Here is a 57,671-nt window from a genome sequence, read left to right on the forward strand (position 1 = left end):
GCCGCGCCTTCTGGATATGTTGAAAGCCCCGTTGTAAGGATTTACGACCAGTTAAACAAGCCGACTAAAGCAGATTTGGGTCTTTCTAATGCTATGCTTACAGGCGCTTTCGGTCTTGGCGGTAGCGGGATATCAACAACCGGCAAGATGAGCGATGTAGAGATCTTAAAAGCTCTGCGTGACAAAGGTGGTCATTTCTGGCGCGGTGATAAGCCGACCGGAAGTACGGCGACCATTTATAGCCACGGTTCTGGTATATTCTCGCGGTGCGGCGATACGTGGTCGGCGATCAATATCGACTACGGAACAGGTAAAGTCAAGGTTTACGCTGGTAACGATGGTGGACTTAATAATGGTAATTTTTCCGTCAATGAGCTATACGGAACCAAAAATAAGCCGTCGAAATCGGACGTTGGACTTGGTAACGTAACTAATGATGCGCAGGTGAAAAAATCCGGCGATATTATGTCTGGCGACCTGGCGGTCTATAAAGATACTCCGTCACTATTCCTTAGGGCAAAAGATGGAGCAGGTGCTGCCGCTGTGCGGTTTTTCACTGATCAAAACCTGGAGCGCGGCATAATCTATGCTATTCAAAACACTGATACGCTTGGCGAAGTTCGCATCAGGGCTAAAAACGCAAAAGGCGTAACTGGTGGTGATTTTATTGTTCGCCACGACGGGATGGTTGAAGCCCGCTATCTCTCAGTAGAATTTAAAATTAAAAGCGCCGCCGCAGAAATTGCAAACACATCAACTAACCCGCTTGATAACACTTTAAAAATTAGCGGTCCACAGCATACGCCGTTACTTTTAACGCGCTCCGGTTCTACTGAAAATGTGTCCATTGGGTTTAAGTTAGACAACGTGAACCAAAAGTATCTTGGAATTGATACTAATGGGGATCTGGCTTTTGGCGAGAGTCCTGATCAGAAACAAAACAGCAAATTGATCACGCAAGCGAAACTCGACAAGGGATTAACGATTGGTGGTCAACTGGCTTTCAAAGGTACGACAGCGTTTTCAGCCGCTGCTACGTTCAGTGCCGGGATAGCAGGAGCCATCGAGCCTGAAAACATTGGCGGCCAGAAGGTTGATCTTAACAACCTGACCATCAGGTCAGATGCCGGGGCGGTTAAATACTATAGTTGTCCATCCTCTGGAGGTGGTGCAAATATCACCAACAAGCCTGACGGTGTAACCGGTAACTTTTTGCTCCGTGTAGAGTCGACTCGCAAAGTTTCTGCTTCGGATTATGCGAACATGCAAACGCTGATCAGCAACGACACAAAACGTATATACGTTCGCTTTGTTGTTAATGGAAACTGGACAGCGTGGAGTCAGGTTGTTGTTTCCGGATGGAATCAGGATGTAACCGTCAGGTCGTTAACCTCGACGACTCCATCAAAATTAGGTGGCGGGCGGATTGATGTGCTTGGAAGTACGTCAGACTATAGCAAAATGGATTGCTTTGTACGTGGGTTTGATAGCGCCGGTAATTCTCTCGCGTGGGCGTTGGGTTCATCAGCCGGCGTAAGTAAGATGCTGTCGCTAAAAAATTTCTTTAGCGGAGCTGAGATACTGTTAAATGGTAATGACGGCGCGGTTCAACTCAAAACAGGCACTGTTAACGGGGCTACAGCGCAGGCGCTCACTATCAACAGGAATGAGGTTAACTCAACTGTTGATTTAACCCTTACAAAACAATCAGGGACTGGCAATCGTTTTGTTTTACAGAACTCAGGTAATGCAGAACTACCGTTTTATGTCAGTGTGTGGGGTTCCAGTACTCGACAAAACATTTTTGAGGTTGGCACGTCTGCTGCGTATCTGTTTTATGCGCAAAAAACGTCAGCAGGCCAGTTGTTTGATGTAAATGGCGCTATTAATTGCACAACGCTGAATCAGTCATCAGACCGCGATCTTAAAGACGATATTCTCGTTATCAGCGACGCGACGAAAGCAATCCGTAAAATGAACGGATACACCTACACGCTCAGGGAAAACGGGATGCCTTATGCTGGCGTTATTGCACAGGAAGTAATGGAGGCGATACCAGAAGCTGTGGGATCGTTTACTCATTATGGTGAAGAGTTGCAAGGTCCGACCGTTGACGGCAACGAGCTACGCGAAGAAACGCGCTATCTTAATGTTGACTACGCCGCCGTGACGGGTTTACTTGTTCAGGTCGCCCGTGAAACAGATGATCGCGTTACCGCGCTGGAAGAGGAAAACACAACGCTACGTCAAAATCTGGCAACAGCAGACACCCGGATCAGCACTCTGGAAAATCAGGTAAGCGAACTGGTTGCACTTGTCCGGCAGTTAACAGGAAGCGAACATTGATATCCTTCAAGCTCTGAAGGAGGCTGTTCCCGGTACGTTCAGACTGTTGTTGAGCTGGATATCGCAACAGAGGAAGAAACCTCATTGCTGGAAGCTTGGAAAAAGTATCGGGTGTTGCTGAACCGTGTTGATACATCAACTGCACCTGATATTGAGTGGCCGAAAGAACCAGACACAATCTAAGCGAAAAAGAAAACCGCAGACACGTCGTATGTAGGAACGTGCTGCGGTTGGCTGGTGAACTTCCGATAGTGCGAGTATTGAATGATTTCCAGTTGCTACCGATTTTACATATTTTTTGCATGAGAGGATTTGCACCTCCTCCCACCGATCCTCCATGACTTTACGCCACTGTCTCTATGGCTGCTATGTGCCAGAAGCGGACTTCATTAGATTCTTTGTTTTTTGTGTTAATATACTTACAATCCCATCATCAACTAACAACCCAATCATCAGATAATATATCACTGATATTGAAAATATAGGTATGGTTATTTTTACCATCTGAAATGACGATTTTTTTTAAGTTGAATCTTTCTGATATGATATGCGTTGCAAATTGTGGGATTATTAAAAACAAAGCCTCTACCTTACTGATTAATTCAATGTTGACTTTAGGTCTGAAGTTTGCATCATGAACCACTTTGTGCCTAATGTAAAATGCTTCCTCTATGAGGGCTCTCCAGTCTGGAAATATATTTTCTATCGATAAACTTTGGGAAATTTGGCCACTCAGACCGCAAGGAGATATATTAGTTGTACATATGTAGTTTAAAAAACTCTCACCCCACATGCCATTATATGCTTCTTCAAGGTCGTTTAAGTTTTGAAAGTTAAAGCTTTTACTCAATAACTCTGATAGATTTATCTCAGTGTTTATATTGATAGATGTTTCTGTTCTCATTTTAGATAGTAGTGTTGTAATTCTAGATTCATCAACTGAATGCACGAAAACAAAAACGTCTCTAAAATATGTTTCCCAGCAACTGATTAGAAATACAAAATATTGTCGATATGCTGTTTTATAAATATCTATTTTCTTATCTTTCGTTGAAATAAGTGAATGCATAAGTCGACAATTTTCTGCAAAATTTAGTAGGAAAGACATTGAGAAGTCTTCTATAGCTCCTCTTGATTCGCGAAGAGATAGCAATTCATCAATAATTTTTTTATTGATTTTCCTAATCTTTTTCAATTGCATGCCTCGTTTTTGCTTAAGTAAAGTTGATTTTGGGGTTTCGTCAATCATGTTATCTTATTAGATTTAAAGATAAAGTAACTTTTTGCATAAGCTTTGCGACAAAGATAGCTTTAATGAAAGGCCTTATAGAGCTACTTGGCCATAAAAATTTTTACGATGAATTCGAATTCAGCGTCCGCTCCTCGCTTAAAGCTGTCCTTGGGCCTAACCTACGATAGCTTCGTGCCAGAAGCGGACATTACTAAGATAGTAACGTATCAAACGGTGGGACAAGTCATGCCAAGTGCGGAAGTGGCTAACAACCATCTGTGTTGTTTAACGGGGAACAGGTCATTCCATTGACCCGATCATTTATGTTGCGCTGACGCTTAGGTAATAAAAAGCCGCCTATGCCCGTCTATCTTTGGGGATCCGCAATGAAGTTGATTGTGAGGTTATTAGGCTGGGTCTTCTCATTTATAAGTTGTTGAAGTAGCAACGAATTATCGAGCGATTTATCCCGATTAAATGTCTCACTATTACTCTTAATCGGTAAATTCATAGTTTGGCCGCATTGAGAAACGCCACAGAGGCAGGCCTCCCCCTTTGTAATCATCAGGGATGGTTACCGTGAAAAGTCTGACATTCTGCCGGGTGTCAACTGACCTGATCTGGCTGTCGTGTACAGTCTGCTCGTTAAAGGCCGACGTGACCAGCGAACTCAGCGTACCTATAAAGTCGAAACCCTGTCTTTTGTAATTTTCGTCGTCTTCCGGGGAAAATGTGTATCGGATGCTCTCAAGCTGACCATCAGTGAATATTGCCTCCGATCCGGGGCAGAGCCACTCTCCGTAGCGCATCAGATGAAACGCCGTGTTCATTTCAAATTTATCCGTTACTTGTCTGTCATTGCAGTAAATTTTAATCTCGCCAATTGTAAAATGGGCGATGCCTTCGGGACTAACTGAAACTTCTTTGGTCCGGTCGGGGATAAGCTCAAAAACCAGATCGGGTTCTGTTGCTATCGATAGGTCGCCCAGCAGGTACATCTCACTTTTTGCGAGCGCCGAGGCCTGCGTCAAGGTATGTTCACGCTCTAGCTCCTTCATTGAGGAGCGTGCAACCAGCGCCCACCGGCGCAGCATCCTGATGTAGATGGCATAATAAACTGGAATACCATGGAGCTCACCGTACTTTTCAACCTTATCACTGTACGATTTCTTCAGGCGATAATCGTCAGCCACGTCATCCGCGTTAAAGTTTTTTACTTCCACAAAGATCTGACGGCGATCCTTCAGTATAATGCGATAGTCAGGTGCCACCAGATCGGGATCGGCTGACATCAAGTCTCCGGCGTCTTCCTGTTTAAGAAACTGGCAGTGGTTCAGTGCGGCGCAAACGTGTTTAAATAGGTTTTCTATTCTTTTCCCGTTCAGCAGAATTGGATTCTGATGGGAAGCGATTAATGACGTGGTGACCTTTTGTATAAAGTCATCCTGGTGCTCGGGGTTTTTAATATCGTAATTATAGATCTGGCCCAACGAGGAAAAAAGCTCAAAGGCTTCAAATCGTTCGGGATTCCTCTTGATTCTTTCCATTAATGACTCCGCAGCTAATAAATACAACGAAATGAGATCACTTGTTTCTCTGAAGTTACCTGAAAACTGCATTCTGCACGGCGATTAAAGCGGCTATGGGCCCACGCTGGCACACAGGCGTGCCGTGCGACTAAAGCGCTATCAGATTCGTCCATCGTATAGTTTTGCAATTTCCGTAGCAGCCTTCTCAATGCCGGGGTACACCGTGCTTTCGTTAATGCCAAGGCGGCTCAGTTGCTGCATCAGATGCTCTTTGTTTCTAATAACAAGCTTTTTGATGTTCAGCGTACTGAGTCCCGTTTCCGGTAGGTCTACGTTTTCACCAAAGAGCAGGAAAGCGCCTGATTGGGACGAAATACGTGCGTTACTGAGCCGACCTTTGACCACAACAATTTTACTTAGGTGGACCGGATCGATGATGCTTTTGAAATAGGACTTTTCATCGCGGATCAGGTGTAGTAGTTGTCCGCACTCTTCAGATTCGTTAAACGCCGGAATGGTGAGATTAGTTTTCAGGCTGCTTTTGAAACGAGAGGGAAGACGGGAAAGATTGGCTATGCAACTTACGGTATCCGAGTCGAAAAACTTAATTTCACTTTTGGGCGTCGTCAGAATAATGACGTTCCCGTCAATTTCATGATTATTTTCATCGTGCTTGATTTTAGAGCAGGCAAAATATAGTGCGATCAAGGGGTTTGTTGATACATCAAGCAGGCGTGTGGGTAGGCCATAGTGTTGCATGCGCACGAGTTTATCTAGCATATACCGATCGTCTTTGAACTCGGCGGGCTGCACGGTCAGCAGCTCTGTTATCATGTCCGATTCGTGATGGCGGTAGCGATAGTTACCCTGAGTATCCTTGCGGAACAGTGAGGGTTCCAGTTGGTAGTTGATGTCCGAGTGACCGCGGTAAAATACCTCTTCATCGTTTCCCTGTGTATGATCGAGTATCACCTGCAAGTACTGATTGATATTCGCAATGATCTCTAGTTCTTCATTATTCTCCGGTGCTTCCGCACTCGCTGCTGCGGGCTCAACATTAGAATAGCCTTCAAGGCCTAAAACACGCAGAATCTCATTTACGGAAATCTCTTTGACCGCCCAGAACGTTCTGTTTAGTCCGAAACTGCCCAGCTCCAGCTCACTTACGTACTCTTTATCGCTGGTTAAGGGCTTGTAGCCGATATCACTGGTAATCTCATAATCAAACGCTAAAACTTTTTCTCTGTTATACACGGACGTACTTATCTTGCTGATTTTTCCTAAGCGGATGTGGCTGAAATAACCTATTTTTTCATTATCTTCATCGAATTCAATTTCCGGCTCGGACATAAATACAACGGGCAGTTCCTGAAGAAAATGATAGGTTTTTTCAGTCAGGGGAAGCAATCTGCTTCTAAGAGACTCTGGCGTGGATTCGAAGAGTCGCGACACAGGGAAAGAGTCATTGCCACTGGGTTCAGAAAAAAAAGTGTAGTATTTGGGGGTTCCGACAACGATAAGATTCAGCATACTTGCGATCCTCGCATAAGTTAAGTTTCTCTCTCATCATGCCAGACTTGATAATTATTTAAACATCAGCGCTGCTATTTATATTTCACACCTTTTTGAGCCGAAACGACACTGCCATCGGTAAGCCCGGATGATACATTCTGAAAATTCATCAGAAAAATTTACATCACGCTTTACTCCTGACGTATATCAGCACTAACGTGCCATTGCGCACGCGCTAGCTATTTAGTAGCGCGTTTCGGCGAAAAGAGATTCGGTAGTCAATGACTATATTTCGCTCATAACAGACATTCACTACAGTTGTGGCAGAAAGGTATGCATGCTGGGTGTGGGGAAGTCGTGAAAGAAAAGAAGACTGCAGTGCCGTTTGTCGTTACGTTTATCTTCATTGGCTATGCAAGTCGTAATACAAGGTGGGACAAAACTGAGACATATAAGGCCTCGCAATGGCTTGCAAGGCTTTACATGTTTTGATGTGGTGGGACGTGTGAGCGCAGTGTTGATGGGGTAATGCTTTGAATTAGAAGCGGATTCTTATAATTCGTAATGCGAAGGTCGTAGGTTCGACTCCTATTATCGGCACCATTTAAATCAATAAGTTAGATAAGTGTGTGCCTAGATTTTCTTGCAGCTTGTCATTTGGGTACACACAGGGGACACAAAGCACAAAAGTGTGTACATTTGGTTTTGGTGTCCTCGTGTTTACTTCTTACCGTTGATATAAATTCACTTTCTTGTTGACAAAAATTGTAAGCATGTCGAATGGCAATGTAGACATCGCTATTAGTTGTTTGGCAAGGTATTTATTGAGTGTAAACATAAAAACTTTATCAATATATGCTCAGACTGATGAGGTCAGTATTGATACTAATGTTTTCAAATTTTAGGCCATAAAATAGCTGTCATTCCAATGTCTTACTCTCCTGCTACTGTAGCCCGCCGTTTTTCGATACTGGATGGAGTAACTATTCAGGGCGTGCTTTACCAGATCATCTGGGATCCAGAGACTCCGTTCGCTGCGGTAATCGAAGCTGCACCTTCTGTTATTGATGGTGATATTCGCCATAAGGTTGTTGCCACTCTGGAGCTTCAGCGTCGTTCACAGCTTGAAGGGGTGTTTGTCCGGAAATTCTGGGAAGAACAGGACGTTGCTCAGATTGAAGGGATTGTTGTCGATGGCGCTGTACGTGATGTTGGCCTTGCTACGTTTGTTTATGAAACAATAGCCACAAAAGCAGGCGTTATACTATTAAGTGATAACGAGCAATATGAAGGAGGTAAAGCCCTCTGGCAGCATATAGCGCGTCGTTCAACGAATCTTAAGGTGTTTATCTTAGATACAGATTCCGCACGGTATTATCCGTTTGATGGTGATCGGATCTGCTATGATGGGGAAAGTATTCCTGAATCAGAAATCTGGAGTGAACATCCTGATCGAAACAAACACGGTGTTGTTCTTGTGGCCGAATCTGTTAATGGAAAAGCCGCATAATTTGCCGATTGTCTCGTGTCCCTGGAACTCCGGTATACCGAGGCATAACGAACAGGGGATAACCGGGCTGTTATCCCCTCAGGGAGTTACTGTCCGGTCAGGCATTTGCCCCATAAAGGTCGAATCACATCTCTATCTTCACTGTAGGGAAATCTTTTATTTTTTTTCTTCTGTTCCAACAGGAATACGTCGATTTCGTTATTGATAATCTCCTTAACAGTGCGGCGATAACGGTTTAGCGACGTATCACTTATATTTGTCTTTGACAGGCGTAAACTGGTATCGGCTTTGATGTCTTCATTTATGCCATCTTTAACTTTTCGTTTTGGCCTATCCGGAATACCTTCATGCAGATCATAGGCTTTCAGCCCTACAAGTCGTACGGCAACGTCAATCTTCTCTGTTCGTTTTTGTTTATGACTTTCTAACAAAACTTTATTTTTTTCATACCATTTTTGAAATGTTTCCAGCCGCTTCTCATTATCTTTACTGAGCTCCAGAAGAGAATAAAATTCAATATTATCTGTTATATTAATTTCACTCTCTGATGCCGGAGGTTTTATTCCTGGAAACTCTGTCTCATTCTGGGATGATTTCTTGTATTTCTCCTGCAGACAATGACAAAGATAAATTACTGCATCCTGAAGGGTATTAGTGTGAATCAACCTCAGAAGTTCATCACGTTGTATGGTTATCTGGCAATAATCCTTTTCCCATGCAGTTGTATGCCCGGTTTCTGTATCTTTATCCGGAGTAACTGTTGCGAATTTCCATGTATATCGGATAAAATCTGTTGGTTTAAAATACGCCATGGTTTTGTTGAACCAACTAATGATTTCATTGGCATAAAGACGGACATATTCATCGTATATTGACTTAATTTCATACCAGTTGGCGACTTGACACAAATTATTCACGAATTCTATACGTCCTGTTTTCAACAGTTGCTCTTTCAGTCTGATTACATCCCCGGTATTTTGCTCCGGACAATCCCTGAATATTTTATGTTCCTCTTTAAAAGGGGATAGCCATTCCGTAAGGTCTGTATTTTTTTTCTTGTAGAATCCGTTAATCGTCGTACTAATAACTCTGGCAAGTATTGCTGATTCATCAATTTCATGGTATTGATTCAGGTGTGCCAGTAACTCTGAGGTGCAGGAGTGTGCAACAGAGAGATCCTGGTGGCAATACCCCTGTCGGGCCTCTGCTGGAATTGGTGAACTCCAGGCTTTACATTCAGTCAGAATATTAAATAAATCATCTTCTACAAACTTTGTCAGTTCAGGTGTTTTCCAGGTTCCCGGTCTCGGGCTGATAAAGGTTGATGTTGTCTGTACTTCTTGCATCGCCCCCCAGGTTTTCAGGCTGATATTTCCTTCATCAAAACCATTGTATAAATGGCACATAATATTAAGCGCATCTGTAAGATCAGAATTAGTGAGTTGGGGAAATGTAGATTCTTTAATAATAAGCTCTGGTTCATCCGCGTTTCTTTGTTCTCTAAAGATTCTCAAGAGCTTTGTATTAGCACGTAATGCAGAGAGAACTCTGTGCTGTTCTTCAAACCAGGGGCGATACTCTGGATTCTGATATAGCTGACGAGCCTTAAAAATGAGTAAAAGGAGTTGTTCGGAAACCGCCTCGTATATGCCAGGGAATGGGTGGGATTCGCCGGATAAAACACGATCATACTTTTGTTGCATTGCCCGAGTTACCATGATGTCAGAAGTTTTTTGCTTGCCACATATTGGCCCACTGTCAGACAGAATCGATGTCGTCCACTGAAATGAAACGGTAATCCTGAGACAGCCGCTGATTACGTGGATAGCTTGTGTACATTTGTTTATATCCTGAGATTTTATACATTATTTACGATAATTTTCTCCTGATTGTGATTGTCTCCGTCAGTTACCCCTGCTTCTTCTGTATAAGAGTATTTGCTTTATTTTCTGATTATTCGTAGCCTGATTCTGTCTGTTCAGCAACAGATTGTTTTTTCCTCCACTTGTTATAGCTTATTTTTGTGATGACTATCACAAATTAGATTGAAATATTTCACCTTCCTGCGACTCCTCCATGCCTTGCCTGAACATTACATGGATTAATTTATATATCTACGCCTTATTGTAGTCAATAAAAATCGTCATAATGGATTTTTAATATTAATCTTTTGTTTTTATTTATTATAATTTGTTTTTATTTGACTCGGTATATTTTTATTTTTCTATAAAAAGTCATTTTAATAATGTAATTCAATATTTTGACCTGTAAAAATCATAGCATTACATTTTATTTGTCAGGTATTGACGGGCTGAATGACAGTGACTTCCACTAATTGTTTATCTGGGAAACTTAGTCATTTCATTCTCATGTCAGGAGTAAAAAAGTATTGATATATCAGGAGAGTAGTATGTGGGTTTCATTAACAGATGAACAGCGTCTGGTCATTTTGAAAGCTTATGGGATTGAATACGACAGACTGGTACGTGAAAAGGAACGATATGAGATCACGTCAGTTTCTCGTACACAAGCGTGGAAACTTGAACGGGAGGGAAAATTTCCACCACGTAAGTCTATCGGAAAGAAATCCTGTGGATGGTTATTCAGCGACCTTCTCTGGTGGATACAGACCAGATGAACTGTTTGAATATTTCAGAATATGCAGTCTGTATAGCAGCTATTGTCGCTATTGTAGCGGGAATAGCTGCTATACCCGAAACTCATTATGAAAAAGGGAGCATTTATGTCTTACATCAAATCGGATACTCGATATCCAGTATATACGTAACCATCAATGCATTGGAAATGCAATAATTGAAGCTCAACAAAATGAAAAAGCATCTCTGGCTATGACGATAACATCAGCATTAACAGCGATATCAATTGTCTGTCAGAATCAGGCTGAGGGGGGCAGACCAGGAATCACTAATATTTACTCTATGGTTCTTGATGATCCCGGAGAAAGGAAAACGACCATGGATAAGATGTTGATGAAATAATTTTCAGGAGGTATTAAGAATGAGAAATATGAATGATATTTCGTGGTGAATAACATGGTCTGGACTTAATTGATTTTATCGGTTTATTAAACATCAGAACTACAGATACTCTGTATGTTCTCAGAACATTAGGCCTTAATAGCAGCTATTTTCGCTATTATAGCGGGAGTTGCTGCTACTTTACTGACCTTTTAATAAAAATAGAGGTGTTTATGTCCGTACTTGCACTGGAAAAACCTTACCCGACATATGCACTACCACCGCTGGTGAGAAATGCAATAATTGAAACTCAAAAAAATACACAGGCACCCCTGGCTCTGGTGGCAACATCCGCATTAACAGCGATGTCAGTTTCCAGCCAGAATCAGGCTGATGTATGCAGGCCAGGAAATTTATGTGGGCCTGTTAATCTTTACTCTCTGATTCTGGCTGATTCCGGTGAAAGGAAAACGACCGTGGATAAAGTGTTTATGAAAGCATTTTATCTCAGGGATGAAGCCCTGGCGGAAGAATACGCGAAACTGGTTGAGAATTACAGTACAGAAAAGGAAATATGGGAGCAAAAGCAAAAAGCACTGGAGTCAAAATTGCATAAAGAAATTCGCGCCGGTAAAGATTGTAAGGCAACAGAGTCAGAGCTTAAAAGACATCTGAATAAATGTCCTGTTCCGCCGCAGATACACCGGACAATTTTCAATGAGACAACGATAGAGGGAATGTTAAAATATTATTCCGACAGCAATCGCTCTTTTGCTCTTGTATCCAGTGAAGGAGGAATAATTTTTGATGGTCGGGCAATGAGTAAACTTGGAATACTTAACTCTTTGTGGGATGGTGGTTCTCTTTTCATCGACAGGAAATCATCTCCCGGAATTATTTTGAAGGATCCAAGACTGACGGTATCGGTGATGATTCAGCCTGATGTTTACCAGAAAGGTTTTTGTACACGAAAAAAAGAACTTGTGAAAACGTCAGGACATCATGCAAGGTTTTTGATGTGTCAACCAACATCAACGCAGGGGACAAGGATAATAACCGGAGATAATTATTCATCACAGTATCAGTATTTGTTTGAACAGAGGATAAATGAACTCATTGATGAAAGCCTGGCTATGAGGGGAGAGCGGCGTTGCCTTCACTTTTCTCCTCAGGCGGCCAGAATCTGGATGGACTATTACAACGATGTGGAATCGAAGATGGCGGTTCTGGGGCCTTTAAGAGACTTCAGAGAATATGCTGCTAAAAATGCAGAGTATATGGCAAGACTGGCAGGACTTATTCACCATTTTAGCGGTGAGGAAGGTGACATTTCCCCCTACACTGCTGAAATGGCGAGAGAATTAGCAATATGGTATGGTAATGAGTATATTCGGTTATCCAGTCCGCTAACGTTTGAAAACTCTGCCCAGACCGTAACTATGCGACTCATTCCAGAGGAGCTTGAACTTTTTAGCTGGATAAAAAGCTATTGCATTGAGAAGGGGATACCCTGTATGAAAAAAAATGACATTTTACAGCGTGGTCCGAACCGTTTCCGTAAAAAAGATAAACTCAACTGGTTACTGGATTTACTGCATGAACAAAACAGAGTTGTACCGGTTATTGAGGGAAAAACGTGGTATGTCGCACCTAACTTTGACCTCTGAACGACTTAATCGTTGAGTAACATATAGTCTCCTCTGCTACTTGCGGAGGAGACTAATGCCTTTACCATGTCAGCGTTGTTGTATTACAGAACTCTGGTACAGGTCAGTCAGCAAATATAACTGGTATAACCATGATTTACTATTGGATAGAGTGTTGTTCAGGATATTGCTGGCTTTAGTCTTGGATGAGGAGACCCCCTCATTATTTTTGTGTTCAATAAATAATTTAGGTTAATTAGTATTATTAATGGGAGTTATATTATCTGTTATGTTGCCTTATCTCTTTTACATGGTAGTGTCACTCCTCTTTACGCTAACCATTCTGTTTAGTCTGTAGGTGTGTACTTGACACCAGATGCGTGCCAGAACTCTATTAGAAATATATTATCTTTATTTCGTATGTTATAGCTCCGTTACAGTTTATAGGTATGGGAAAATATAATATTTTCTGTGTGTAATAATCTTCTTGTGGTGAGGTTAAATATCTGTAGAGTCTCTCTGCAGAGCCTCTGTTTTTATTTAATGGTGCGGAAGTGTCAATAGTGGTGTTGTCTGTGGCTACCCGATATTGACTTTTGTGAAGATCAGATTACTTCCTGTAAGTGATTGAATGATGCTTTCTTAAACTCAATTCTATGAGGTGTGTTTTTACCATTGTAATTCGTACTGTTCCTCAGTTTAAGAGAGTCTCTGAATCTATTACCTCATGACAGCAATGAGGTAATGCAAAACAGTTTTATCAGGTTGTCTGTGCTGCTGGTTTACTTCGTTTATTAATGCCGTGGTACAGCGTTTCTGTACTCTCAGTATTTACGTAATTTCCTCTTCCTGTGAGTTTTATAAAGTAAGGACTATAAAATGTATAATGCTAATCCCAATTACGAGATGAATTTCATGATTCTGAAAGATGTGAATGAACACATGGAAGGTCTGTTTCAACGTTTTTCTAAACTGTTGCCTTTCAGAATTGATTTTGCCTACAAGAAAGGCACGCCCAGTTTCGGCTATTCCTGTAAGCACAGTATGTGTATGGAAATATACCGCTTACTTAGTGAAACCCAAACGATGCTGGCAGGATATTACTGGGTAATGGAATATACACCAGACAAAGGACTCCATATTCATTTTATCGGCTACCTGGATGGGCAACGTTACAAGAAATCTTATCGGTTATCCAGGCAACTGGGGGATATCTGGAGGCGAATCACGGAAGGGGAGGGGTACTTTCACCTGTGCCGGGCTAAAGACAAATACCCGGTGCGTATCGATCACGTGATTCACTATAGTGATAAGTCCGCGGTAGACGACTTACGTTACGCCCTCAGCTACCTGGCCAAACAGGATCAAAAAGAACTTGGTATTATTTGGTGGCATAGCAGACTTCCCGAAAAAAGTAACCGGGGCCGACCACGACATAACTGAATTATGGGGGCTTATGCCCGAACTATCGTAATTTATTGCGTGGATTTGTCGTTAATGCGTAGCTTTGTCCTCAGCGCAGGGGACGGGACTATGACACTTTGAACGTCATCTTGGGTGTAGTGACTTTTAACGTCAGATGATGCATAAGGGCCTTTCGCTAAGAGGCTCTGTTTACACAATTAAATAAATTGTCAACGCCACGATTTTTGACCGTTAGGGGATGGGTGAGTAGACCCGTCGGTCACCCGGGCGGGCCCCTCCGCAGAACCGGACGTGCGGAACTACCGCATCCGACTCCCGACAGATCAGTGTTCCCACACACATTTCAGCAAGAAGCGAACAGTGAACGGGTTTTCCATCTCGATGGAAAACCCAGCATTTTCAGGATTATATTCAGCGTTTTCCACGTCATTCGGCGACGCACACCTTTACGATTAAACCATCTGTAGATTATTCGCGTACTTTGGAATATAAACTGACTCACACGCCTCTGGTTATCAGATATACAGTGATAATTTATCCAGCCTCTGATTACTCTGATGATGGTATTCAGAACAAGCCTTTTATTGGGGGCATTCAGATTTCTCCAGAGGAAATCTCTGAGGCCCTTTAGTTTGGCTGCGAAACGATCTTTCCGGCTGCTTAACTTTAAACGCCAGTGTCCTTTTCGTGTTTTACCCCAGTAGCATGTGAATCCCAGAAAATTAAACGTAGGCAGGCGTTTTCCCGACTGGTTAGCTCTCATTGCTGCTATATGACCCGCGGGAATTAATTGTGATTTATCACAATGCAACTCCAGACCATATTTATTCAGCCTTTTCGGTAGCCTCCTAAAGAAGCGTTTTGCTTCACTAAAGAACTCAAAGGTAAATACCATATCATCAGCATACCTCACCATCTCAGCCCGCCCATGGATGTGTGAACGCGTGATTTGAGCAAACCATTCGTCTATTACATGATGCAGGTAGATATTAGCGAGTATTGGCGACAGGGCCGAACCCTGCGGGCAACCCTGTTCATTCTCTGATATCTCTTTCCCCCTGATAACAGGTGCCGTTATTGAGACCTCGACCAGCCTGAGAAAACGACGATCTGATGTCTTCTTCCGCAGTAAATTCATCAATTCAGTATGTGGAATTGTGTTGAAATACTTTCGGATGTCGATTTCCACCACCGCGCCATTCCAGTTGCGGAACGTTTGCTGTTGCAAAGCCTTCAAAGCAGCATGACAATTTAATCCCGGTCGGAAACCGTATGAGCAGGGCAGAAACAGTGGCTCATAGACACTGCTGAGAATATCGCTGACAGCAAGTTGCACCAGTTTATCCTCGATGCACGAGAGAGCCAGCGGCCGTTTACTGCCGTCCTCTTTTGGTATCTCCGTGATTCTTGCCGCTTGCGGGTGATACGTCCCTCTGCGTATACGCACGATGAGAGAAGTAATGTTCTCATCAAGGCGTTCACTGTAAGCGGCTTTAGTCCATACCATCAATACCTGTAGCCTTATTCCCGTCGAGTAGCAGGAATTGTCCTTTCAGCATGTCAACGTTCACCAGATGCCCCAGATTACTGAACATCTTATGTTTGTTGGCTGCTGATTTCTCGCCTATACGCTCAAGTTTCGTTAACCATGATAGTCCGTCGTTGCTGTGTACGGTCATTGTTTCTCTCTCACGTTCGATCTGTCCGTCAGCCCTTCGATCCACGATCATTACTCGCTTCATCACTACTATGGCTGACTCCGACTTCCTGATACCCGTTTCTGTGGTCTTGTGTTTTCGCACTTGTACCTGAGATACTCGTTCCCTTGAGAGGCATCAGGAGCTCCTGGGTTCCACACTGTTCTCTGCAAACACGCCGACGCCTGCGGCTCCGGTGTGTGCGGTTGCATGGATGCTCGCCAGTGTGACCATGCAACCGCTGTTGCCTGCAAGCTGAACGAAACTTTCGGCACACACGATTAAAATGTATTTCGGATCTGTCACGTTCACCAGTTGGTTTCGGCTCGGGTGCTTCGCTGTCTACGCTTCATCTCCTTTGTTACCGCCGGAGATGCAAGACTCGCTACGTAGAGGTCTGGCTGGTCCTTTCTACGGAGGGACTTACACCCTCAAGATCAGTGCAGCTTTGCCCAGCGCACCGTTCATCTCATTCCCAGAAGTGCAGTGCTTTCATTCTTAATTTGGCGATCTCAGGCATAACAGAGTGTTTCATCGCATAGATGGCTGCACGGTGATAACCCAAATACCCGACGCCGACATGTTGCATTAACATAGCAATCTCCCTTTACTTATCCGGAGGCAGTTGCAATATCTCTGTGAACTTACACACATGGTGGTAATAATATTTTTAAATCATATGGCTATCATGATGAAGCAATTCATTACCAAGCAGACGATCCACTCGTTTAATTTTGTTTTTGACTTGTGCGTTGCCGGGCAAATAACGTCTAATACTGGTCAGCATGAGAAATGTGCCCTTAATGAGCGCAGTGGTGGCATCCAGTAGAGAATTTTGTAGATATTTGTGAAACGGCGCGAGAGCATCACGGAAAAAATTCTGACATACATGACGAGTAGGCATAGAGTTGATCTCCCTGAATTGATAGCACAAATCAGTAAATCACAAAACCCTATGCCTGCCTTTGTTTACTCGCGCATTTCTAGAGATTCCTCATAGCTAGGATAGACTTTAACATACGCAGCGTAGATGACAAAAATGTTGGCTTAGTGCGCGTCCGGCGCCGTGATGTCGGCGCTGATGCGCAGATCGTTCTCATCAAAGACCATGCAGAAGCGCTCATCGAAGGCCAGATTAATCTTCTGCCACGGGCGGAAATGGACGTCGCCGGGCAGCAAAACCTTGACGTTATCGTGGCCGTAGCACTGGCCAAACAGGTAGGTATTGTTACCCAGACGTTCCACCACTTCACATTGAAACTCCACCACCGTACCAGTAGTGACCTCCGGAGTGAGGTGTTCTGGCCGGATCCCTAACGTTACCGCAGCGCCGGGCTTCAGCGGTTGGGTGGCGATATTCAGGGTCAGCTGATGGTCCTGCGCGAGGGTGACCGTTAAGCATTCCGGCTGCCAGTCGCTGACGACGGCCGGCAAAAAGTTCATCTTCGGCGAGCCGATAAAGCCGGCGACGAATTTGTTGACCGGATTGTAATACAGGGCCATCGGCGAACCCATTTGTTCGACTTTCCCGTGGTTCATCACCACGATTTTATCGGCCAGGGTCATCGCTTCCACCTGATCATGTGTGACATACACCATGGTGGTTTTCAGTTCCTGGTGCAGACGGGCAATATGCAGGCGCATATCGACGCGCAGCTCCGCATCAAGGTTAGAGAGCGGCTCATCGAACATAAACACCCGGGGATTACGCACGATCGCGCGGCCAATGGCCACGCGCTGCCGCTGTCCTCCGGAGAGCTGCTTCGGTTTACGGTCCAGCAGGTGCGAGAGCTGCAGGGTTTTGGCCACCATTTCCACCTGGCGGCGGATCTCCTCCTTCGGCACTTTATTCACCTTCAGCCCGTAGCCCATATTCTCCGCCACGGTCATATGCGGATAGAGCGCATAGGACTGGAAGACCATTGCCACGCCACGGCGGGCGGGCACCACATCATTCATCACCTCATCGCCGATCAGCACTTCTCCTTCGCTGACCTCTTCCAGCCCGGCAATCATGCGCAGCAGCGTCGATTTTCCACAACCGGAAGGGCCGACGAAAACGGCAAACTCGCCATCTTCAATATCGAGATTGACCTGGTGCAGCGTCACCGTGCTGCCGAACCTTTTGGTGACATTCCTCAGTCGTATATTGGACATCCACATTCCCCGGAGTGAGTAGCTGTTATTTGCCGTTGGTTTGTCACTATGTTGAGTATGATTTGTATTACGTATAACAAATCGGTGTGACGATGTTCAACAGCAGTAAAGTCATGGTCTAACTATAACTTCCACGGATTTTGCGCCATACAGGGACGTTTCATTTCTGCAAGGATGATCACACAACTGGCAGATTATGGTAGTTTTATCAACGATCAAAGCGTAGCGTATAACAAAAGCGAATCAGAACATGTTTTCAATGTAATACGGCAGTTTGAAATGATTTATTTTTCTAACTGGCAGACGTAAGTCACATAAAAACCATTAAATTGTTATACCTTCACATGAGGTTGATAATGAAAAAGAACACGCTTGCTGCACTAATCCTTACCACCCTGGCGGTGGGGCAACTCACCAGCCTGCAGGCGCACGCCGCCGGGCAGCTCAACGTCTGGGAAGACATTAAGAAATCCGCGGGTATTAAAACCGCGGTTAGCGATTTTGAAAAGCAGTACAACGTGAAGGTCAATCTGCAGGAGATGCCTTATGCCCAGCAGCTGGAAAAACTGCGTCTCGACGGGCCGGCGGGCATTGGGCCGGACGTGCTGGTGATCCCGAATGACCAGCTCGGCGGCGCCGTGGTTCAGGGACTTCTCTCGCCGCTCAGCGTCGATCAGGCGAAACAGGATGCCTTTACGCCAGCCTCCATCAATGCCTTCCGCATGGACAACGCGCTGTATGGGATCCCGAAGGCGGTGGAAACTCTGGTGCTTATCTACAACAAGGACCTGATCGACAAGCCGCTGGACAGCCTGCAGGCCTGGCTGGACTACTCGAAAACCCAGCGCGAGCAGAACAAATACGGCCTGCTCGCCAAGTTTGACCAGATCTACTACAGCTGGGGGGCGATTGGCCCGATGGGCGGCTATATCTTTGCTAAAAACGACAGCAGCGGCTTTAACCCGCAGCAGGTGGGCCTCAATACCCCCGGCGCAGTGGAAGCCGTCACCTTCCTGAAAAAATTCTATGCCGAGAAGGTCTTTCCGGCGGGGATCCTCGGCGATAACGGGCTGAATGCCATCGATTCGCTGTTTACCGAGAAAAAAGCGGCGGCGGTGATCAATGGGCCCTGGGCCTTCCAGCCATATGAAGCCGCTGGCATTAACTATGGCGTGGCGCCGCTGCCGACCCTACCGGACAGTAAGCCGATGAGCTCCTTCCTGGGCGTCAAAGGTTATGTGGTATCGACCTGGAGTAAAGACAAAGCGATGGCGCAACAGTTTATCGAGTTCATCAACCAGCCGCAGTATGTGAAAGACCGCTATGTCGCCACCGGCGAAATTCCGCCGCTGAAGGCGATGATTGACGATCCGCTGATTAAAAACGACCAAAAGGCCAGCGCCGTCGCTATCCAGTCGGCGCGGGCGGTGGCGATGCCGGGCATTCCGGAGATGGGGGAAGTGTGGGGGCCGGCCAATGCCGCGCTTGAACTGAGCCTCACCGGCAAGCAGGCGCCGCAGGCCGCGCTCGATAATGCGGTGAAACAGATCACGATGCAGATCGAAGCAATGCAGGCCAGCAATCAGTAATTCACCGTTACGTGAAGTCACCGAGCGGGAGGGGGACCTCCCGTTTGTAGAAGGAGTTGAGTGTGAGCATCCATTCCAGCGAAAATTTTGGCGACGCGCGCGGGCCCGGGCGGCATGCGTGGTGCGGCCTGCTACTTGCAATCGTGCCGGGTTTCGGTCAGTTTTATCATCGCCAGTGGCTGAAAGGGCTGGTCTTCCTGGCGCTGCTGAGCAGCTTTCTGGGTATTTTTTATGATTTCCTGCGCGAGGGGCTGTGGGGGCTATATACCCTGGGCGAGGAGGTACCGCGCGATAACTCTATCTTCCTGTTAGCCGAGGGGATTATCAGCGTGCTGATCGTCGCCTTTGGCGTGCTGATCTATTTCCTCTCGCTGCGTGATGCGTGGCTCAACGGTAAAAAACGTGATGAGGGGAGCGTTCTCAACAGCGTGCGTAAGCAGTACCAGATGCTGCTAAGCGACGGCTTTCCGTACCTGATGATCACCCCGGGTTTTATTTTGCTGGTCTTTGTGGTGATCTTTCCGATTCTTTTTGGTTTTGCCATCGCTTTCACCAACTACAACCTGTACCACACGCCGCCAGCGAAGCTGGTTGACTGGGTGGGGCTGAAAAACTTCGTCAATATTTTCACCCTCTCCATCTGGCGCTCCACCTTCCTGGATGTGCTGCAGTGGACCGTGGTATGGACGCTGCTGGCGACCACTCTGCAGTGTACGGTGGGCGTGTTGTTGGCGATTCTGGTCAACCAAAAAGATCTGCGCTTTAAACCGCTGATCCGCACCATCTTTATTTTGCCGTGGGCGGTGCCGGGGTTTGTCACCATCCTCGTCTTTGCCGGGATGTTCAACGACTCCTTTGGGGTCATCAACAACGCGATCCTTTCATTCTTCGGCATCAGTCCGAAGGCATGGCTCACCGATCCGTTCTGGACCAAAACGGCGCTGATTATGATGCAGACCTGGCTTGGCTTCCCGTTTGTGTTTGCCATGACCACCGGCGTGCTGCAGGCGATCCCGGACGATCTGTATGAAGCCGCAACGATGGACGGCGCCAGCGCGTTTACCCGTCTGCGCACCATCACTCTGCCGCTGGTGCTGTACGCGATCGCGCCGATAATCATCACCCAGTACACCTTCAACTTTAATAATTTTAACATCATTTACCTGTTCAACAACGGCGGCCCTGCGGTGGTGGGTTCTAACGCCGGCGGGACGGATATTCTGGTGTCGTGGATCTATAAGCTGACGATGTCCTCGTCGCAGTACGCCATCGCGGCGACCATCACGATCCTGCTGTCGATCTTTGTCGTCGGCCTGGCGCTGTGGCAGTTCCGCGCCACCAAATCCTTCAAAAATGACGACATGGCGTAAGGGAAGCAACATGGCTCAATCACCCAGTATTAAACGCGAAAAGTGGATCCGACTCTCTCTCACCTGGCTGGTGGTCATCCTGGTCTCGGTGGTGATTATCTATCCGCTGGTCTGGACGGTCGGGGCATCGCTGAACGCCGGCAATAGCCTGCTCAGTACCTCAATCATTCCGGAAAATGTGTCGTTCCAGCACTATGCCGATCTGTTCAATGGCAATGTGAATTACCTCACCTGGTACTGGAACTCGATGAAAATCAGCTTCCTGACCATGGTACTGACCCTGATTAGCGTTAGCTTTACCGCTTACGCCTTCTCCCGCTTCCGCTTTAAAGGGCGGCAGAACGGGCTGATGCTGTTCCTGCTGCTGCAGATGATCCCGCAGTTTTCTGCGCTGATTGCGATCTTTGTCCTGTCGCAACTGCTTGGCCTGATTAACAGCCATCTGGCGCTGGTGCTGATCTACGTCGGAGGGATGATCCCGATGAATACCTGGCTGATGAAAGGGTATCTCGATGCGATCCCTAAAGACCTGGATGAGTCCGCTCGCATGGACGGTGCCAGCAGCTTTCGCATCTTTATCGAGATCATCATGCCGTTGTCGAGGCCGATCCTCGCGGTGGTGGCGCTGTTCTCGTTCACTGGGCCGCTGGGGGATTTCATCCTCTCCAGTACCATCCTGCGTACCCCGGATAAATACACGCTGCCTATCGGTCTGTATAACCTGGTGGCGCAAAAAATGGGTGCCAGCTACACCACCTACGCGGCGGGGGCGGTGCTGATCGCCGTACCGGTGGCGATCCTCTACCTGGCGTTACAAAAATACTTCGTCTCCGGCCTGACCTCGGGCAGCACTAAAGGATAAGCACATGAAAAGATTCACACCCGCATGGCTTGCGGTTTGTCTGGCATGCAGTTTTTCCACCTCTTCTCTGGCCGCGGACGAGCTTGAAACCCGCGCCTTTCAAGGCATGCCGGCGGACTTTATCAAAGGCGCGGATATCTCCACGTTGCTGGACGCCGAAAAGCACGGGGCGACGTTCTACGATCAGAATAATCAGCGCAAGGATCCGATCGCTATTCTGAAAGAGAACGGCGTCAACTATGTCCGCCTCCGTCTGTGGGTGGATCCGCAATCGGCGAGCGGCGAGGACTATGGCGGTGGGAACAATGATCTGGCCACCACCCTGGCGCTGGCGAAGCGGGCGAAAGTCCAGGGGATGAAACTGCTGCTTGATTTTCACTACAGCGATTTCTGGACCGATCCCGGCAAGCAGTTCAAGCCGAAAGCTTGGGAAAAGATGGATTACCCGCAGCTGAAAACGGCAATTCATGACTATACCCGCGATACCATCGCCCGCTTTAAGCAGGCGGGCGTGCTGCCGGATATGGTGCAGATTGGCAATGAAATCAACGGCGGCATCCTGTGGCCGGAAGGGAAAAGCTGGGGGCAGGGGGGCGGCGAGTTCGACCGACTGGCCGGCCTGCTGAACTCGGCCATTGATGGCCTGAAGGAGAATCTACGTAACGGCGAGCATGTGAAAATCATGCTGCATCTGGCCGAAGGGACCAAGAACGATACCTTCCGCTGGTGGTTTGATGAGATTGACAAGCGCCATGTACCGTATGACGTGATTGGTCTGTCGATGTACACCTACTGGAATGGGCCGATCAGCGCCCTGAAGGCCAATATGGATGACATCAGCAAACGCTATAACAAAGACGTCATCGTCGTCGAGGCGGCCTATGCCTATACCCTAGCCAACTGCGATAACGCGGAAAATAGTTTCCAGGCGAAAGAAGAAAAGGATGGGGGATATCCCGCCACCGTACAGGGGCAATATAACTATATTCACGATTTAATGCAGGCGGTGGTTAATGTGCCTGACCAGCGTGGTAAAGGTATTTTCTATTGGGAACCAACATGGATTGCCGTGCCGGGAAATACCTGGGCCACGCCGGCGGGAATGAAATATATCCATGACGAGTGGAAAGAGGGTAATGCGCGTGAAAATCAGGCGCTATTTGATTGCCAGGGAAAAGTATTGCCGTCGGTAAAAGTATTTAATTGATTTTTTTGTCGTTCTTTTCAGGAAGTTTATTATGAATAAATTTGCACCTTTACATCCGAAGGTTAATACGCTGCTGCATGGCGCGGATTATAATCCGGAGCAATGGGAGAATGACCCCGATATTATTGATAAAGACATTGCCATGATGCAGCAGGCAAAATGCAATGTGATGTCGGTGGGAATATTTAGCTGGGCGAAACTGGAGCCACGCGAAGGGGTGTTTGATTTCGCCTGGCTGGACACTATTCTGGATAAATTGTATGCCGCCGGTATACATGTTTTTCTGGCCACGCCGAGCGGCGCGCGTCCGGCGTGGATGTCGCAACGCTATCCGCAGGTTCTGCGGGTGGGGCGCGATCGGGTGCCGGCCCTGCACGGCGGCCGTCACAATCATTGTATGTCGTCGCCGGTCTATCGCGAGAAGACTCTGAAAATCAATAGCCTGCTGGCTGAACGTTATTCCTCACACCCGGCGGTGCTGGGCTGGCATATTTCCAACGAATATGGCGGCGAATGCCATTGCGATCTCTGCCAGAATCGTTTTCGCGACTGGCTGAAGGCGCGTTACCAGACCCTGGAGAATCTCAACCAGGCCTGGTGGAGCACCTTCTGGAGCCATACCTATACTGACTGGTCGCAGATTGAATCGCCTGCGCCGCAGGGCGAGATGTCGATCCACGGTCTCAATCTTGACTGGCATCGCTTTAACACCGCTCAGGTGACCGATTTTTGCCGCCATGAAATTGCTCCGCTGAAAGCGGCGAATTCCGCTCTGCCAGTGACCACCAATTTTATGGAATATTTCTACGATTACGACTACTGGCAGCTGGCGGAGGTGCTGGATTTCATCTCCTGGGATAGCTATCCGATGTGGCACCGCGATAAAGACGAAACTGCGCTGGCCTGCTACACCGCGATGTATCACGACATGATGCGCAGCCTGAAGGGCGGTAAGCCGTTTGTGCTGATGGAGTCCACGCCGGGCGCCACCAACTGGCAGCCGACCAGCAAACTGAAGAAGCCGGGAATGCATATTCTCTCCTCGCTGCAGGCGGTGGCGCATGGCGCCGACTCGGTGCAGTATTTCCAGTGGCGGAAAAGCCGCGGTTCGGTTGAGAAATTTCACGGCGCAGTGGTCGACCACGTCGGACATATTGATACCCGCATTGGCCGCGAAGTCTGCCAGCTCGGCGAGATCCTCAGTAAGTTGCCGGAGGTGAGGGGCTGTCGCACCGAGGCGAAAGTAGCGATTATCTTCGACCAGCAGAACCGCTGGGCGCTGGATGACGCCCAGGGGCCGCGCAATCTTGGGATGGAATATGAGAAGACGGTCAACGAGCACTACCGCCCGTTCTGGGAGCAGGGCATCGCCGTCGATGTGATTGACGCCGATGTCGATTTAACGCCGTACCAGTTAGTGATTGCCCCAATGTTATATATGGTGCGCGACGGCTTTGCCGGGCGGGCGGAGGCGTTTGTCGCCAACGGCGGCCACCTGGTGACCACCTACTGGACCGGCATCGTCAATGAGTCCGATCTCTGCTATCTCGGCGGCTTCCCGGGCCCGCTGCGCAATCTGCTGGGGATCTGGGCGGAAGAGATCGACTGCCTGAATGACGGCGAGTTTAATCTGGTGCAGGGACTTGCCGGGAATCAGTGCGGTCTGCAGGGCCCTTATCAGGTGCGCCATCTCTGCGAACTAATCCATACAGAGAGCGCCCAGGCGCTGGCCACCTACCGGGATGATTTTTATGCCGGCCGGCCGGCTGTGACGGTGAACGAGTTCGGGAAAGGCAAAGCCTGGCATGTGGCCTCCCGCAACGATTTAGCCTTCCAGCGCGATTTCTTTACCACCCTGAGCAAGGAGCTGGCCCTGCCGCGGGCGATAGCGACGGAGTTACCACCCGGCGTGGTGGCTACTGCGCGCACCGACGGTGACAACTCTTTTATCTTCCTGCAGAACTACAGCGCCCAAAACCATACCCTGACCCTGCCGCAAGGATATTGGGATTGCCTGACCGACGCGGCGGTGTCGGCTCCACTGACCCTGTCGGCATGGGATTGCCGTATTCTCCGTCGTCACGCGTAATTTCTTCTTTTCCACGCCTGCTCTGACGAGCAGGCTTTTTTTATCTTAAACCTGGAGTTTATTATGGTGAGTTTAAAATCCTTCCTGCACTATTTCTCCCCAGCGCGTCCGGCACAGCCATTAAGCGAGGCGGAAAAACAGCAAATCGAGGCGCTTATTCAGGCCTTCGGCGGCGAAGCGAATATTACGCAAGTGGATGCCTGTATTACGCGTCTGCGCGTGACTGTTCGTCATCTTGCAGACGTAGATACGGACGCATTACAGCAGCAGGGCGCGCTGGGGGTTATTATTCTTTGTCAACAGGTGCATGCTATTTTCGGTAAACAGTCCGATGCGCTGCGTCAGCTTCTGGATGAACATTTTGCTGCCCGGAAATAAATAAAACGGGATAACCTGAAAACAGGTTATCCCGAAAATAAGACAAAGACAGCAGTGGCAATAAAGTTTACCGGAAGATAATTAACAGTCTTACAGCAGGAGATAAAAATAACGTATGAGTCTTAACCGTGTGCGATTACCACCAGGCCTCAACCTGCACGCCGAAATTCCAGGTATTATTCGCCGTCTGGTCTTCAAACGGTTTACCATCTTCGGAGTCATTCAAATACGAAGCAAAAATGCGTAATTCCGGACGTGACATAAAGTCTGGCCCGTCCGCCAGGCCCAACGCAATGGTGTATTTCTCACCCGCCTGTTTGTAGCTGGTGCCATTGTTGTAGCTGTCTTTCTGATAGAAACCGCCAACTTCGCCAATCAGGCGCACGTAGTCGGTAAACTGGTACTGTCCGCGGGCGACCAGCGACAGCATCCGCGTTTTGTCGGTATAGTCGGTAATGTCATCCGCCGAGCCCCAGGTCAGAACGTGGTTGATAGAGAACTTTTCAGTAATCGGGATCAGGCCGGTGTTAATCACACGATAACCGGTGGCGTCATTCACGTAGTTCCACATATCGTACCAGCCGCCGCCCTGGGAGACCATGTTCTGCGCCAGGCCTTTGTTGGCGTACTGCAGCACGGTTTTGTTATAGCCACCCAGCATATCCTGACTGATTTCACCGGTCAGCATGACGCCGTTGTCAGCATCGTACAGTCCGCCATAGCTATCCTGTTTTTTCGTGGTGTTTGGCATCGCGTAGTCGATACCGAATTCGGTCCACGAGCCCGCCCACGGCTTCCAGCCCGCGTAGCGTAAATCGATATAGTTGATATTGACGTTGCTGTCGCCATCGACGCGATAGTCAACATCGTTGGCATCGCCGCGGATCCAGGCCAGCGAGACGGCGCCCGGGCCGAGAGTATAGTTTTCCACCCCGGCTCCGGAGCCGGAAATGTTCCAGTATTTGGTATCGATGATATGCAGATCATGGCGCTGGTAGTAACGTTTACCGCCCCAGATCACAGCATTTGGATCGCCAGGGATCAGCCCCTTTATCTGCAGGTTCAACTGACGTAAGCCGAACTGTGCATCATCGTTCAGCGTGGTTTCATTATCGTTAGAGCCGTCGGAGACCATGCTGACCATACTGTCGAGATAGAAGCTGACGTCATCTTTCTTATAGACTTCAGAGCCCAGCTCCAGCTCGCCATAGGTATCCGACTCGTTCCCCAAACGGCCCAGCTTATTTTTTTGCCATTCCACTTCGCTACCGTCGCTGGAGACTCCAACCCCGGCGCGCATATAGCCATGGAAATCGATCGTTGGGATCGCGGCGGAAGCCGCAAACGCGGAAGGAGCAATTAGCGCAGCGGCTAACGCGACTGAAAGAGCACGCAGTGTAGTGTTCATCTCTATCCTCTTATTGTTTTGTATTACGTTCACATAACTAATGTAATAAAATGTCTAAATGTAACTACAGGCAAATGAGATATGATTGTTTTGTGACTAACTGCAAATAATCACACTAGTTTTTGTTGCGATAGGTGAGGTTATTCACAATTCACTGTATTGTGAACGTAATACTTTTTTAGGTGATATTTTGCAGCGTGAGGTGGCGGTGAGCGTTTTTTTAAATGGCCCCTGTTACAATCATGAGATAACAACATAAGGAACCGGAGCATGAAGTCTAAAAGCGCTACTCTGGAAGACGTTGCCCGTCATGCGGGCGTCTCTTACCAGACCGTGTCCAGGGTACTCAACAAATCTGCCAATGTATCCGAAGCGACGCGCCGCAAGGTGGAGAAATCGATAGAGGCATTACGCTATGTGCCAAACCGGCTGGCGCAGCAGCTGGTGGGAAAGGAGAGTCAGACGGTCGGGCTGGTGACTATTTCGCTGGCCTGGCATGCGCCTTCCCAGGTGGCGACGGCGGTAAAACGTTATGCCAATCTGGAAGGTTATCAGGTTCTGATTTCGATGATCGATGAGAGCGTCAACCAAAGTATCCAGGATTCTATCAATGAGCTGAAATCTCAGCGAGTGGACAAAGTCATTATCAACGTGCCACTGGAGACCGAACAGGCGCAGAAAATCGCCGCTGACAACGATGATATCGTCTGCCTGTTTCTCGATGTTGATCCTTACAGCTCCGTGTTTAACGTTTCGTTTAACCCGGCGGACGGCACGCGGGCCAGCGTCAAATATCTCTATGAGATGGGGCATCGGGAGATCGCGTTGCTGGCAGGACCGGACAATTCTGTCTCGGCCAAACTCCGGTTAAAAAGCTGGCTGGAGACTTTGCAGGGCTACGGTCTGAAGCCGGTGACCGTCCTGCACGGCAACTGGGATGCGCAAAGCGGCTATGCCGGTGCGCTGCAGATGCTGCGCGAAACGCCCAATTTTAGCGCTGTGCTGGTAGGAAATGACCAGATGGCGTTGGGGGTGCTCAGCGCCTTCCATCAGCATCAGGTGGCGGTGCCGGGTGAGAAGTCCGTCATTGGCTATGACGATACCTACGAAAGCTCTTTTTTCTATCCGTCGTTGAGTACGGTGTCGCTGGATCTCGATCTGCAGGGGAAGGAGGCGGTGCGGCGGATCCTCGCCAGCACCAGCGGTGCGCCGCATACCTCATCCATTCTGCCTGCGCGCTTGGTGATACGCCATTCCAGCGGCGCCCGAATCGAGCAGGGAAAAGATCTGCAGGCCATTGCGGAACAGCTCCGCGCCATCGCCCACACTCTGGCACCCTGACGCCAAAGGCGGGGAAACTCGCCTTATTACCTTATCCTTAAATTGAGTAGGGTGTGATATTTGTCACAGCATGGCGTAATATTATTGAAGTATCCGGAATTGAGTTTGGGAGAGGCGTTTTAATCCAGAGCAGTCAATTCTAGTGCTTATATTGAAAGATTAGGAAAAGTAGCCTTTCTCCAGCAGATCGCAAAGCGTAGGTATATGTTGTCAACGACGGATGAAAAATGCCTCTTCCGCAACCTTGGTGGAAGAAAATGGATGAAACTTTCTGATGAACAAGGAGCTAAGCTGTTTTAAGTTATGGATAACTGTAGCAGTCTCTTAAGACACTGCTACAGTTATCTTGCGGATGGCGCTGCAGTCGACAAATTATTAGCTCTGACGGTATAACCCTCCATCTCCGCGGAAAACGCAAAGCAGCACAATGTCCTGAATGCTTTTAAGCGTAGCGACTTTGTTCATAGTTGTCGTCGGCGCCGGATACAGTATCTACCCTGCTCAGGGCAGACGCTATGACTTGTATTTTCCGTCCGCCACTGGTACTGCCGTAACCCAACTTGTTCACGAAAATTTTTTGCCGGGTCGCTTGCCCCCTTCGCCGGTTCACACCAGCAGTCTTCACAGGCGTTACAAAATTTACAACGTCAACAGGGATTAATAGCCGGAGGTGAGGCCGAGAAACTGTCAGGCACGCTCCATATCGGTATTGATGAATGGGCGTAGCATCGGGGCCACCGTTACGGTACGTTAATCGTCAATCTTGATACTCACAGTCCCCTCGTCCTGCTTCCCGGCTGCGATCAGCGTGCGCTGGCGACCTGGTTCAGAAAATATCCGGAGATAGCCCAGCGTCACTTTACGCAGCGTCTCTTCGGTTGGGCGCTTCGCCACGAAATTAAACTGCCCTGCTGGGCTCGCCGGGCCGTACAGCGCGCCGGTCAAACTGTTAAGCACATCCATGCGCTCAAGCATTTCCACCGGAAACGCGGTTGTTGAAACGATATTCAGCCCGTCCAGACGGCTGTTGGCCACCACGCTGCCCTGCATCCCCCGACTTTGCGGGCGCCCGACATCCATTCCACCGCGCGCCTGCATTTGCGTACTGGGAGAGTATTTCAGCATCTCGCTGACGCTTTGCGCCTGCTGATTTTCAATCATCTCTTTAGTAACAGTGGTGCTGGAATATGGTGTTTCGATCCAGGATTTCGTTCCCAGCGGGCCGACATCTATATCGTTCGTTTTGAAACCGGCACCGGCGGCAGAATCGGTGGTGTCGGCGGCGGTGTTGCCCGTGACAATCATTTCATCTTCAGAAGTAGACGAGGCATGAGCATGAAGCGGTATGAAAGACGCTAATGCTGGCAAAAGCGCAGCGAAAGTTATTTGAGTATTCATGAATCACTGATCGTTATGTAAATGTTTATATTACGATCGGTGCATAGGCAAAATTATGATCCAGATCACACGTGAATGTAAGTTATTTACAAATTACGCTAACCTTCTGTCTCCGCTCTTTGCAGCATAAAAGTATGGCGGCGCGTTGTTGAAAGCAGGAGCGGCCGGGTTGTCAGAAAGCTGGTTTGGACGCAAGTAATATATAACAACTCTGGTTACCGCATACTGTCAGGACAGTATCTACTTGAGCGTCCGCCTTTGGCACAAAGCGGACTGTCAGATTAGATTCAGACCTGTACTCATTAGCTGATACAAATCAGCTGCATATACCTGCATTCCAAATAATTTCAGACAGATATTATCGTTGTGAATCCCCCGCCACCTTTCCGGTGCGCGGGGTTTTGTCTTTTTTCACCGGGAATACATGTATGAATCCGTCTGATGCCATTGAGGCAATTGAAAAACCACTTTCTTCCCTGCCTTATTCACTTTCCCGTCACATCCTGGAACATCTGCGCAAACTCACCAGTCACGAACCCGTGATTGGCATTATGGGTAAAAGCGGGGCCGGTAAATCCTCACTCTGTAATGCCCTGTTTCAGGGAGAGGTCACCCCGGTCAGTGATGTTCACGCCGGCACCCGGGAAGTGCAGCGCTTCCGTCTGAGTGGCCATGGTCACAGCATGGTTATCACTGACCTGCCCGGGGTGGGCGAGAGCCGGGACAGGGATGCAGAGTATGAGGCCCTGTACCGTGACATTCTGCCTGAACTTGATCTGGTACTGTGGCTGATTAAAGCCGATGACCGTGCCCTGTCTGTGGATGAGTATTTCTGGCGACACATTCTGCACCGGGGACATCAGCAGGTGCTGTTTGTGGTGACGCAGGCCGATAAAACGGAGCCCTGCCACGAATGGGATGTGGCCGGCATTCAGCCTTCTCCCGCACAGGCACGGAATATTCGCGAGAAAACGGAGGCGGTATTCCGTCTGTTCCGGCCCGTACATCCGGTTGTTGCCGTATCGGCCCGCACCGGCTGGGAACTGGATACGCTGGTCAGTGCGCTCATGACAGCGCTTCCCGACCATGCTGCCAGTCCCCTGATGACCCGCCTGCAGGACGAGCTGTGCACGGAGTCTGTCCGGTCTCAGGCCCGTGAACAGTTTACCGGTGCGGTGGACCGGATATTTGACACGGCGGAGAGCGTCTGCATTGCCTCTGTTGCACGCACGGTTCTGCGTGCCGTCCGTGACTCGGTGGTCTCTGTTGCCCGCGCGGTATGGAACTGGATTTTCTTCTGAACCCGGCTGGCAAAACACACGGTTTTTGCTTCCTGAATCTTGTCCGTCCTGGCGTTAGGTAATAGAATAAAACGATCGATAACTATTTTATCGATCGTTTATATCGATCTATAAAGCAATAATCACCCCTGTCAGTAATTCTGAACAGACACATACAGACATGAGATTCAGGGAACAGGACCACGCTTCAGAAACCTCCGTCTGCCGGACATCCGGCACTGTAACCCTTTACCTGCCGGTATCCACATTTGTGGGTACCGGCTTTTTTATTCACCCTCTGTAAGGAAAAAAGGATGAAACGACATCTGAATACCAGCTACAGACTGGTATGGAATCACATTACGGGCGCTTTTGTGGTGGCTTCCGAACTGGCCCGCTCACGGGGAAAACGCGCCGGTGTGGCGGTTGCCCTGTCCCTTGCCGCTGCCACGTCACTCCCGGCACCGGCTGCTGACACGGTTGTACAGGCGGGAGAAACCGTGAGCGGCGGAACACTGATAAATCATGACCGCCAGACTGTTTCAGGTACAGCGGATGGCGTGACTGTCAGTACCGGGCTGGAGCTGGGGCCGGATTCTGATGACAACACCGGCGGGCAGCAGATAACTCCGAGTGGCACTGCCAGAAACACCACTGTCACCGCAGACGGTCTGCAGGATGTCATGGCCGGTGGCAGTGCCACGGATACGGTTATCAGTGCCGGTGGAGGACAGAATCTGCGCGGGCAGGCTTCCGGTACAGTCCTTAACGGCGGTGAGCAATGGATACATGCAGGCGGCAGTGCATCCGGAACGGTGATTACCGTAAGGAACGGAGAGCCCGTGGCATGGTGACCAACGTTGAACTTTCAGAGAGTGCGGAAGACTGGTTACCTCAGACGCATCCTGTAGCCGGTCATAAAGAATGAAGTTCAGATAAATATGGAGAAAGGTATACATGGTATACATCGAGAGAATAATTTATATATAAATCAGTGAAATAAACCATGTATACCTTGTTTTCAGGTATACACAGGGTGTACATGGTGTTCATTCTCTCATTAACCATCTGATCGTTTATTAAACAGAATGATGTATACCGTGTAGACCTGAAATCCCAAAATGTAGGCTGGTGTTCATAGGTTAATATTATGTTTTATAAGCAATTTATAGCCTTTATGAACACCATGTATACCTTGAGGGCAAATTCTTTAAAACGCATCCATTCATTTCACGTTGTGCATCCCCTCGATTTCATTACCATCATTTCATTACTTGCAATGCTTATTATGATTGTTGCGTTTTTTATCATGTGATAACCAAGGGGGAAGCATGAAAAAGGAACACGTGAAACCCGTTCTTCTGAGCGCTGCTCAGGTTGCGGCATTAAAAGCCATCCAGGAGCAGGAACGCCAGAAATCCGGGTTTGGTATCGCACCATCAATCCATGATGTGGCGAGAAAAATATTTGATGTTGGGCTATCCAGAATGGAGGTAAGCCAGTGAGTTACGAAATTAAAATTGGGCAAAGAAGCATTGCTATCACTGATAACGTTTCTGAACGTGGTTGCGCCTAATGAGCAGATGGCGATTCTTTTTAAAGGGATGGCGAATATTTTTGGTGATCTGCGGGCCGTGGCAATGTTAGCTGAGGCGGAAGCCGATGCCGTAGAGGTTATCCGCAATGATCCGGATTTAAACGAAGCAGCAAAAAACCGCCGGGCCAGAGATGCGGCAAATAGAGACACACTCACGGCTTTCACTAGAAGTACGGCGATGATCAGCGAACAAGCTGAAAATATTCTCAATTATCTTAAGACCAAACTGGCCCCAGTTGCTCCGTTGGCCGAGGGTGATGTTGTCGGATTTATGCGAGATAGTGAGCTACGGAATGTATTTCGCTCGCTGGATGGAGCTGCGAAAGAAAAGCTGATGGTAGCAATGTATGCCGGGAATCAGACTGATTTATGTGACGCCCTGCTACGAGGTAACGCCATTTGCTCAGGCGTAACAGATTCTCAGCTGGAGCGACTGACTTTTGCCCGTATCGCCACAGATAACGGAGCCGTTATCAAATCTGTTTCTAACCTGGTAAAAGCCATTAACCGCAACCTGCAGCAAATCATCGCTGTTCGCACATGGTATGCAAATCTGGTATTTGGAAGCAATGACGACCCTCGCGATGTGGCTCCTCGAGTCTCCGGGCTGGCGAATCTGTCCGAGTACATTGATGGTATGGAAAAAATTAATTCTCGACAGGGTAAAGCAGATGATGAAGATGGGAAACAGGCCGCCTGATGGCGGCTTTTTTCTGCCCGGAGGGAAACACACGATGCTGTTAAGTAAATCAGCCTACGCCAGGCATATGGGCGTTAGCCGACAAACAGTTTACGGCTGGATAGCACGTGGTGAGATTGTGCTATCAGGCGATAAAGTGGATGTTGAAGCAACACAGGCGAAGCAAAATTCTGCTGGTGCTGGTGCTGGTGCTGGTGCTGGTGCTGGTGCTGGTGCTGGTGCTGGTGATCATCACAATGCAATGACGTGGGCGCAGGCCGCCGCGTGGGTATGGGGGCATGACGGCGGGAAAGAGCTGCCGGCTGATATTAATGCTGGCCAGCGAATAGAGGCAGCAGCCGCTGAGCTGGGTTTTGATGTTCAGCACGAGTCCGATGAACAATTGCTGATTCTCTTCCGGCCGGATGAAGAAACCCACAGCTTCTATGGCAAAGACCGTGCAGCAGGCGCTTTACGGTTTCTTCGTTCTGAGCTGGCTTACGTTGCCACAATGCACCCCGATACGCTGGATGACTGGAACAAAACTGGTTTAATGTCACTCTGCCTGCTGGACGGCGAAAAACTGTAAACCCCCCAGCCCTCAAACTTGACACTTTTTCGCGAGAAACTGGGAAAAGTGTCAACCCAACCTAACGGATCCTGACGCCTGCGAACAGCAGCTAGAGCAGAAGTGTAAAGGGCTGGCGTTGAGCTTTGTTGAGCCCGGCGGTTAGCTTTTGTTAGTCCTGATGCGAAGCAGCGCAGGTGTCAGCCTGTTATGGTTTGTTATGCCTTACTAGGGAAAACCAGGGGGAAAGTGACAACCTCTCCCCCTTTAGAAAACTTCAGGTACAGCTCGTTGGTTGCATCAGTCAAAACCTGTCACCCGCTGGCTATACCAGCGGGAATTTTGGCTCTAAACGCTCTAAGTTACAGTTGATGTGATCTGTAAACTGCGGCTGCAACTAGTAATCGTATAAAACCATCAGTTGCAGTTTTGCTAACTATAATCACAATGATAATGTATATAATTATACATTGTGTGCGAGGTAATCATACAATGCTAAAAGTTTGCGATAATCAGTATGAGACTTGTCCTTAAATTCTCGGACATGTTTTTCTAAATCTTCCAAGGATATATGTCCATCATGAGCATTGAAGAAAATAATATTTTGTAATTTGCTATCAATATCTGAATGTTTAGCGTAAATATCTTCAATGGTGTGTTCTACTATTCTTTGATTCTTGGGTAACCTAGCATAGTTTGACGCTATTAATCTTTTTTGATTTTTCATTAATGATGTTAAGCATTTAACACCTGGACTGAATTTATGAAAAGCATAAGCTGGGAAATATGATCTTTTATTGATGGTGAACTTGTCAAGCAACTCGACAACATGCGACTCCTGATTTGAAATTAGATCAAAATAGTTTTCCATCATCTCCTGAGGTGTTTGCATGTGTATTTTTATAGAGTTAACAGAACCGACGGCTAGAACAAGTTCATCATTTCTGAGCGTGTCCAAATCCCCAACAAGTTTTACTTTTATGTCTCCGCCTTCCTTTATTTTACCAAAGACACTCTCTGCTCTGCGTATATCCATTACCGAAACTGGTAAGTGCAGTTGAGCAAGTTCTTTATATATGTCTGAGAAGTTATCTGTAACGATTTTATTAATGCTAATTAACCCAGCATCTTCTACTTCGAGATCGTGAGAGACAACGTTTAAATTATCAATGCCTTCTTCTCTTTCAATCAGAAGGAAGTTGTTTTTTATTTTTTCTGCAATTTTAGAACGAGGTGGTATGTATGAAAATATTGTTTTTAATACTTTTTTAATATTAGGGTCACCTATTCTATACCCCATAAATATAATCGGGTTATGTATAAATAAGGATAGGAGTTGAGCACGAATCAACTCATATTTTTTATCAAAATGAACATAGTCATCACCAGTTATTATTATGGATTCTGGTTTGCTAACGCATCCGTGAATTTTATAAACAGAACCATAAGGATTGCTTAAAAGTATATCATTCCCAATTACAGGGTTATAACCAATTGCACTTTCGATAAAATTATCATAGTTTGTTGTAATCACAGAGGCAATATTTTTGGAGGCTTTTACTAATTCAGATATTTCATCTTGAACTCCTAATTTTAAATCTGTGATATTCACTAACTGTGAAAGATAGATTTTAAATCTGCTAATATTTGAGGAGGTATCTTCCGAGTTGTAGTATAAGTCATTGATATTTTTGAACTTTCCATTCCTATCTGCTTTAAGTGTTGCATCAAATATTTGCTCTAATTGCGTTGCCACTTTTGGAAGGTCTATAATACCATCTTTATTACTGTTTTCTCTGACAAGATCTTTATATAGTTCATTAGAGTTTGTCAGGTCAATACTAATTTTCTCTAAGAGTGCCGGCCAGCTATAAGAAATTGATAAGTATCTCATGCTGAAACCTGCTCCAACAAATAATATTGGATGGTTTCTGTAGCCTTTTAGAAAATCCGTTATATTCATTTGACCCCCGAGATATATTAGTGGTAATCATTAAAATTTGTTAGAACACAGCTCAAGTATGTATTTATCTGTAGAGATAAGAATTTACTTGTTATTGACCATTTGGATAGTAAATTTTCATGAGCCTCTCTTTTTCTTCGTTGAATGCTTTATCAAAATCAATTTCTTTGTCTAAATTAGAATGTAAGTCGTTTAAAGCTTTAACAAGAATCCAAGCGCTATGGTGAATGAATGGGTTTAATCCAATAATGTTTCCTGCAGAATTATCGTCAACTTTCTCAACTGCTAAAATTGCTTGGATTTTTTTACAACTTTCCTGAATATTCCAATCGGAAACATGTAATAATAATGCAGATAAAGCCATGAGTGGGTTGTTTGCTTTGATAGATGTTGGTGTGTAACTAATAATCATACGGAGTCGAGGGTGGTAGTCTCGAATCAGTCTTGCCATTTGAGTAGCTATCTCATATTTTTCGTTGAGAATTGATCTGTCAAATGTTGATGTTCCAGAGTCTTTAATTACTATAGTTCTTGCTTTTTTGACTACTGATTTAAGCCTTACATTCCAAAGTTCAGGATTCTCATTACGGTTTAGATAGAATTGAGGGTACTTGAAATAAAGGGATTGATATACTTCCTCATTGATGTCGAACCAACTTTTGTTTGTGGCGCTGAGATCGACAACATAATTATCATAGTTTCTCTTGTATCTAATCAATGAGGCCTTTGCAAGGTAAATTATGTGAGGGCTTAAATTAAATGTAAAAGTGCCTTTTTCTCTTAAATCTAAGAACCATTGGCGCATGTTACGTATATCTTCTTGCGTAAAAATCTTCTCCTGAATTCCCGCGCAGACCATAAGACCTATTAAGCGTGTCGCTTCAGAACCCGAGCGCATAAAATCAATTCGGCCTTCATTTGAAACAACGTTCAACTTATCATCTCCAGTATAAAAATCACAAAATGGGAGGTGAGAGTCTTTACCTAGATTGTCTCGAAATGCAAAGTGTGCTTGCTTTACAACTTTGCCGTTACTGAGCGATCTTCCTTCCGAAACGTAATAACCACCAGAAACATTGCATGCCGGACATTCAACATCCTCTTTAACAAAATCTCTAAAACTTAAAGAAGGATCTGAGTTGCTACGTTCGAAAAGGTTTTCCAACTGCTTAGCATCCAGTTCACGCTTAAATTTTCTAGAATAGGCTGTTATCGTCATTTGGGGGTCTCCTTTCGAAGGGAGCTTAACTTTACCATAGGATGACCATAAAGGGAGCTGTACGGCAAACATCACTAAGGTTGGGCCTAAAACACAAATTCCCAGAGTGCCATTTTGACGTCTAGCTAACTTGATATGCTTCAAGGCAGTTCTTAAATTGTGGTATCAACATCAATAGAATGTTTTTTAAACAATTTAGATGGCAACAAGAAAATCTGGGGGTACTTTTGGGGGTACCTAATAATGGTTTAATTTTTTTATTCATATAAATCAATTGGTTGGTTTTTATGATTTACTCCTATTATCGCACCATTAAAATCAAAGAGTTACCCCATATTTAAATACACCACGTTTCCTCCTGTGCCGTATTTGTGCCATTGTAACCTTGGCAATTCATCAAAATACTGTTCTGACATCAGGCAGTGCAGGTGCAGACATTTAAGCCAATTGCTGCCGCCATTCTTTGACGTAGTCAATCAGGGCGCGGAGCTTTGGTGCAATATTGCGACGCTGTGGGAAATACAGATAGAAGCCCGGAAATTGTGGAAGAAAGTCATCAAGCAGCGATACAAGCTTACCGCTTTCAATATATGGCCTGAAAGTTTCCTGAGTGGCAATTGTTATTCCTCCGCCGGCAAGAGCCAGCCTCAACATCAGACGCAGATCATTAGTCGTAATCTGCGGTTCAATCGCAAGGTCGAAAGTTCTCCCGTTTTCTTCAAATGGCCAGCGATAAGGCGCAACCTCCGGGGACTGACGCCAGCCGATACACTTATGGGTATTTCCCCCGGAGGCGAGAAAGCGCTCTCCACGCCCGGCCGCAAGGATCAGGACGACGGGGGCAGGCATGAATCCTCCTCCTGATGGAGACGTACAGAGGCGACTTCTGCCAGCACGGAGAGTGCCAGAGTATGCGCATCCCGGGCTTTGGGGAATATCCCGACGGGTGCCCGGATTTGCGTTGTTTCCTCCCTGGACCATCCCAGCTCGTGGAGCTTTTGCAGACGTAACGTGTGGGTTCGATAGCTGCCCAATGCGCCGAGATAAAAGGGTTTTGCTTCTCGCGCGGCCTGCAACACTGGCAGCTCCCGGTTGAGATCATGGCACAGCAAAATGACCGCCGTATCGGTATCGATCTGAGCGCTGGCTGAGGCCGGAAAAAGATCGAAGATATGGCTGTCATAGCCTGTGGCTGCTGCAAGACTCGCGGTTGCCTGCGCCTCAAGAGAACGTCCGTAAATCATCAGCCTGACGCATGGCCTGAACCCCACCTCAAAGCCATTGAGATTCCAGCCCGTCCGGGTTTGCGTGGGCAGGCACACCAGCGATTGTGCTTGCGGATCGTAGCGCAGCCCCACCGGTTTTCTCTGTTCCAGGCGGTTCAGCACGGCGAGCAGAGGCTGTGCCGAGCGTAGTTTATGGAGCGTCAGCGTGATCCCACCGCCGCAGGGCAGAACGATGTCAAACCACGGCGAACCTTCGCCATAGCGAATTTCGCGATCGCGGCCTGAGCCCATCATCTCCAGCGCTTCAAAAGCGGCAGCGGCCTCCACGCAGCCGCCAGAGACAAAACCGCAGTAACGACCATCTTCGCGCACCACCATCTGCGCCCCGAGCGGGCGCGCCGCGCCGCCGCGTATCTCCACCAGCGTCACCAGCACCGCTCCTTTACCGGACATTAGCGCCTCTACGGCGAAGCGCAGAATGGTCCGGTGGTCATCGGTGAGAAACGCCTGCTCTGGCTTATGCCAGTGTTCGTCTTTGTCAAAAAGCGAGTATGACATTGTTCCTCCTTAAACCACATCCGGCAGCTTATCGAGCAGCTTATCCAGAGTGATGGGATAATCCCGTACCCGAATACCGGTGGCGTTATACACCGCGTTGGCGATAGCCGCGCTCACGCCGCACAGGCCCAGCTCACCGACACCTTTGGCCTTCATCGGGGAGGATATGGGGTCGGTATCATCCAGGAAAATCACCTCCTGTTTTGGGATATCCGCATGAACCGGCACCTCATACCCCGCCATATCGTGATTAACGAAGTAGCCCAAACGGTCATCCACCGCCAGCTCCTCCATCAGTGCCGCGCCCATGCCCATAGTCATTGCGCCAATGACCTGGCTGCGTGCAGTTTTCGGATTCAGGATGCGTCCTGCAGCACACACAGCGAGCATACGCCGGACCCGAACTTCTCCCGTCGCGCTATGCACGCCGACCTCCACAAAATGCCCGGCAAAGGTCGACTGCTGGTACTCCTTGCTCAGTGTTCCGAATTCAATGCTCTCTTCCGCTGTCAGTCTGCCGCCTGCGGTGGCCTCATGTAGCGTGGCGCTTCGGGTACCGTTGGTAATCTTGCCGTCGGCAAACTGCGACTGCTCAGGATCAAACCCGACTGCCGAGGCAATCATTTCGCGAAGCTTCACACAGGCGGCGTAAACGCCGGAGGTGGAGGTATTCGCGCCCCATTGTCCACCAGAACCCGCAGAAACCGGGAAACTGGAATCGCCGAGGTGAACCGCAACCTGCTCCAGCGGTACGCCAAGCATTTCCGCTGCCGTCTGGGCCAGAATGGTGTAGCTGCCGGTGCCAATGTCGGTCATGTCCGTTTCCACGGTAACGGTGCCGTTTGGTTCGAGGTGAACCCGAGCCCCCGATTTTTCCAGCAGATTATTGCGAAAGCCCGCCGCAACACCGTGGCCGACTAGCCACTCCCCGTCGCGCACCTGTCCGGGTGTGGCGTTGCGCTGCTTCCAGCCAAATTTATCCGCTCCGGTGCGCAAGCACTCGATAAGCTGACGGCGAGAGAAGCGGCGCGTCGGGTCGGCGGGGTCAACCTGAGTGTCATTCAGGATGCGAAACTCGACGGGATCGATGCCCGCTTTTTCCGCCAGTTCGTCGATCGCGATTTCGAGCGCCATCAGACCGGGGGCTTCGCCGGGCGCACGCATGGCGTTCCCTTCCGGCAAATCAAGCGTGGCGAGCCGCAGGCCGGTATGACGGTTTGCCCCGGCGTAGAGTAATTCGCTTTGCTGTACCGCCGTTTCCGGCGTGCCGCCGGGCAGGTTTCCGGACCAGCTTTCATGTGAGATAGCGGTGATTTTCCCGCTCTGGTCAGCACCAATACGCAGGTGCTGAAGGGTGGCGGGGCGGTGCGTGGTGTTATTGGGAATAGTGGGACGGGGGAGCATCACTTTAACCGGACGTTTCACCGCTCGGGCGGCGAGGGCCGTCAGCAGTGCATCGCTTCTCAGGAACAGCTTGCCGCCAAACCCTCCGCCGATATACGGGGAGATAATACGCACATTCTCCACGGGAACTTTCAGCGTTTTTGCCAGATCGGTGCGGCACCAGTCAATCATCTGATTTGAGGTCCAGAGGGTAAGCTTATTTCCATCCCAGACGGCCATCGAGGCATGCGGCTCCATCGCCATATGGCTCTGGTCCGGGGTCGTGTAGGTAGCATCAATCTTCACCGCAGCGGAGGTGAAAGCCCCGTCAAAGTCACCGACGTTTTTGTCGGGCGTGTCTTCCGGCGGCTGATTGACGGCCTGTTTTTCGTCCGCCAGGGAGTAAGCTCCTTTATTACGGCGATAGTGTGCCTGCACCAGCGAGGCCGCCGCTCGCGCCTGTTCGAAGGTCTCGGCCACTACCAGCGCAATGGCCTGATGATAGTGCTCAATAGTGGGGCCGCCTAACAGCCTGGCGGTGTTTTTGTCGCCTTTGCCGAGTGCCCCGGCGTTACTGGCGGTAATGACAGCCAGTACGCCCGGCGCTTTTTGCGCGGCGTCCGTATCAAGGGCGGTGAGGCGTCCTTTGGCAATGGCGGAACCGACGATATAGCCATAGGCGGCGTTGGGGGCTTCTTCATGCCATTCGTAGGCGTAGCGTGCCGTGCCGGTAGTTTTCAGCGGTCCGTCGATGCGGTCATGGGGACGACCGACAACCTTCAGCTGATCGATCGGGTTTTCCCCTGCGGGTTTATCAAATTTCATGCCTGTGCCCTCGCTTCAGCCAGTACGGAGGCAAGCGTTCGCTTCGCCAACAGGAGTTTAAAGGTGTTTTCAGCGGTGGGATGGGCGCTGGCGAACAGCGTGTCATATACGGCCTGCGCCCCCTGGGATAGCTGAGCATCCGCAGCCTCAATGCGCCAGGGCTTATGTGCTACTCCGCCCAGCGCGACGCGCCCGCTGCCGTCAGGCTGAATAATCGCCGCGACCGATACCAGGGCAAAGGCGTAGGAGGCGCGATCGCGCACCTTACGGTAGATATGTTTTCCGCCGAGCGGTGGAGGTAACGTCACCGCAACGATAAGCTCACCGGGAAGCAGGGCGGTTTCAATGTGCGGCGTTTTTCCCGGAGGGTGATAAAAATCAGCCAGTGTGATACTGCGAGTCTTTCCCTCCGGCGTGATGGTTTCCACCACCGCATCCAGCAACCGCATTGCGACCGCCATATCGCTCGGATGGGTGGCAATGCAGGCTTCGCTTACGCCTACCACCGCGTGCTGACGGCTAAAGCCTTCAAGCGCCGCGCAGCCGCTCCCGGGCAGGCGCTTATTGCAGGGCTGATTGGTGTCGTAAAAATAGGGGCAGCGCGTGCGCTGGAGCAGATTACCTGCGGTGGTTGCCTGATTACGTAACTGACCAGACGCGCCAGCGAGCAGGGCGCGGGAGAGTACCGCGTAATCACGACGCACGCGCTCGTGAGCCGCCAGGTCGGTGTTCCGTACCAGTGCGCCGATGCGCAGCCCACCCGCGTCGGTCACTTCAATCTTATCGAGCCCGAGGCCGTTCACATCGATAAGGTGGGTGGGCGTTTCAATTTCCAGCTTCATCAGGTCCAGCAGATTGGTCCCGCCCGCGATAAATTTTGCGCCGGGTACGCGCTGAGCGCTAAGTGCCGCCTCGGCTGGGGTATTCACTCGTTCATAGGTAAACGCCTTCATGATTTTATCTCCCCCGCAGCATCTTCAATGGCGGCAAGGATGTTAGCGTATGCACCACAGCGACAGATGTTGCCGCTCATACGTTCACGGATCTCATCGGCAGTTGTTTCTGGAGCGGAAACCAAATCGACCGTGACGTGACTGGGAATGCCGTCCTGAATCTCTTTTAGCACCGCTACTGATGAGCAAATTTGCCCGGAGGTGCAGTAGCCGCACTGGAAGCCATCATGCTTGATAAAGGCCGCCTGCATGGGGTGAAGATTATCTGGCGAACCCAGGCCTTCAATGGTGGTGATCTCGGCCCCCTGATGCATGACTGCAAGCGTCAGGCAGGCATTAAGCCTGCGACCATTGACCAGCACGGTACAGGCTCCGCACTGTCCGTGATCGCAACCTTTCTTGGTACCGATCAAATGCAGATTTTCACGCAAAGTGTCCAGTAGCGTGGTTCGGGTATCCACCTCAAGCTGCTCGGTTTTGCCGTTCACCTTCAGTGTCAGGGGCATTATCTCTGGCGCGGGTGTAGCTGCCGGAACGCTTGCCGCCAGCGTAGAATGAGGATAAACCACGGCGGTCGCCGCTGTTGCGGCGCTCACTTTAATCAGATCGCGACGGGTCAAACTTAAATCGTGCGGCTCGTGCTTCCCAACCCGATTATCTTCGGGGTATTCGCCTTGGTTGCTCATACCAGGCCTCCGGTATTCTAAAGGGGAAAATAAGAGTGCGTTGCGAGAGTGCTGATGCTTTTTTAAACGTTAAGCATAGTCGGCGACAGCAGGAGGATTATTCTTAAAACGCGAATGCAGCTATGAGCCCGGCTAATAAATTCATGTTCGCCGGGATGTTGATGATGATGGGAGCTGGTTTATTGCTTTAGTTGTACGATGCAAAAACCAATAAGGAAACCTGTGATTTTCAGCTCTACATCACCCTGCAAATCTCTGTCACTTCTAATATAAAAATAGGGAGAAATGATGGAGCTTATATTCATTGGCGATTAGGAAACTATCTTGTTATACAAAACAATACAGTTCTTTACATTTGCCTTGTTTTATGAATACTCCTGAAGAGGTGTATAACATAATGGTACAAGCAGGGTAGATATGAATATATTTGAACAAACTCCACCGAACCGCAGACGTTATGGTCTTGCTGCATTCATTGGGCTGATTGCTGGCGTTGTTTCCGCATTCGTGAAGTGGGGGGCTGAAGTTCCATTGCCGCCACGTAGCCCGGTGGATATGTTTAATGCAGCGTGTGGCCCGGAATCATTAATCAGGGCTGCAGGCCAAATTGATTGCTCGCGTAATTTTCTCAATCCACCGTATATTTTTCTTCGAGACTGGTTGGGGCTGACAGATCCCAATGCGGCTGTTTATACCTTTGCCGGGCATGTCTTTAACTGGGTTGGTGTTACGCACATTATCTTTTCGATAGTGTTTGCTGTCGGTTATTGTGTGGTCGCTGAAGTATTTCCAAAAATTAAACTCTGGCAGGGCTTACTGGCAGGTGCTTTAGCCCAACTTTTTGTTCATATGATTTCATTCCCTCTCATGGGACTGACGCCACCTCTGTTTGATCTCCCGTGGTATGAGAATGTTTCTGAAATTTTTGGACATTTAGTCTGGTTCTGGTCTATTGAAATTATTCGCAGAGATTTACGAAACAGAATTACTCATGAGCCAGACCCTGAGATCCCTTTAGGCTCAAACAGATAATGCATTGAATGATAAAAATGGCGCAAATACAGCGCCATTTTTATAGGTTAAAAACATTGCTTTTTATATTCTGATGCAGATAGTCAGTGAGTATATCGCGCTACTTCAGGATGATGTAGATCCGAAGAACGCTACAGAAGAGAGGCATTGTTGCTGGCAAATAGAAGAAGTATCGGGTTTTGTTACCCCTGAAAAACGAAGCCCCGCTATTATCGCTGGCGGGGCAGTGCAATTAATTATTGTATGTTTATAACGGTGTCAGCCCGTATTTAGCCCTTGCACGATTGCAAGCCTCATTGACGACTCCGTTCTCACCAGACATGGCAAATTCTCTGCATGTGGACGATCGATTTTTATATATCGTGCAGCAGGCATTTTTGCCCGGGGTTCCTGCAAGGGCAATACATCGGGGGTTTTTCTGATTGGTACCGCTCATGCATCGGTGAAAAGGGGATATTTGTTCAGTGAGCCTGGCGGGAATAGTACCGCCAGCATCGTCGGCTTCGGCCCAGTAAAAAGAGACGCGGAAAAATGCACAACAGGCACCACACGTCATGCATGGATTCAGATTGCTCATAATTCACCAGTACAGCTAAAAATCGTAAAGAGAACAGCGGTACATCGTATGTAAGAACGTACCGCGGTTGGCTGGGGAACTTTCGATAGTGTGAGTATTGAATGATTTCCAGCCGTTACCGATTTTACGTACTAATTCGTGATTAAACCACTCATTAGCAGGCTGCCTGATACCTTTCCGTGTCTCCTGAACACTATGGTGTGCATATGAGAAAGCCCATCGTTACAGGTGACATTGACGATCGCTTCCACATCATTTAAACGATTTTTGGAGCTCTGAGGTGGAATTCTTCCCTCGATCGATGGATAAGTCTTAGTCCGCCGAAGGGGGCTTAGCCGGACAGGAATCGCTAATCTTAATGAATTTGTCGTTATAGACCAGATAATGATTCCCCGGCTGACGTAACTCAGGCTGATGAACCACGTCTCCCGGACGTAGATACCAGGCATCGCCTTCCTCTTCGGTCGAATCACATCCTGGCTTAATCAGTAGCTTAAACCATGTGTTGCCAGTGTTACTTACCGTTCCTGTCACCTTGTCGAAGGACCATTTAAACTGAACCTGACGTGGTCGTACTACCAGAATGGTATCCATCACCACCACCGGCTCCGTGCTGACCTCGCCGCCGGTTGGGCTACGTCTTGTCTGGTTACGAGTGGGGACTTCGCGAAATGAGACCCGGTAGTAGCGCTCGCGGTTATCCTGTGGACCATGATAGTAAAATTTAAAATACTCGCTCTCACCAGCCTGCAACGCCAGCTGGCGGGGGGCGAAAAGCAGCTCACCATCCACCGGTCGGGTGCGCAATTCACTGCTGCCCGGGCTATCAATAGCACTGATGGCAATACGGTATATCCGTGCGCTTTTGTTGTTATTCACTACACGTTTGCTGACAAAGTCAGTCTCGGACGGCAGCGAAAATGTCAGATTGCCGACCGAAATCGCCTGTGTCAAAGGTGCCGCCAGCATACAGACCGCTGTCAGCAGGGCCTTAGTTAATGTTACGCCACGTCGCCTGAACATGAATCTCTCCTGAAGCGCTGACTTCGCCAAACCAGCCGTTATCATCTACCGTACGCAGCGAAATGGCGTTATCCATTGGAATCGAAAATTTGACTGTGGTCTTATCCATCTGCCCCACTTCGCCAGAGATATCAGTCCACGGTGTGGTCAACCACAGCGCATCGGTCATATCCCGCCAGCTATCATCGCACCCGGCATCGTAGGTTTTTGTAGCTCCGTTGCGGGTAATAAAGGAAAGTGTCGCCGGGAACGGTACTTTCGCCTTACCGTCATCGGAGCTGAAGACACAATAGGAGCGCCCGCCAATCACCTGCGCGGGTCCGGTCACCTTGATCAGCACTTCGTCGGCAGCTGTTTTACCGCTGGTGGTTACGATATAGCCGAAATCGAGTGCCGACTCGCCGCTGCCAACATATCCCTCCCGCGACGGTGTCTGAGTATATTCATCGGAGATAATACTGATGCTGAAATCACGGGGTTTGATAATCAGCGTGTTGGAGGTAGAAAATTCATACCAGCCAGACTCCGGTGATGTGGTGTTCTGAAAGCGAAAGTTGAATAGATCTTTGGTGTTGATATCGCTGATCCCGAGGTTCACCATCTGCTTAAAGAAGTTGCTCGAGAAGAAAACATAGATCGAGTCTGCGCTCTTCATCTCGTTGAAGGTGTAGTAATAGGCGGTATTGCTCACCGGTTTCCATGAACTGCCATTCAGACTGAACTGCATATCGTACGCCCCGACGGCCGAGGCTAACGACGAGTTGGCGATCGCCGGGAATATATGGATTGAGGTGTTGCTGAGTCCGTTTGTTTGCAGGGTATAGTTAACCATCTTACAACTTAATCCTGAACGGCTGCCGATGGTTTGCGTCCGGCAGTCGGCGTTCCCTTCGCCCAGAGTCGGTACTCCGTCGCTGTTGATAAATACTTCCGCCAGCGAGTGGGTATTTATCAACCGTAGATTTGCTGCTTTCGTATGGGTGACGTTGCGAACATACCAGTTGCCGGAGGCCTGATCCTTACAGCGTGCGCCGCTGCTGGCGTCATAGTTCACAGAGGTCTGGCAGGCATTGATGGTCATTGTAAAGCTGCTGCCGACGGGCATTTGTTGCATATACTGGTAAAACGCGTCTGACAACATGCCGTGCATCCACTTCGCGCCGCCGCTGGTCACCGTCGCGCCATAAAATCCACTGGCGTCGGTGGTTTGCGGCAGGATAAGACTGGTGGTCATATTACACCCAGCGTACCAGTTGATGCAGCGCAAGCCAGTTAAAGGAGATGAAACTGGTGAATTTTCCAGCCACATATCAAACTTCCAGTTGGTATAAAGGCCGGTGTTGTAACCGTTATCAATGTAGCCGAGGCTTTGCTGATAGATGGTTCCTGAACCAGTGTATTTTAAACCGGTCCAGCGGTTGGCACCGGTCAGGCGCGGATCCAGCGCCCCGCCAGGAGTGACGAAAAAGTTGTCGTCTGAGTTGTTTTCGACAAACACAAACTCGCGTGCCGGTGCATCCGCCCAGGTTGTTTTGCTCACTGCCGCTCTGAGCGCAGTTACTGGCCAGATTAGCGCGAAAATTATCATCGTTATTAGTAGGTTAACTCTCATTCTCTTCTCCTGTCTGCGTCACCGCCGCCCACGATGAGAGGCCGCTGCAGACCACATCACCGACCCAGACGGCACCGCGCGCCTGGTTGAGTTCCAGAGCCACTTCGCAGGTTTTATTGCCACTGTAGCGAAAATCGATAGTGGGGTATTTCTTATCCACGTCCATGACAAACTCGCCGTTTTCATCGGTTCGGGTTCGGCCGATATGGTTGTTAATCCGTGCGTTAGCCAGCAGTGTGCCGTCTTCCGCACGGATACGACCGGAGACGGTAACCATCTGCTTCACCTCTGGCTCAATGACAGCGACATTGCCTGGATAGAGAGTCAGATGACTTTTGCGGCCGCTGACGATATCGTAGCTGTCGAGGGAGTTTTTGCTGTTCTGTAACTCCACCTCATATCTTCCATAGGGAGAGAGTGGGAGATAGTTACGCTTGCCGTTAAGTGGGAAAATCCGCCCGTTGATTTTGGCGCTGATCTGACCGTCGTCCTCCAGCCCGGTGTTGAATATCACCCCAGCGTTGCCATCAGTCCGCCCGCTGGCAGCAATGTTTTTACCCTGCCAGCCGACGCTGCCATTGGCGGTCAAGTTGGTATTGACGTAGCCGTCCGCCGCGCTATTGACGTTCAGCGTTCCGCTGGCGTAGCGAGCGTCGAACTGTGCATACGCCCCACCACTGAGAGTTTTGTCATCACCGGTATCGCCGGAGATGGCTCGTGACAGATTGGCACCAACAGTGCGAATGGTCCCTTCATCAAACTGCTTGCGTGCTGACAGGTTTGCCATGGTGTAGCCGTTTTGATGAGTCATCCCTGCGCTAAACCAGTTGCCCAGTGGTAGCGAGAGATCGAGAGCGATATATTTCCCTGTATTGGCGTTGCTGTCGCCGTTGTTATAGCGCTGAATACCGGCCCGCAGGCCAAGCGAACCAAAGGGACCGCTGTAGACATTTTGATAGTAATCTGCCGTGTAATAATGGCTGTTGTAACGGCGGTCATCATTGTAGCTGATGCTGAATGTGCCCAGCTTCGACCACAGTGAGTTCAGGTTGAGTGTGCCGCCGATTGCACGGTTGTCGGCATCGCTACGTCGCAATTGATTGCCAATGCGGGTTTTTTCCTGGTTAACCCACAGCGAACTAAAGCCTCCCGGTAGAGTGGCGCTGATGCTGGCGATGTTGCTCCATGAGCTGTCACTGGCCAGCATATTTTGCAGGTTAACGTTGATCGCCCCCCCAAGCGGCAGCGTCAGACGGGTTTCACCCACCGCCTGATTATCGTATCCATATCCCGTTGCCGCCCAGCTAAGCGTACTCAGTGAGCCGGAGGTCGAGGCACCTGCCAGCCAACTCTCTTTAGCTGGTCGCGTCTTTTTCCCGTTTTCCGACCAGCGATCCATATGAAAGCTACCGCCCCATATCTGCCACGCCAGTGGTGCACCGACGCCGCGCCCCCGGCTAAACAGCTTATTGACCCGTTGAGTGCGTTTGCTGATCACGCGACCGTTAACGATCACCTCAACTTCCACATCGTAAATACCGTACGGTAGACCCCGGGTATCCACTTCATGATTGCCCATGGTGAAGTTCTGAACGCTTAGTAACCGCCCATCACGGGTGAGATGTACTTCGCCCGCCGCCGGTAAAAAGGCGATCACTGGCGTGGCTGACTGGCTGCTGTCGAAGATGGTGGAGCTGGCCTGGTTTCCCCAGGAAAGGCCGTAAATCTTCCCTGCTGAAATGGCGGTCATCGGCCCTAAGGACTGCAAGTTCCAGGTGTCGAGCATTCCACCGGCAAATCGGTGACCGGCAAAATCGCGTTCATACATCGCTTTATATAATTCACTGTCCTGTTGACCGCTACCGATCCCGTACAGCGAGCCGTCGAGCACCACATGATGTTCGCGCAGTGCAGTAACGTTATTCAGCGACAGATAGCTGGATGTGTTACTCCCGCCGTTACGCAACTGGTTGTTATAGATGCCGAAGTTATAGCTCAGATTACTGCTGAGGGTGTTAACACTGGACTGCCCGATGTCTTCGCTACGTGAGCGTAGTACGGTGCCCAGCGCTTCGCGCTTGACCACCAGCTGCAGCAGCAGTTGGCGCAAGCTGAGATCCAGCTGCGCGTTGTCAGTCAGGGGGATGGTAAGGGCCTCATTGAACGGGGCGTTCGCCAGAGCCATCAGCTGCTGTCGAGTTTGTTCGCTGACACTGGCGTTATCTTCACTCTCTTCCAGCTGTATTTTCCGGATGCGTAGCTGTCCATCATCCAGCCAGATAAAAGCGCTGCCGATTCGCTGATCGTCCTGGCGACCCTGGCTACCGGCGAGATGAATATAGAGCGGGACGCTCATGCCGTCCTGAAGCGCCTGACTGAAGGCCTGCGGAATAATCACCCCACCTATTTGCTGCGCACTTATGTCAGCAGCGCTGGCATCGGGCTGAACGAACAAAAAGACCATGCCGAAGGCAAACTGGGCTTTCAGTCCTGGGGAGAACCGTCGTAAAGGCATTGTCGTTATCCATCTGCACAGCTATCTATTTCACGGGAATGAACTTATCACCCTGCCAAAGTGCAACCCGTCCTTTGTTATCCGCCGTGTCCACGCGGGTAAAACGACGCGACTTGCCCGGCATCAGGTAGTAATTCTCTTTACACTCTTTACCATTGGCGGCTTTCAGGCAGGGGCCGTAGGCGAGGATCCGCAGCGTCGCATTTCCTGTATTTGTCAGGGAGCCGTTGGCGTACTGAAAGTGGTAGTTTGCCTGGCGGGGTGCGACGACCAGAATGGTGCCGATGCGGGCGGAAGCAGTGGCCACAGCGCTGCGGTTGGCATTATCGCGCTGCGCATCACTGAGGGCCTGATCAAACCAGACAATGCGGTAGTAGCGCTCTTTTTCATCTGCGGGTCCCTTATAGAAGAAGCGGATCACTTCGCTGGCTTGGGCGGGTAGCAGCAAGCTGGCGGGAGTGAGTAGCAACTCATCCGGCTTGTCCATTGCGATAACCTGCCCGTCGTCAAGCGGTGAAGAGAGCCGTTCGAGACGGATATTGATAAGGCGACCACTGTCGGTACTGTTTTTGATCGTTTTGCTCAGCGTGCTGCTGTCACTGTTCATAAACGATGATATATCGCCGACATCCAGCGCCTGGGCCGGAGATATTCCGGAAAACAGCAGAGCGAGAGGCAGAAGGTGCTTTTTCATAACAATTCCGTCCAGGAATAAAGCAGGGTGGCTACCCCTGCTGGTACATCAGAGAGATTAACTGGTCCAGGTCGCGTCGAACTGTACGCTAACGTCGCCGCTCCAGATGCCTTCCGGTAGAGTGCTGTAATCTGTTACTGCGGTGGTACCATTGGTGGTACCGCTGATGATGGAGAAGGTGAAACCATCCTGTGCGGTGGTACGATTGCTGGCATTGTAACCGTTAGCCAGCGGGCTAAGGTTGCCGCCCAGTACGCCGTTGGCGGTATCGATCATCACGGTATCGCCAGTTTTTTCGACTGCCGCGCCGTTATAATCCACGCCCACATTCAGTGTGGAACCTGAGGTATCCAACTGGGTTAATGTGTTGGTGATAAGACGTGAGGTCAGTTTAAAGGCGGTAGCCGTTGAGTCACCCTCGATAGCCACGTCAAATAGACCTTTCTGTGAGTTAAAACCTTTAATGCCTTCGGCATACTGGAACGCCAGGCTACCGAGTGGCGTCACAACCAGCTTACTGGTGGTGTCTTTTTTGGCTGTTGCCGACCAGGTCGCTACAGCCTGAGCTGTTACGTCAGCAGCCTGCGCCACACCCATGCCGGTAAACACCGTTACCAGAGCTATTGCCAGAACCTTTTTTTTCATTGCATTTCTTCCCGAGTTGAATTGAGGACGTGATGTCCCAGTGAGTCATTTTTTAAAACTAACTTGCCTGGAGTTTACTGAACCAACTTATATATTTTTGAGTACAGCTTGGCCTCAGCATTACGCCGATGGGTATACACTGTCTTCACACTACAATTTTCAATTCTGGCAATCGATTTAGGTTGCATTCCCTGGGCCGTCATGCGGATAATTTCCATTTCCCGGTCCGTGATTTTATCTTTCTTAATATCTTTTCTCAGGAACCTGCCATTAATCACATAGACCAGTTCTTTTCTAATATCACGACTCAGTCCAGCGTATACCACGCCCCTAATATTGCTATTGTAATACCAATAATTTGCTAAGGCCTCTGACTTTCTGGCCGCAATCAATACGACCTGTTTCCCCTTTACCGCGGATAACCATTCATTATCACGGTTTATAAATTCAGATAAAGAATCCGTACTGAGATTGATAAACACGAAATCTTTTCTAATTTTCTCCAACGATAGATAAATTAATCTGTCGATATCCACAATCAGTTCAGATAGTCCTTTATAGAAGTAGGCGTCATGGGGAGACCAGATGTATTTATCAGAACGGTTTTGACATTCCATATGGTTTTTAACCTCATAGTCCCTACTGTAATCACTTTGCCATGTCACTACTTTCCAAACCTGTAATTTTTACAGGTGCATTCAGTTTCCTTAGTAAACCGGAAGTAAATAAGATACGTAGTACATATCAATAAAGGTTAAACGAGATTAAGTTTAATTATTTTCGATTGGGCTTAAATTTATGTTTTTTTCCCGATGAGTGTCAATATGTGAACGGAAAAGGAATTCAATGGTTAAGTCAATATTTAGAAAAACTGAAAATATTGCTTTTTTGATAAGAAGAAAAAGACATTTGGTTTCATAAGGTTATTGGCAATATAACGTTCAATTCTTACTTGCATTTTATATTGGTCAGGAACTTTGCCCTGAAGTGTTAGGAATAGTCTTAATGCGCTGTGTGATGGACTAGTAAAAAAACAAGTTTTAAGGGTAAGGGATAGAATATAAAACTATGATGAGCTGTCATTGAAGATGATTTGCCAATCAGTAAGATATTTTAATGGATTAACATGCCGCACAAAATGGTTACAGGTGTTCATTCCAATAAGTAATGGAAAATTGAACGGGCGTATGTACGTCATCTGTTCGGTAAGCCCCCAAGAGCCAGATTAAGTGAAGTTAAACGAAGGCTGCCAGCTGTCACAGGAACGATGGCCTTTTTGTCAGGGCACTGCATTCAGTTATCTGTGCGCGTTACTCTAACTGGCACTCGAACGTCGGCGACGGGGTTACCGGTGGATCAGACTGTTCCTGTGGCGTAAACGTTTTTATGTTAGTACCAACAGATTTACCACATTTATCATCTTAACAGTTTGAGTGAAAATGCAGGCTGCGCCGCAAAGGGAGGAGACTGAGTGGCGTGTTCAGTCTAAAAGAGGGTTGATGCCAGCATACAGGGGCGAAGCTGGTCAACAAGTCAACATTAAGATAATGGAATATTCGGAGAGAAACGTCAGGCAGTTGGCCTCAAATGAACAGGAAGAATATATCCCCAGGAAAATTAATGTTGGTGTTATAAACACACCAACATTAATCCGATCTGATTATTAATCAGACAAATATCGTTAATCCGTCGAATTTTGAATCAACGTTTTTTCTTACGACCCTGAACGGCCTTAAAACGTGGATTAGATTTACAAATCACATATAGCCGTCCTTTTCGCTTCACAATCTGACAGTCTGGATGGCGTTCTTTTGCGGTACGCAGAGAGTTAAGAACTTTCATCACGCCCCCTTTTTCGTGCTAACAAAACGACCAAAACGTTGGGTGAATCGTGCAACATTTCCTTCTGATGCCACTGTTCTCAGCTTCCCTGTATAGAACGGGTGCGATTTAGAAGAGACATCAATTGTCACGTATGGATACGTTACGCCATCCAGCTCAATCTCACGGTCTGTTTTGATAGTCGAGCCGATTTTAAAGTACTCATCAACACTGGTGTCGTGGAACACCACAGTACGATACTCAGGATGGATATTGGGCTTCATCATTTTTACCTGTTATGTTATAACATAACCATAAAGATACATGCTCATCCGGATCATTTCAACACTCAATCCCTGTGACTCTTTGTGGATGTGGAATTTTCGCAACGGGGAACTCTGGCATTGTTAGCAGCCATTGGTGACGCTCCCATAAACGCCTGGATGAGTGATTGATGATGGTTTTGCTGAGAGTATGGATTTTTCGAGAATGGAGGTTATCTCCACTTTACTGGCCGAGGATTTATCGCAGTATGATTGATTACCTGACAGCGTGTATTCCTCTCCCACGGATATAATAATTACTTACAAAAAAGGGAGAGGATGCATATTTTAAATATCACTGAAGTGAACAGTTTATTTCCGTTATTAATAGAAATGGAGAAATAAATAGGCGTATTCTACAATTGCGACAAAAACAACGATATTAATCAGTTTATGACTGATTTGCTGTACTTTATTCTCTTTCATTGGTACTTCCTCGCTTTAAAAAAGAGTGCACTTCGTAAGTGCCCTTATATAAATAACGAGTTTGGTCAACCAATTTTTTGACATGTATCACAAATTTGAATAGATGTATTACATCAACTATCTTTTATTGCACCAACGTCATTGATATATGTCGCCTGAAGTCAGTTCCGGGAATGAGTCTGATCTCAAGACTGGCCCAGTCCGGGCGTTGATTGGTGCTGAGGAGCATATCGCATCTCATCATAATGTCGTATCTCCTGGGGTGTTATACAAGATATCGTTGTTGGTGACCTGGGAGAGGAATTGAGTTCTATTAAACCGTCAACTATGCCGGATACATACTGGATTACACTGCAGGCACGCCTTATGAGAGAACGTGCCGCAGTGACGGGTTAATTATCTGAAAGAATTTGTGAGGCTGTATCGGTTACTCATTGATTTGATAGTTTTACTCTCGGGAGAATAATAGATATTTAATCCATTAACGGAAACCAGCCAGTTCCTTTCGATGCCTGAATTTGATCCCATAGTTTATCCGGAATGGTTAATTCATGAACAAGTTGTGTTATCGTTCATGAGAAGCATAACGTAAAGGGAAAAGCTCGATTAGACGGCAGAATTTGTCAGGGGTTATGAACGAAATTCATAAATCTGTTTGAGTGTTGCGATGGGTAGTGCAAGTTCGATATCTCCGCAATTTACAGTCCGATGAAGGAAAATGAATATCCATAAAAAATATATTGGTTTATCCTGGCATATATACCTATTTCGACGTATTTCCAATAGTTTTAATTAAAGGCAGGTCATTGTTATTCACTCTGAATAGTGAATTATTCACTGTCCGCAGAGTAAGAAATATAACTTAGGTATCTATTTAATGACTTGCACAAAAAGCTAAATTTCCCCCCATAAATAAAAATATAATCCCGCGCCCAACCACCTGATGAGTGGCTACAGGCACTGGATATATTAGGTGGTGGTGCACTTTCTTACATAAAGGTATTTCCTTTTCTGCGGAAAAGGAAATCGGGAAATCCCCGGTTTTTCTGACAAGCAGACGCCATTATTTGTGTCTGCCTATGTTCGTTAATTCGTTCATCAGGAAATTATCTCAATGTCACATTATAAAACAGGTCATAAACAACCACGATTTCGTTATTCAGTTCTGGCCCGCTGCGTGGCGTGGGCAAATATCTCTGTTCAGGTTCTTTTTCCACTCGCTGTCACCTTTACCCCAGTAATGGCGGCACGTGCGCAGCATGCGGTTCAGCCACGGTTGAGCATGGGAAATACTACGGTAACTGCTGATAATAACGTGGAGAAAAATGTCGCGTCGTTTGCCGCAAATGCCGGGACATTTTTAAGCAGTCAGCCAGATAGCGATGCGACACGTAACTTTATTACCGGAATGGCCACAGCTAAAGCTAACCAGGAAATACAGGAGTGGCTCGGGAAATATGGTACTGCGCGCGTCAAACTGAATGTCGATAAAGATTTCTCGCTGAAGGATTCTTCGCTGGAAATGCTTTATCCGATTTATGATACGCCAACAAATATGTTGTTCACTCAGGGAGCAATACATCGTACCGACGATCGTACTCAGTCAAATATTGGTTTTGGCTGGCGTCATTTTTCAGGAAATGACTGGATGGCGGGGGTGAACACCTTTATCGACCATGATTTATCCCGTAGTCATACCCGCATTGGTGTTGGTGCGGAATACTGGCGCGATTATCTGAAACTGAGCGCCAATGGTTATATCCGGGCTTCTGGCTGGAAAAAATCGCCGGATGTTGAGGATTATCAGGAACGCCCGGCGAATGGCTGGGATATTCGTGCTGAGGGCTATTTACCCGCCTGGCCGCAGCTTGGCGCAAGCCTGATGTATGAACAGTATTATGGCGATGAAGTCGGGCTGTTTGGTAAAGATAAGCGCCAGAAAGACCCGCATGCTATTTCTGCCGAGGTGACCTATACGCCAGTGCCTCTTCTGACACTGAGCGCCGGGCATAAGCAGGGCAAGAGTGGTGAGAATGACACTCGCTTTGGCCTGGAAGTTAATTATCGGATTGGCGAACCTCTGGCGAAACAACTCGATACAGACAGCATTCGCGAGCGTCGGGTACTGGCAGGCAGCCGCTATGACCTGGTTGAGCGTAATAACAACATCGTTCTTGAGTACCGCAAATCTGAAGTGATCCGTATTGCTCTGCCTGAACGTATTGAAGGTAAGGGTGGTCAGACACTTTCCCTGGGGCTTGTGGTCAGCAAAGCAACTCACGGACTGAAAAATGTGCAGTGGGAAGCGCCGTCATTACTGGCTGAGGGTGGCAAAATTACCGGTCAGGGTAGTCAGTGGCAAGTAACGCTCCCGGCTTATCGTCCAGGCAAAGACAATTATTATGCGATTTCTGCGGTTGCCTACGATAACAAAGGCAATGCCTCAAAACGCGTGCAGACAGAGGTGGTCATTACCGGAGCAGGTATGAGCGCCGATCGCACGGCGTTAACGCTTGACGGTCAGAGCCGTATTCAAATGCTTGCTAACGGTAATGAGCAAAGACCGCTGGTGCTGTCTCTGCGCGACGCCGAGGGGCAGCCAGTCACGGGCATGAAAGATCAGATCAAGACTGAACTAGCCTTCAAACCGGCTGGAAATATTGTGACTCGTTCCCTGAAGGCCACTAAATCACAGGCAAAGCCAACACTGGGTGAGTTCACCGAAACTGAAGCAGGGGTGTATCAGTCTGTCTTTACTACCGGAACGCAGTCAGGTGAGGCAACGATTACTGTTAGCGTTGATGGCATGAGCAAAACCGTCACTGCAGAACTGCGGGCCACGATGATGGATGTGGCAAACTCCACCCTGAGCGCTAACGAGCCGTCAAGTGATGTGGTTGCTGATGGTCAGCAAGCCTATACGTTGACGTTGACTGCGGTGGACTCCGAGGGTAATCCGGTGACGGGAGAAGCCAGCCGCTTGCGATTTGTTCCGCAAGACACTAATGGTGTAACCGTTGGTGCCATTTCGGAAATAAAACCAGGCGTTTACAGCGCCACGGTTTCTTCGACCCGTGCCGGAAACGTTGTTGTGCGTGCTTTCAGCGAGCAGTATCAGCTGGGCACATTACAACAAACGCTGAAGTTTGTTGCCGGTCCGCTTGATGCAGCACATTCGTCCATCACCCTGAATCCTGATAAACCGGTGGTTGGCGGTACAGTTACGGCAATCTGGACGGCAAAAGATGCCTATGACAACCCTGTGACCAGCCTCACGCCGGAAGCGCCGTCATCAGCGGGTGCCGCTGCTGTAGGTTCTACGGCATCTGGCTGGACAAATAATGGTGATGGGACGTGGACTGCGCAGATTACTCTCGGCTCTACGGCGGGTGAATTAGAAGTTATGCCGAAGCTAAATGGACAGGATGCGGCAGCAAATGCGGCAAAAGTAACCGTGGTGGCTGATGCGTTATCTTCAAACCAGTCGAAAGTCTCTGTCGCAGAAGATCACGTAAAAGCCGGCGAAAGCACAACCGTGACGCTTATTGCAAAAGATGCACATGGCAACACTATCAGTGGTCTTTCGTTGTCGGCAAGTTTGACGGGGACCGCCTCTGAAGGGGCGACCGTTTCCAGTTGGACCGAAAAAGGTGACGGTTCCTATGTTGCTACGTTAACTACAGGCGGAAAGACGGGCGAGCTTCGTGTCATGCCGCTCTTCAACGGCCAGCCAGCAGCCACCGAAGCCGCGCAGTTGACGGTCATCGCCGGAGAGATGTCATCAGCGAACTCTACGCTTGTTGCGGACAATAAGGCTCCGACCGTCAAAACGACGACGGAACTCACCTTCACTGTGAAGGATGCGTACGGGAACCCGGTCACCGGGCTGAAGCCAGATGCACCAGTGTTTAGCGGTGCCGCCAGCACGGGGAGTGAGCGTCCTTCAGCAGGAAACTGGACAGAGAAAGGTAATGGGGTCTACGTGTCGACCTTAACGCTGGGATCTGCCGCGGGTCAGTTGTCTGTGATGCCGCGAGTGAACGGCCAAAATGCCGTTGCTCAGCCACTGGTGCTGAACGTTGCAGGTGACGCATCTAAGGCTGAGATTCGTGATATGACAGTGAAGGTTAATAACCAACTGGCTAATGGACAGTCTGCTAACCAGATAACCCTGACCGTCGTGGACAGCTATGGTAACCCGTTGCAGGGGCAAGAAGTTACGCTGACTTTACCGCAGGGTGTGACCAGCAAGACGGGGAATACAGTAACAACCAATGCGGCAGGGAAAGTGGACATTGAGCTTATGTCAACGGTTGCGGGGGAACACAGCATCACGGCCTCAGTGAATAATGCTCAGAAGACGGTTACGGTGAAATTCAAGGCGGATTTCAGT

General features: G+C 48.4%; 42 protein-coding genes and 9 pseudogenes (1 of these 51 running past the window's edge). 23 read left to right on the top strand and 28 right to left on the bottom strand.

What is annotated here, in order from left to right; translation table 11 throughout:
- Positions 1–465: 465 nt before the first annotated feature.
- Positions 466–2,346, top strand: a complete 1,881-nt coding sequence (locus K0778_RS14580; protein WP_153449094.1) for a pyocin knob domain-containing S74 family peptidase — start codon at positions 466–468, stop codon at positions 2,344–2,346.
- Positions 2,347–2,400: 54 nt separating this feature from the next.
- Positions 2,401–2,529, top strand: a pseudogene (locus K0778_RS14585) (tail fiber assembly protein); the annotation flags it as partial.
- Between the two features lie 250 nt (positions 2,530–2,779).
- Here K0778_RS14585 and K0778_RS14590 read toward each other — a convergent pair.
- The 3 genes from K0778_RS14590 to K0778_RS14600 all read right to left on the bottom strand — a co-directional run bounded on the left by K0778_RS14590 (position 2,780) and on the right by K0778_RS14600 (position 6,636).
- Complete coding sequence (locus K0778_RS14590) at positions 2,780–3,595, bottom strand: hypothetical protein (RefSeq protein ID WP_023150044.1); 816 nt, start codon at positions 3,593–3,595, stop codon at positions 2,780–2,782.
- Between the two features lie 476 nt (positions 3,596–4,071).
- Entirely contained in the window at positions 4,072–5,124 is a 1,053-nt protein-coding gene (locus K0778_RS14595; RefSeq protein ID WP_024176454.1) for a hypothetical protein, read from the bottom strand.
- A 141-nt stretch (positions 5,125–5,265) separates the two neighbouring features.
- The gene (locus K0778_RS14600) at positions 5,266–6,636 is read right to left on the bottom strand and encodes an FRG domain-containing protein (protein ID WP_023150042.1); all 1,371 of its coding nucleotides are present in this window, start codon (positions 6,634–6,636) and stop codon (positions 5,266–5,268) included.
- A 910-nt stretch (positions 6,637–7,546) separates the two neighbouring features.
- On the opposite strand from K0778_RS14600, the gene K0778_RS14605 reads away from it, so the two are divergent.
- On the top strand, positions 7,547–8,128 hold the full coding sequence (locus K0778_RS14605; protein WP_001310565.1) for a hypothetical protein: 582 nt from the start codon (positions 7,547–7,549) through the stop codon (positions 8,126–8,128).
- Positions 8,129–8,214: 86 nt separating this feature from the next.
- On the opposite strand, the gene K0778_RS14610 is transcribed toward K0778_RS14605, so the two are convergent.
- Positions 8,215–9,846 (bottom strand): hypothetical protein, encoded by a 1,632-nt coding sequence (locus tag K0778_RS14610; RefSeq protein WP_024196663.1) that lies wholly within the window; start codon positions 9,844–9,846, stop codon positions 8,215–8,217.
- A gap of 692 nt (positions 9,847–10,538) precedes the next feature.
- On the opposite strand from K0778_RS14610, the gene K0778_RS14615 reads away from it, so the two are divergent.
- From K0778_RS14615 to K0778_RS14630, 4 genes are all read left to right on the top strand, one after another.
- A complete protein-coding gene (locus K0778_RS14615) occupies positions 10,539–10,766 on the top strand; it encodes an AlpA family transcriptional regulator (protein WP_000270169.1) in 228 nt (75 codons plus the stop codon).
- Between the two features lie 211 nt (positions 10,767–10,977).
- Complete coding sequence (locus tag K0778_RS27710) at positions 10,978–11,127, top strand: DUF3987 domain-containing protein (RefSeq protein ID WP_001333414.1); 150 nt, start codon at positions 10,978–10,980, stop codon at positions 11,125–11,127.
- 212 nt (positions 11,128–11,339) lie between these two features.
- Positions 11,340–12,773 carry a YfjI family protein gene (locus tag K0778_RS14625; protein WP_000114377.1) on the top strand — a complete coding sequence of 478 codons (1,434 nt, stop codon included), beginning with the start codon at positions 11,340–11,342 and terminating at the stop codon, positions 12,771–12,773.
- Positions 12,774–13,631: 858 nt separating this feature from the next.
- Positions 13,632–14,195 carry an inovirus-type Gp2 protein gene (locus K0778_RS14630; RefSeq protein ID WP_000282099.1) on the top strand — a complete coding sequence of 188 codons (564 nt, stop codon included), beginning with the start codon at positions 13,632–13,634 and terminating at the stop codon, positions 14,193–14,195.
- A gap of 325 nt (positions 14,196–14,520) precedes the next feature.
- On the opposite strand, the pseudogene ltrA reads toward K0778_RS14630, so the two are convergent.
- From ltrA to K0778_RS14650, 4 genes and pseudogenes are all read right to left on the bottom strand, one after another.
- A pseudogene (gene ltrA, locus K0778_RS14635) lies at positions 14,521–15,856 on the bottom strand (group II intron reverse transcriptase/maturase).
- A 490-nt stretch (positions 15,857–16,346) separates the two neighbouring features.
- Positions 16,347–16,469, bottom strand: a pseudogene (locus K0778_RS14640) (IS481 family transposase); the annotation flags it as partial.
- A gap of 78 nt (positions 16,470–16,547) precedes the next feature.
- Positions 16,548–16,778 (bottom strand): annotated as a pseudogene (locus K0778_RS14645) (IS4/IS5 family transposase); the annotation flags it as partial.
- A gap of 143 nt (positions 16,779–16,921) precedes the next feature.
- Positions 16,922–18,031 (bottom strand): ABC transporter ATP-binding protein, encoded by a 1,110-nt coding sequence (locus K0778_RS14650; protein WP_016243364.1) that lies wholly within the window; start codon positions 18,029–18,031, stop codon positions 16,922–16,924.
- A gap of 356 nt (positions 18,032–18,387) precedes the next feature.
- Here K0778_RS14650 and K0778_RS14655 point away from each other — a divergent pair, with 356 nt between their 5' ends.
- The 6 genes from K0778_RS14655 (at position 18,388) to K0778_RS14680 (ending at position 25,526) form a co-directional block, all read left to right on the top strand.
- Entirely contained in the window at positions 18,388–19,620 is a 1,233-nt protein-coding gene (locus K0778_RS14655; protein ID WP_000742442.1) for a maltodextrin ABC transporter substrate-binding protein, read from the top strand.
- Between the two features lie 62 nt (positions 19,621–19,682).
- Positions 19,683–20,990 (top strand): carbohydrate ABC transporter permease, encoded by a 1,308-nt coding sequence (locus K0778_RS14660; RefSeq protein WP_000022200.1) that lies wholly within the window; start codon positions 19,683–19,685, stop codon positions 20,988–20,990.
- A gap of 10 nt (positions 20,991–21,000) precedes the next feature.
- A complete protein-coding gene (locus K0778_RS14665; RefSeq protein WP_000079398.1) occupies positions 21,001–21,852 on the top strand; it encodes a sugar ABC transporter permease in 852 nt (283 codons plus the stop codon).
- Positions 21,853–21,856: 4 nt separating this feature from the next.
- Positions 21,857–23,059 (top strand): arabinogalactan endo-beta-1,4-galactanase, encoded by a 1,203-nt coding sequence (locus K0778_RS14670; protein ID WP_000819837.1) that lies wholly within the window; start codon positions 21,857–21,859, stop codon positions 23,057–23,059.
- Positions 23,060–23,090: 31 nt separating this feature from the next.
- Positions 23,091–25,148, top strand: coding sequence for a beta-galactosidase (locus K0778_RS14675; RefSeq protein ID WP_001031684.1), 2,058 nt, complete (start codon positions 23,091–23,093; stop codon positions 25,146–25,148).
- A gap of 63 nt (positions 25,149–25,211) precedes the next feature.
- Positions 25,212–25,526 carry a glucose PTS transporter subunit EIIB gene (locus K0778_RS14680; RefSeq protein WP_000254058.1) on the top strand — a complete coding sequence of 105 codons (315 nt, stop codon included), beginning with the start codon at positions 25,212–25,214 and terminating at the stop codon, positions 25,524–25,526.
- 136 nt (positions 25,527–25,662) lie between these two features.
- On the opposite strand, the gene K0778_RS14685 is transcribed toward K0778_RS14680, so the two are convergent.
- The gene (locus tag K0778_RS14685; protein ID WP_001098396.1) at positions 25,663–26,934 is read right to left on the bottom strand and encodes a maltoporin; all 1,272 of its coding nucleotides are present in this window, start codon (positions 26,932–26,934) and stop codon (positions 25,663–25,665) included.
- 270 nt (positions 26,935–27,204) lie between these two features.
- Between K0778_RS14685 and K0778_RS14690 the strand changes: the two genes are divergently transcribed.
- Together K0778_RS14690 and K0778_RS14695 are read left to right on the top strand one after the other, a co-directional pair.
- Positions 27,205–28,275: a LacI family DNA-binding transcriptional regulator gene (locus K0778_RS14690; protein WP_000837747.1), complete on the top strand. Its 1,071-nt coding sequence runs from the start codon at positions 27,205–27,207 to the stop codon at positions 28,273–28,275.
- 332 nt (positions 28,276–28,607) lie between these two features.
- Positions 28,608–29,121, top strand: a pseudogene (locus tag K0778_RS14695) (transposase); the annotation flags it as partial.
- On the opposite strand, the pseudogene K0778_RS14700 reads toward K0778_RS14695, so the two are convergent.
- Positions 29,119–29,673: pseudogene (locus K0778_RS14700) on the bottom strand (TonB-dependent receptor plug domain-containing protein); the annotation flags it as partial. The pseudogenes K0778_RS14695 and K0778_RS14700 overlap by 3 nt on opposite strands.
- A 428-nt stretch (positions 29,674–30,101) precedes the next feature.
- On the opposite strand from K0778_RS14700, the gene K0778_RS14705 reads away from it, so the two are divergent.
- The 5 genes and pseudogenes from K0778_RS14705 to K0778_RS27715 all read left to right on the top strand — a co-directional run bounded on the left by K0778_RS14705 (position 30,102) and on the right by K0778_RS27715 (position 33,818).
- A complete protein-coding gene (locus K0778_RS14705; protein WP_001069719.1) occupies positions 30,102–30,974 on the top strand; it encodes a GTPase family protein in 873 nt (290 codons plus the stop codon).
- 293 nt (positions 30,975–31,267) lie between these two features.
- Positions 31,268–31,774, top strand: a pseudogene (locus K0778_RS14710) (ESPR-type extended signal peptide-containing protein); the annotation flags it as partial.
- Between the two features lie 510 nt (positions 31,775–32,284).
- Positions 32,285–32,458: a hypothetical protein gene (locus K0778_RS14715; protein ID WP_017880052.1), complete on the top strand. Its 174-nt coding sequence runs from the start codon at positions 32,285–32,287 to the stop codon at positions 32,456–32,458.
- 15 nt (positions 32,459–32,473) lie between these two features.
- A complete protein-coding gene (locus K0778_RS14720) occupies positions 32,474–33,250 on the top strand; it encodes a hypothetical protein (RefSeq protein WP_223367351.1) in 777 nt (258 codons plus the stop codon).
- Positions 33,251–33,491: 241 nt separating this feature from the next.
- A complete protein-coding gene (locus K0778_RS27715; protein ID WP_017880055.1) occupies positions 33,492–33,818 on the top strand; it encodes a hypothetical protein in 327 nt (108 codons plus the stop codon).
- A 442-nt stretch (positions 33,819–34,260) separates the two neighbouring features.
- Here K0778_RS27715 and K0778_RS14730 read toward each other — a convergent pair whose 3' ends face one another.
- The 7 genes and pseudogenes from K0778_RS14730 to paoA all read right to left on the bottom strand — a co-directional run bounded on the left by K0778_RS14730 (position 34,261) and on the right by paoA (position 42,610).
- Positions 34,261–35,760 carry an SIR2 family protein gene (locus K0778_RS14730; RefSeq protein WP_023342981.1) on the bottom strand — a complete coding sequence of 500 codons (1,500 nt, stop codon included), beginning with the start codon at positions 35,758–35,760 and terminating at the stop codon, positions 34,261–34,263.
- A gap of 91 nt (positions 35,761–35,851) precedes the next feature.
- Entirely contained in the window at positions 35,852–36,979 is a 1,128-nt protein-coding gene (locus K0778_RS14735; protein WP_023342982.1) for a hypothetical protein, read from the bottom strand.
- Positions 36,980–37,417: 438 nt separating this feature from the next.
- Positions 37,418–37,756, bottom strand: a pseudogene (locus K0778_RS14740) (LysR substrate-binding domain-containing protein); the annotation flags it as partial.
- A 50-nt stretch (positions 37,757–37,806) separates the two neighbouring features.
- Positions 37,807–38,763 (bottom strand): molybdenum cofactor insertion chaperone PaoD, encoded by a 957-nt coding sequence (gene paoD, locus K0778_RS14745; RefSeq protein ID WP_001619172.1) that lies wholly within the window; start codon positions 38,761–38,763, stop codon positions 37,807–37,809.
- A 9-nt stretch (positions 38,764–38,772) separates the two neighbouring features.
- A complete protein-coding gene (paoC, locus tag K0778_RS14750) occupies positions 38,773–40,971 on the bottom strand; it encodes an aldehyde oxidoreductase molybdenum-binding subunit PaoC (RefSeq protein ID WP_001619173.1) in 2,199 nt (732 codons plus the stop codon).
- A complete protein-coding gene (paoB, locus tag K0778_RS14755) occupies positions 40,968–41,924 on the bottom strand; it encodes an aldehyde oxidoreductase FAD-binding subunit PaoB (protein WP_000643333.1) in 957 nt (318 codons plus the stop codon). Before paoB ends, paoC begins: the two co-directional genes overlap by 4 nt.
- Positions 41,921–42,610 (bottom strand): aldehyde dehydrogenase iron-sulfur subunit PaoA, encoded by a 690-nt coding sequence (gene paoA, locus K0778_RS14760; RefSeq protein ID WP_000070700.1) that lies wholly within the window; start codon positions 42,608–42,610, stop codon positions 41,921–41,923. Before paoA ends, paoB begins: the two co-directional genes overlap by 4 nt.
- Positions 42,611–43,027: 417 nt before the next feature.
- Between paoA and K0778_RS14765 the strand changes: the two genes are divergently transcribed.
- Entirely contained in the window at positions 43,028–43,642 is a 615-nt protein-coding gene (locus tag K0778_RS14765; protein WP_001019920.1) for a YagU family protein, read from the top strand.
- Between the two features lie 247 nt (positions 43,643–43,889).
- Here K0778_RS14765 and K0778_RS14770 read toward each other — a convergent pair whose 3' ends face one another.
- From K0778_RS14770 to ecpR, 7 genes are all read right to left on the bottom strand, one after another.
- Positions 43,890–44,219 (bottom strand): YkgJ family cysteine cluster protein, encoded by a 330-nt coding sequence (locus K0778_RS14770; RefSeq protein WP_001303809.1) that lies wholly within the window; start codon positions 44,217–44,219, stop codon positions 43,890–43,892.
- Positions 44,220–44,531: 312 nt separating this feature from the next.
- Entirely contained in the window at positions 44,532–45,242 is a 711-nt protein-coding gene (ecpE, locus tag K0778_RS14775) for a fimbrial chaperone EcpE (RefSeq protein ID WP_001301243.1), read from the bottom strand.
- Positions 45,211–46,854 carry a fimbrial adhesin EcpD gene (gene ecpD, locus K0778_RS14780; protein ID WP_001310578.1) on the bottom strand — a complete coding sequence of 548 codons (1,644 nt, stop codon included), beginning with the start codon at positions 46,852–46,854 and terminating at the stop codon, positions 45,211–45,213. Before ecpD ends, ecpE begins: the two co-directional genes overlap by 32 nt.
- Positions 46,844–49,369, bottom strand: coding sequence for a fimbrial usher EcpC (ecpC, locus tag K0778_RS14785; protein ID WP_001131058.1), 2,526 nt, complete (start codon positions 49,367–49,369; stop codon positions 46,844–46,846). Before ecpC ends, ecpD begins: the two co-directional genes overlap by 11 nt.
- 25 nt (positions 49,370–49,394) lie before the next feature.
- The gene (gene ecpB / locus K0778_RS14790) at positions 49,395–50,063 is read right to left on the bottom strand and encodes a fimbrial chaperone EcpB (protein ID WP_000716394.1); all 669 of its coding nucleotides are present in this window, start codon (positions 50,061–50,063) and stop codon (positions 49,395–49,397) included.
- 57 nt (positions 50,064–50,120) lie between these two features.
- Positions 50,121–50,708, bottom strand: coding sequence for a common pilus major fimbrillin subunit EcpA (ecpA, locus tag K0778_RS14795; protein ID WP_000730972.1), 588 nt, complete (start codon positions 50,706–50,708; stop codon positions 50,121–50,123).
- A gap of 74 nt (positions 50,709–50,782) precedes the next feature.
- Entirely contained in the window at positions 50,783–51,325 is a 543-nt protein-coding gene (ecpR, locus tag K0778_RS14800; protein WP_001301257.1) for an ECP biosynthesis operon DNA-binding transcriptional regulator EcpR, read from the bottom strand.
- A gap of 822 nt (positions 51,326–52,147) precedes the next feature.
- On the opposite strand from ecpR, the gene ykgL reads away from it, so the two are divergent.
- Complete coding sequence (gene ykgL / locus K0778_RS14805) at positions 52,148–52,375, top strand: protein YkgL (RefSeq protein ID WP_001147279.1); 228 nt, start codon at positions 52,148–52,150, stop codon at positions 52,373–52,375.
- Positions 52,376–52,409: 34 nt separating this feature from the next.
- Here the strand turns inward: ykgL and ykgO are convergent, their stop codons facing one another.
- The 4 genes and pseudogenes from ykgO to K0778_RS27720 all read right to left on the bottom strand — a co-directional run.
- Complete coding sequence (gene ykgO / locus K0778_RS14810) at positions 52,410–52,550, bottom strand: type B 50S ribosomal protein L36 (protein ID WP_000866436.1); 141 nt, start codon at positions 52,548–52,550, stop codon at positions 52,410–52,412.
- Positions 52,550–52,813, bottom strand: a complete 264-nt coding sequence (locus K0778_RS14815) for a type B 50S ribosomal protein L31 (protein WP_000803998.1) — start codon at positions 52,811–52,813, stop codon at positions 52,550–52,552. The genes ykgO and K0778_RS14815 overlap by 1 nt, the downstream gene beginning before the upstream one ends.
- Before the next feature lie 363 nt (positions 52,814–53,176).
- Positions 53,177–53,278, bottom strand: coding sequence for a small membrane protein YkgR (gene ykgR / locus K0778_RS28600; protein WP_000662258.1), 102 nt, complete (start codon positions 53,276–53,278; stop codon positions 53,177–53,179).
- A gap of 473 nt (positions 53,279–53,751) precedes the next feature.
- Positions 53,752–53,841: pseudogene (locus tag K0778_RS27720) on the bottom strand (hypothetical protein); the annotation flags it as partial.
- 551 nt (positions 53,842–54,392) lie between these two features.
- Between K0778_RS27720 and fdeC the strand changes: the two are divergent.
- Positions 54,393–57,671, top strand: partial view of an inverse autotransporter adhesin FdeC gene (gene fdeC, locus K0778_RS14825; protein WP_063084586.1) — the 5' portion only. 978 nt of this gene lie beyond the right edge of the window; 3,279 of the gene's 4,257 nt are visible here — the first part of the coding sequence; its start codon is at positions 54,393–54,395; the stop codon falls past the right edge of the window.

Origin of the sequence: Escherichia sp. XD33 (assembly GCF_019375075.1) — a bacterium.
GTDB lineage: Bacteria > Pseudomonadota > Gammaproteobacteria > Enterobacterales > Enterobacteriaceae > Enterobacter > Enterobacter flexneri_A.

What these genes read in the sequence shown, in the direction of transcription:
- K0778_RS14580 (WP_153449094.1), top strand. Translation starts at nt 466, where the DNA reads ATGTCTGGCGACCTGGCGGTCTATAAAGATACTCCGTCACTATTCCTT.
- K0778_RS14590 (WP_023150044.1), bottom strand. Translation starts at nt 3,595, where the DNA reads ATGATTGACGAAACCCCAAAATCAACTTTACTTAAGCAAAAACGAGGC.
- K0778_RS14595 (WP_024176454.1), bottom strand. Translation starts at nt 5,124, where the DNA reads ATGGAAAGAATCAAGAGGAATCCCGAACGATTTGAAGCCTTTGAGCTT.
- K0778_RS14600 (WP_023150042.1), bottom strand. Translation starts at nt 6,636, where the DNA reads ATGCTGAATCTTATCGTTGTCGGAACCCCCAAATACTACACTTTTTTT.
- K0778_RS14605 (WP_001310565.1), top strand. Translation starts at nt 7,547, where the DNA reads ATGTCTTACTCTCCTGCTACTGTAGCCCGCCGTTTTTCGATACTGGAT.
- K0778_RS14610 (WP_024196663.1), bottom strand. Translation starts at nt 9,846, where the DNA reads ATGGTAACTCGGGCAATGCAACAAAAGTATGATCGTGTTTTATCCGGC.
- K0778_RS14615 (WP_000270169.1), top strand. Translation starts at nt 10,539, where the DNA reads ATGTGGGTTTCATTAACAGATGAACAGCGTCTGGTCATTTTGAAAGCT.
- K0778_RS27710 (WP_001333414.1), top strand. Translation starts at nt 10,978, where the DNA reads ATGACGATAACATCAGCATTAACAGCGATATCAATTGTCTGTCAGAAT.
- K0778_RS14625 (WP_000114377.1), top strand. Translation starts at nt 11,340, where the DNA reads ATGTCCGTACTTGCACTGGAAAAACCTTACCCGACATATGCACTACCA.
- K0778_RS14630 (WP_000282099.1), top strand. Translation starts at nt 13,632, where the DNA reads ATGTATAATGCTAATCCCAATTACGAGATGAATTTCATGATTCTGAAA.
- K0778_RS14650 (WP_016243364.1), bottom strand. Translation starts at nt 18,031, where the DNA reads ATGTCCAATATACGACTGAGGAATGTCACCAAAAGGTTCGGCAGCACG.
- K0778_RS14655 (WP_000742442.1), top strand. Translation starts at nt 18,388, where the DNA reads ATGAAAAAGAACACGCTTGCTGCACTAATCCTTACCACCCTGGCGGTG.
- K0778_RS14665 (WP_000079398.1), top strand. Translation starts at nt 21,001, where the DNA reads ATGGCTCAATCACCCAGTATTAAACGCGAAAAGTGGATCCGACTCTCT.
- K0778_RS14670 (WP_000819837.1), top strand. Translation starts at nt 21,857, where the DNA reads ATGAAAAGATTCACACCCGCATGGCTTGCGGTTTGTCTGGCATGCAGT.
- K0778_RS14675 (WP_001031684.1), top strand. Translation starts at nt 23,091, where the DNA reads ATGAATAAATTTGCACCTTTACATCCGAAGGTTAATACGCTGCTGCAT.
- K0778_RS14680 (WP_000254058.1), top strand. Translation starts at nt 25,212, where the DNA reads ATGGTGAGTTTAAAATCCTTCCTGCACTATTTCTCCCCAGCGCGTCCG.
- K0778_RS14685 (WP_001098396.1), bottom strand. Translation starts at nt 26,934, where the DNA reads ATGAACACTACACTGCGTGCTCTTTCAGTCGCGTTAGCCGCTGCGCTA.
- K0778_RS14690 (WP_000837747.1), top strand. Translation starts at nt 27,205, where the DNA reads ATGAAGTCTAAAAGCGCTACTCTGGAAGACGTTGCCCGTCATGCGGGC.
- K0778_RS14705 (WP_001069719.1), top strand. Translation starts at nt 30,102, where the DNA reads ATGAATCCGTCTGATGCCATTGAGGCAATTGAAAAACCACTTTCTTCC.
- K0778_RS14715 (WP_017880052.1), top strand. Translation starts at nt 32,285, where the DNA reads ATGAAAAAGGAACACGTGAAACCCGTTCTTCTGAGCGCTGCTCAGGTT.
- K0778_RS27715 (WP_017880055.1), top strand. Translation starts at nt 33,492, where the DNA reads ATGACGTGGGCGCAGGCCGCCGCGTGGGTATGGGGGCATGACGGCGGG.
- K0778_RS14730 (WP_023342981.1), bottom strand. Translation starts at nt 35,760, where the DNA reads ATGAATATAACGGATTTTCTAAAAGGCTACAGAAACCATCCAATATTA.
- K0778_RS14735 (WP_023342982.1), bottom strand. Translation starts at nt 36,979, where the DNA reads ATGACGATAACAGCCTATTCTAGAAAATTTAAGCGTGAACTGGATGCT.
- paoD (WP_001619172.1), bottom strand. Translation starts at nt 38,763, where the DNA reads ATGTCATACTCGCTTTTTGACAAAGACGAACACTGGCATAAGCCAGAG.
- paoC (WP_001619173.1), bottom strand. Translation starts at nt 40,971, where the DNA reads ATGAAATTTGATAAACCCGCAGGGGAAAACCCGATCGATCAGCTGAAG.
- paoB (WP_000643333.1), bottom strand. Translation starts at nt 41,924, where the DNA reads ATGAAGGCGTTTACCTATGAACGAGTGAATACCCCAGCCGAGGCGGCA.
- paoA (WP_000070700.1), bottom strand. Translation starts at nt 42,610, where the DNA reads ATGAGCAACCAAGGCGAATACCCCGAAGATAATCGGGTTGGGAAGCAC.
- K0778_RS14765 (WP_001019920.1), top strand. Translation starts at nt 43,028, where the DNA reads ATGAATATATTTGAACAAACTCCACCGAACCGCAGACGTTATGGTCTT.
- K0778_RS14770 (WP_001303809.1), bottom strand. Translation starts at nt 44,219, where the DNA reads ATGAGCAATCTGAATCCATGCATGACGTGTGGTGCCTGTTGTGCATTT.
- ecpE (WP_001301243.1), bottom strand. Translation starts at nt 45,242, where the DNA reads ATGTTCAGGCGACGTGGCGTAACATTAACTAAGGCCCTGCTGACAGCG.
- ecpD (WP_001310578.1), bottom strand. Translation starts at nt 46,854, where the DNA reads ATGAGAGTTAACCTACTAATAACGATGATAATTTTCGCGCTAATCTGG.
- ecpC (WP_001131058.1), bottom strand. Translation starts at nt 49,369, where the DNA reads ATGCCTTTACGACGGTTCTCCCCAGGACTGAAAGCCCAGTTTGCCTTC.
- ecpB (WP_000716394.1), bottom strand. Translation starts at nt 50,063, where the DNA reads ATGAAAAAGCACCTTCTGCCTCTCGCTCTGCTGTTTTCCGGAATATCT.
- ecpA (WP_000730972.1), bottom strand. Translation starts at nt 50,708, where the DNA reads ATGAAAAAAAAGGTTCTGGCAATAGCTCTGGTAACGGTGTTTACCGGC.
- ecpR (WP_001301257.1), bottom strand. Translation starts at nt 51,325, where the DNA reads ATGGAATGTCAAAACCGTTCTGATAAATACATCTGGTCTCCCCATGAC.
- ykgL (WP_001147279.1), top strand. Translation starts at nt 52,148, where the DNA reads ATGCAGGCTGCGCCGCAAAGGGAGGAGACTGAGTGGCGTGTTCAGTCT.
- ykgO (WP_000866436.1), bottom strand. Translation starts at nt 52,550, where the DNA reads ATGAAAGTTCTTAACTCTCTGCGTACCGCAAAAGAACGCCATCCAGAC.
- K0778_RS14815 (WP_000803998.1), bottom strand. Translation starts at nt 52,813, where the DNA reads ATGAAGCCCAATATCCATCCTGAGTATCGTACTGTGGTGTTCCACGAC.
- ykgR (WP_000662258.1), bottom strand. Translation starts at nt 53,278, where the DNA reads ATGAAAGAGAATAAAGTACAGCAAATCAGTCATAAACTGATTAATATC.